Origin of the sequence: Actinomadura mexicana, assembly GCF_900188105.1 — a bacterium.
GTDB classification, from domain to species: domain Bacteria; phylum Actinomycetota; class Actinomycetes; order Streptosporangiales; family Streptosporangiaceae; genus Spirillospora; species Spirillospora mexicana.
Map to the genome: position 1 here is coordinate 515,053 of NZ_FZNP01000004.1, position 57,671 is coordinate 572,723.

The following is a 57,671-nucleotide window of genomic DNA, read 5'->3' on the forward strand; positions in this document are numbered from 1 at the left end:
CGTGCTTGATCTTGAGCATGGCCCGCCGGCCGAAGGTCGCGGAGGCGATGAGCGCCCCGGCGCCGCGGGGCGGCCGGCTCACCGAGAGCAGGATGTCGATCCGTTCGGTCTCTGCCGCGCCGGGGCGCGTGGCGGCGGCCGGGGTGCTCATGCGTTCACGTCCTCCTGGTCGGTGGCGGCCGGTTCGGGCGTATGGCCGGTCAGGGCGAGGAAGGTCTCGTCCAGGCTGGGCTGGCCGAGGGCGACCTCGGCGATGCCCACCCGGGCCTCGGCGAGCCGGGTCATGGCGTGCCCGACCAGCCGGCCCGCGTCCGCCCCGTCCGCGGGGGCGGTGAGCAGCACGGACAGGGCGAGCGGGTCGTCGGCGAGCTGGACCGTCCCCCGCAGGGCGCCGGCCAGCACCTGCTGCGCCTGCGGACGCTGGTCGCCGTCGAGGAGCCGGACGTGCAGGGTGCCCGATCCGACCCGGGACTTCAGCTGGGCGCTGGTGCCCTCGGCCACGATCCGGCCGCGGTCGATGACCGCGATCTGCTCGGCGAGCTGGTCGGCCTCCTCCAGGTACTGGGTGGTGAGCAGCACCGTGGTACCGGCCGCGGCGATCCGGCGGACCAGCTCCCACACCTGGTTGCGGCTGCGCGGGTCCAGGCCGGTGGTCGGCTCGTCGAGGAACAGCAGGTCGGGGGGCACGATCAGGCTGGCCGCGATGTCCAGCCGGCGGCGCATTCCGCCCGAGTACCCGCCCACGGTGCGGCCGCCGGCGTCGGTCAGCTCGAAGGCGGCGAGCAGGTCGTCGGCCCGCCGCCTGCCGGCGCCGCGGGACAGGCCGTGGAGGCGGCCGAGGATGTTCAGGTTCTCGTATCCGGTCAGATCCTCGTCGAGGGCGGCGAACTGGCCGGTCACCGACACCCGTGCCCGGATCTTGGACCGCTCGCCGGCCAGATCGTGGCCGAGGACGCGGGCGGTGCCGCCGTCGGGGCGGGTCAGGGTGGCCAGGATGCGGATCGTGGTGGTCTTGCCCGCCCCGTTGGGGCCGAGGAACCCGAAGACCTGGCCGCGCCGGACCATGAGGTCGATCCCGTCGAGAGCCCGGGTCTCGCCGTAGCGCTTGACCAGGCCGTGCGCCTCGATCGCCGGACGGTCCCCGCCCATGCTGTCCTTTGACATGCTGTAAGAGTTGACTATCTCTTACAGCTTGTCAAGGTTGTCGGCGAACGGATATCGTCACTGGAATGGAGGACACGCTCGACACCGCCGCGCCGACCCGCCCCCGGCGCTCCGACGCTCGGCGCAGCATCGACGCCATCCTCAACGCGGCCCGCATCGTGCTCGGCGAGCGGCCCGACGCCAGCGTGGAAGAGATCGCCACCAAGGCCCAGGTCACCCGCCAGACCGTCTACGCGCACTTCCCCTCGCGCGACGCCCTCGTCGACGCCCTCATCGAGGCCGCGGCCGCCGAGTACCTCGCCGCGCTCGACGCCGCCGGCCTCGACACCGCCCCGCCCCCCGAGGCGCTCGCCCAGTTCCTGGACGCCGGCTGGCGATTCCTGGGCCGCCACCCGCTCCTGCTCAACCCCACCGCGCCCCGGATCCCGCGGCCCGACGGCCGCAACCCCCTGGACGTCGTGCCCCCGCGGCTCGAACGGCTCGTCCGGCGAGGCCAGAGCACGGGGCACTTCGACCGGTCGACCTCCTCCGCCTGGCTCGCCGCCGCCATCATCGGCCTCCAGCACACCGCCGCGGCGGAGGTCACCGCCGGCCGCCTCACCACCGGTGATGCGGCGGAGCTGTGCCTGGAGAGCACCCTGCGCCTCTGCGGCGGCGGCCGCCCGGCCGCGGGACGCGACTGACGGCACGGGCGCTACGTGGCGTCCGAGGAGTCGCCGTCGATGAGAGCGAACAGCTCGTCGTCGGTGGCGGAATCGAGGGCGGCGGCTGTCGCCTCGTGGGCCGCCGCCTCGGGCGCCGGTCCCCCGCCGTTCCGGTGAGCGTCGTTCCATCGGTTCAGCAGCGTCTGGAGGCGGCCGGTGATCCTGCCCCGCAGGTCCTCCCCCGGCTCGCCCCGCAGGAGCGCCTTCTCCAGCCGCTCGATCTCCTCGATCAGCGGCTCGGGCCCCGGCGCCGCGTCAGGGGCGAGCCTCGTCCGCAGATGGGCGGCGAGTTCGGCCGGAGTGGGATGGTCGAAGACCAGCGTCGCCGGGAACCGGCAGCCGGTCGCGCCGGCCAGCCTGTTGCGGAGGTCGACGGCGGTGAGGGAGTCGAAGCCGAGGTCCCGGAACGGGCTGTCCGGATCCAGGGTCTCCGCGTCGCCGCCGCCCAGCGCGACGGCGGCGTGCGACCGGACGAGGTGGAGCAGGAAGCGCCGCTGCCCGGCCTCGTCCAGCGATGCGAGCTGCTCCGCCACCCCGGCGGCCGGGTCGACGCCCGCCGTCCGGGCCGGGACCGGCGCGCTGATCAGTCCGCGCCACAGCGCCGGAAGGGAGCCGTCGCGGGCGAGGGCCCGGAGCCGGCCCGTGCGGACGGCGGAGGCCAGCAGGACGGGTTCGGCGGAGCCGCGCGCGGCGTCGAAGAGGGCCAGCGCCTGAGGCGTGGGCAGGGGCGCGAAGTACCCGGTGATACGGGCCCGGTCGGAACCGGTGAGGCCGGCGGTCAGCCCGCTGGTCGCCTCCCACAGGCCCCACGCCACCGACGTCGCCGGCAGGCCCGCGGCCCGCCGGTGGCAGCAGAGCGCGTCGAGGAACACGTTCGCGGCGGCGTAGTTGCCCTGCCCCGGCGCTCCGGTCAGCCCGGCTCCCGAGGAGAACACCACGAACTGCGCCAGGCCGGCCTCCGCGGTGAGCTCGTGCAGGTGCAGCGCCGCGTCGACCTTGGGCCGCATGACCGCGTCGATCCTGTCCGCGGTGAGCGAGGGCAGGGTCTGGTCGTCGAGGATCCCGGCGGCGTGCACCACCATCGTCAGCGGATGCTCGGCCGGAACCGCGGCCAGAGCCCGGGCAAGGGCGGCCCGGTCCGCGACGTCGCAGGCGGACGTCTCCACCGTGGCGCCCAGCTCGGTCAGACCGGCCCGGACGGCGTCGGCGCCCGGCGCCTCCGGCCCGCGGCGACCGAGCAGCAGGAAGTGCCTCGCCCCGCGCTCGGCGAGATGGCGCGCGACGAGTCCGGCCAGGGTCCCGGTCCCCCCGGTGATGAGCACCGTCCCCTCGGGGTCCGGCGCCGGCGGGACGGTCAGCACGATCTTGCCCACATGCCGGGCCCGGCTCATGAACCGGAACGCCGGTATCGCGTCGCGGACGTCCCAGGCGGTCACGGGCAGCGGCTCCAGCGCGCCGGTGCGGAACAGCTCCATGATCTCGGAGAGCATCTCCCCGATGCGGTCCGGTCCCGCCTCGTTCAGCTCGAACGCGCGGTAACCGATCCCGGGATGGCCGCCGCGGACGTCGCCGGGGTCCCGGACGTCCGTCTTCCCCATCTCGACGAACCGGCCGCCGGGCCGCCGCGTCAGCCGCAGCGAGGCGTCGACGAACTCCCCGGCCAGCGAGTTGAGCACCACGTCGACGCCCTGCCCTGCGGTCGCCTCGGCGAAATGCCGCTCGAAGTCGAGTGTGCGGCTCGACGCGATGTGCGCGTCGTCCAGTCCGGCGGACCTCAGGACCGGCCACTTGCCCTGGCCGGCGGTCGCGAACACCTGGGCGCCGCGGTGCCTCGCCAGCTGAATCGCCGCCATGCCGACCCCGCCGGCGCCCGCGTGCACGAGCACGGACTCGCCCGGCCGGAGCCCGGCCAGGTCGAAGAGCGCGTAGTGCGCGGTCAGGAAGGCCACGGGCACGGACGCGGCCTCCTCGAACGACCAGTTCCGGGGAATCCTGGCCAGCAGGCGGTGATCGGTCACCGCCACCGGGCCGAACGCGCCGGCCAGCAGGCCCAGCACGCGGTCCCCGGGCTCCAGGTCGTGCACGTCGCCGCCGACGGCGGTGACGATCCCCGCGCCCTCGCCGCCCAGGTCCGCCTCGTCCGGGATCAGCCCCAGCGCGACGACCACGTCATGGAAGTTGAGCCCGGCCGCGCGCACCGCCACCCGTACCTCGCGAGGGCCGAGCGGGCCGGTGGGCGGGGGGCGTTCCGCCAGCACCAGCCCCTCCAGCGTCCGGGTGCCGGCGCACTCCAGGCGCCAGGCGGCCGCGCCCGCGGGCGGGATCAGGCTCTCGCCACCGTCTGCCCGGGCGAGCCGCGGCACCAGCAGTTCGCCGGAACGGACCGCGAGCTGGGGCTCCCCGCAGGCCGCCAGCTCCGCCCAGACCTCCCCCGATCCGCCGGTGTCCGGCGAGGTGCCGTCGTCGACAAGCACGAACCGGTCCGGGTTCTCCGTCTGGGCCGTGCGCACCAGGCCCCACACGGCGGCCGAGGCCAGGTCCGCGACATCGTCCCCGTCCCGTGCCGCGACCGCGCCCTGCGTCCTGACCACCAGGCTGCCGGCGCTGAGAACATCGTCCGCCAGCCAGGCCTGCACCTCCCTCAGCGCCGCCGCGGTGACCGTCCGGACGCGGGCGGCCAGGTCCGTATCGCCACCGGACGAGGCATCCTCGGCCCCGGGGCCGCACCACACCGCCAGATCCGGTGCGGGAGCTCCCTCGGCGATCGCCGCGCGGAGCCCGGCCACGTCGCGGTACTCGCCGACGACCGCGCCGGAATCACCGAGCCGCCGCGCGACCTCCGCCCCGTCCGCGCCCAGGACCGCCCATCGCGGCCGGCGCGCCGCCGGACCGGCCGCGGGCCGCGTGAGAGGTACCCAGTCGAGCCGGAACAGGGCGTCGCGCAGAGCACCCGCGCTCGGCGCGCGCAGCTGCCCCGCCGACACCGGCCGAACGACGACGGCGCCCACCGAGAGCACGGGCCGCCCGTCGAGGTCCGCGGCCGTCAGCGCCGCCCGGTCAGGGCCGGTCCGCCGCACCCTGACCCGCAGGTCGGCCGCGCCCGGCGCCGCGAGCGCCGCCCTTGCGAACACGAACGGCAGCCGGACGCCCGCACCGGGCGGGTCCTCCTCCGCGAACAGCAGGCCCGCCGCCTGAACCGCCGCGTCCAGAAGCGCGGGGTGGACCCCGAATCGCCCGGCTTCGCCGCGCTGCGGGGCGGGCAGGCCGACCTCGGCGAAGACGTCGTCTCCGCGGCGCCAGGCCCTGCGTATCCCGCGGAAGGCCTCGCCGTACCCGTATCCCCGCTCCGCGAACTCCTCGTAGAGCCGGTCCGCGGGCAGGGCCTCCGCGCCGGCCGGCGGCCAGGTCACGAGGTCGCCGGCGTCCTGCGCGAAGGGCGAGCCGGTCAGCTCGCCGACGGCGTTCGCCGTCCATTCGCCGTCCACGGACGTGTCCTCGGGCCTGGAGTGCACGGTCACCGGGCGCCTGCCCGAGCCGTCCGGCGCACCGGCCACCACCTGGACCTGGACCGCCCCCGCGGAGGGGATCTCCAAGGGGGCCTCCAGCGCCAGCTCCTCGATCCCGGAGCAGCCGGCCTCCGCCGCGGCCCGCAGCGCCAGCTCGACGAACGCCGTGCCGGGAAGCAGCACGCGGTCACCGACCGCGTGGTCGGCCAGCCACCGGTGGGTCTGCAGCGACAGGCGGCCGGACAGCACCACGGCTCCGCCGCTGTCGGCGATGTCCATCGCGGCGCCCAGGAGGGGGTGCTCGCCGGCGCGCAGGCCCGCCTTCGCGAGGGCGTCCCCGGAAGGCGCCGAGGGCTCCTGCCAGTAGCGCCGCCGCTGGAACGCGTACGAGGGCAGCTCGGCGCCGCTCCCGCGGTGACCGGGCCGCGCCTCCCCGCCGAGCAGTGCCTCCCAGCCGACCGGCACGCCGCCGACGTAGGCCCGCGCGACCGAGGCGAGGAAGTCGTCCGGGCCTCCGCGGTCGCGGTGCAGCGATCCGACGACGACCGCGGAGGCGTCCGCATCGGCGATCGTCTCCTCGATCCCCACGGTCAGTACCGGGTGCGGGCTCGACTCCACGAACAGCTCGTGGCCTCGCTCCAGCAGGGCCCGGGTGACCTCGTCGAACCGCACCGGCTGCCGGAGGTTGCGGTACCAGTAGCCCGCGTCGAGCGCGGTGGTGTCCAGCCGCTCGCCGGTGACCGCCGAGTAGAAGGGGACGCGCGAGAGGACAGGGGTGACGCCACCGAGCCGCGCGAGCAGGTCGTCCTTGATCCGCTCGACGTGCGGCGAGTGCGAGGCGTAGTCGACCGGCAGCCGCCGTACCCGCACCTCGGAGTCCCGATGCCCGGCCACCAGCTCGGCCACCGCGCCGGCGTCGCCCGAGACCACCACCGACCCGGGCCCGTTCACCGCGGCGACCGACAACCGGCCGTCCCAACGCGTGAGCAGCCCCTCGGCCTCCTCGCGCCCGAGGCCCACGGACGCCATCGCCCCCCGCCCGGACAGCGCGCCCAGGGCCTGGCTTCGCAGCGCCACCACGCGCGCCGCGTCCTCCAGGGTCAGCCCGCCCGCCACGCAGGCGGCCGCGATCTCGCCCTGGGAATGCCCGGCCACCGCGGCGGGCACGACGCCCGCGTGCTCCCACAGGGCCGCCAGCGACACCATGATCGCGAACAGCGCCGGCTGCACGACGTCCACCCGGTCCAGGTCCGGGGCACCGGCCGTGCCGCGGAGCACGTCGCGCACGGACCATCCCGTGAAGGGGGCGAGTGCCCGGTCGCATTCGTCGAACCTGTCACGGAACACCGGGCTCGCCGCCAGCAGCCCGAGCGCCATTCCCGGCCACTGCGATCCCTGCCCGGGGAAGACCAGCACCGCCTCGCCGGTACGGCCGCGTGCCGCGCCCTCGACCAGCCCCGGCGCGGGCTCGCCCCGGGCGAGGGCGCGCAGTCCGGTGAGCAGCTCGGTTCGGGTGGTGCCGAGGGCGACCGCCCGGTGGGACAGTCCCGCACGCCGGGCCAGCGAGCGCGCGGCGTCGCGCGGGTCCAGGTCCTCGCAGGCCGCGAGGAACTCCGCCAGCCGGGCGGCCTGCCCGCGCAGCCCCCGCTCGCCTCGCCCCGACACCACCCACGGCACCACCGGCGGCTCCTCCCCCGCCTGGACGGCATGGCCGTTCTCCGCGGGCCGCGGGGCGGCGGCCGCGCCGTCGCTGGGCGGCTGTTCGAGGACGAGGTGGGCGTTGGTGCCGCTGACCCCGAACGAGGACACCCCGGCACGCCGCGGATGCCCGCCGTCGGGCCACGGCACAGCCTCCACGGCGAGCCGGACCGCCCCCGCGGACCAGTCGACATGCCGGCTCGGCTCGTCCACGTGCAGCGTCGCGGGCACCACGCCGTGCCGCATCGCCAGCACCATCTTCATCACCCCGGCGGCCCCCGCCGCCGCCTGGGTGTGGCCGATGTTCGACTTGACCGACCCCAGCACCAGCGGCCGGCCGGCGCGGCGGTCCTGCCCGTAGGTCGCCAGCAGCGCCTGCGCCTCGATCGGGTCGCCCAGCGTGGTGCCCGTCCCGTGCGCCTCCACCACGTCCACATCACCGGCGGCGAGCCCCGCGGCCCGGAGCGCCGCGCGGATCACCCGCTGCTGCGAGGGCCCGTTCGGTGCCGTCAGCCCGCTGGACGCGCCGTCCTGGTTCACCGCGGAGCCCCGGATGACGGCCAAGATCTCGTGTCCACGGCGCCGGGCCTCCGACAGGGGCTCGACGAGAAGCAGGGCGACGCCCTCCGCGAACCCGAATCCGTCGGCGGTGTCGGCGAACGCCTTGCACCGCCCGTCCGGGGACAGGGCGCGCTGCCGGCTGAACTCGACGATCACCTTCGGACTCGACATGACCGCCACCCCGCCGGCCACCGCCATCGAGCACTCCCCCGCCCGCAGCGCCTGGCACGCCAGATGCAGCGCCACCAGCGACGACGAGCACGCCGTGTCCACCGTGACCGCCGGGCCCTCCAACCCGAACACGTACGACACCCGCCCGGACACCACGCTCGGCGTGGTCCCGGTCACCGCGTACCCCTCCACGTGGGGGTAGTCCGAAGGCCCGGCACCGACGAAGACCCCCGTGCGGCTCCCCTTCAGGCCCGCCGGGTCCACTCCGGCATGCTCGAACAGCTCCCAGCCGGCCTCCAGGAGCAGCCGCTGACGGGGATCCATTGCCTGCGCCTCGCGCGGGGAGATCCCGAAGAACTCCGCGTCGAAATCCGCCACCTGCTCCAGGAAGCCGCCCTCGCGCACGTACGAGGTCCCGAGGTGATCGGGATCCGGATCGAACAGCCCCGCCAGATCCCAGCCCCGGTCGCCGGGGAACCCCGACACCGCGTCACGACCGCCGGCCAGCAGCCGCCAGTACTCCTGCGGCGAGGCCACGCCTCCCGGGAGCCGGCAGGCCATCCCCACGATCGCCACCGGTTCGCCGAGCGTCGCCTCGAGCTCCTCGTTCCGCAGGCGCAGGCGCCGGGTCTCCTTCACCGACTCCCGCAGGGCGCTGGTGATCTGTTCGATTGATGCAGTCATCGGGACCTCACTCCAGGGAGCTCGGCTCGTGGCCGTTGGCACCGTGCACGGCGCGGATGAGTTCGTCCACGTCCATGGCGTCGACCGTGCTGATCTCGTCGTCGCCGGGGGTCTCGCCGTCGCCGCCGTCCGCCGGTCCGGGGCCGTCACCTTCCGGGCTGACCAGCTCTTCCAGCTGTTGCGCGAGATCCGCGGGCGTGGGGCAGTCGAAGATGACGGTCGCGGGCAGCCGCAGCCCGGTGGCCGCGGCCAGGCGGTTGCGCAGTTCGACGGCCGTGAGGGAGTCGAATCCCATCTCCAGGAACCCGCGGTCGGCGTCCAGCGCGGTCGCCGAGCCATGGCCGAGGACCGCGGCGGCCTGTTTCCTGACGAGGTTCAGCAGGGCCTGGCGCCGCTCGACCGCGGCCATCCCGGCGAGGCGGCCCGCCAGTCCCGCGGAGGCACCGTCCTCGCGCGCCCGCGGCACCGGCCGGGCGCCGCGCGGCACCAGCCGGCGCAGCACGGCGGGCAGCGTCCCCTCGGCGTCCTGCGCGCGCAGCGCCCCGCGGTCGATATGGGCGGCCACGATCAGCGGCTCCCCGGCGAGGGTCGCGTGGTCGAACAGGTCCAGGGCCTCCGCGACGGGCATGGCCTGCGCGCCGGCGCGGGCGAGCCGGCCGCGGTCCTGGGCGCTCATCTGGCCCGTCAGCGCGCTCTCCGGTGCCCACAGGCCCCAGGCGATCGACGTAGCGGCCCGACCGCCCGCGTTCCTGGCCCCGGCGAGCGTGTCGAGGAACACGTTGGCCGCGCCGTAGTTGGCCTGCCCGGGATTGCCGAGCAGCCCGGCGGCCGACGAGAACAGGACGAACATGCCGAGATCAAGGTCACGGGTGAGCCGGTCGAGGTGCACGGCGGCATCGACCTTGGGGCGCAGCACGGGCGCCAGGCGTTCAGCGGTGAGGGACGTGAACACCGTGTCGTCCAGCACCCCCGCCGTGTGGACCACCGCCGTGAGCGGGCGGTCCGCCGGAACCCCGGCCAGCAGGTCCGCCAGGGCCGCGCCGTCGGCGACGTCGCACGCGGCCAGCCGCACGTCCGCGCCCAGCTCGGCGAGTTCCGCACGCAGCCTCTCCGCGCCCGGCGCGGCTTCGCCCTGGCGGCTCACCAGCAGGAGACGGCGCATCCCCCAGGGGCCGGCCAGGTGCTTGGCCACCAGGGCACCCAGCGTCCCCGTGCCGCCGGTGACCAGCACCGTGCCCGCTGGATCGGGCGCGGGCGGGATCGTCAGCACCAGCTTGCCGACGTGCAGGGCCCGGGCCATGAAGCGGAAGGCCTCGGGCGCGGCGCGGACGTCCCAGGTGCGGACGGGGAGCGGCTTCACGGCGCCGTCCCGCAGCAGTCGGACGACGTCGTCGAGCATCGTCCGGATCAGCTCCGGGGTGGTGTCCGGTACCAGGTCGACCGGCCGGTACACGACGCCCGGGTACGCGGCGGCGACCTGTTCGGGGTCCCGGCGGTCGGTCTTCCCCAGCTCGACGAGATGACCCCCGCCGGGCAGCACGCGCAGCGAAGCGTCGACGAGCTCGCCGGCCAGCGAGTTGAGGACCACGTCGACGCCCTCGCCGCCGGTGGCGGCGAGTACCTGGTCGGCGAACGCGGTGTCCCGCGAGGACGCGATGTGAGCGTCGTCCAGACCCATCCGCCGTAGCGCGTCGTGCTTGGCCGGGGCGGCCGTGGCGAACACCTCGGCCCCCAGATGGCGGGCGAGCTGGACCGCCGCCATGCCGACCCCGCCGGCCGCCGCGTGCACGAGGACCCGCTGCCCGGCGCGCAGGCCCGCGGTCCGGTCGAGGGCGAAGTGGGCGGTGAGGAAGGCGGAGGGCACCGACGCCGCCTGCTCGAACGTCCAGTCCGGGGGCATTCGGACGAGCCGGCGGTGATCGGTGACGGCTTCGGTGCCGAACGCCGCCGGCATCAGCCCGAGGACCCTGTCCCCGGGTTCCAGCCCGGTCACGCCGGGGCCCGTCGCCTGGACGACGCCGGCCCCCTCGCCGCCGATGAACAGGTCGTCGTCCGGGGGCATCCCCAGAGCGACCAGGAGATCGTGGAAGCTGATCCCGGCCGCGCGGACCCGTACCCGCACCTGCCCCGGCGCCAGCGGTTCCCCGGTCTCCGGGCACGCCGCCACGGACATGGCGTCGAGGACGCCGGCCCGGTCCGCTTCGAGCCGCCACCGCCCGCCGGGAGGGGGCGTCAGCGCGTGCGGCGGGCCCGCCGGCGCCAGCCGCGGGACCAGCGCCGCGCCGCGCCGGATCGCGATCTGGGGCTCGTCGCCGGCCAGCGCGTGCGCGAGTGCGGCCGCTCCGTCCCGCCCGTCCAGGTCGGCGAGGACGATCCGGTCGGGATTCTCCGCCTGCGCGGAGCGGAGCAGGCCCCACACCGCAGCCGCGGCGGGGTCGCGCACCTCGCCGGGTCCCCCGGCCGCGACGGCGAGGCGGGTGGCCACGACCAGCCGCGCTTCGGCCGTCCGGTCGTCGGCCAGCCAATCCTGCACGTCGCGCAGGACGGCGCCGGTCAGGTCGAGAGCCGAACCGGGCAGGCCGGCACCGGCCGCCGCCGCGCAGGGGAGCACCACCACGCGGGGGCAGGGCGCACCGCCCGCCAGCGCGCCGAGGAACGCGGCCATGCCGGGATAGGAGTGCGCGGAGATCCCCGCTCCGCCCAGCCCGGCGGCCAGGCCGGGCGCGTCCTCGCCGAGTACGGCCCAGCCGCCGCCGGCGCGGGTCTCCGGAAGTGGCAGCGGAACCCAGTCCATCCGGAACAGGGACCGGTCGGCCCTGTTCGCGGCCGCCGCGAGCCGTCCGGCCTCGACCGGCCGCGTCACCAGGCTCTCGATCCGCAGCACCGGGTCACCGGTCCCGTCCGCCGCGGTCAGCGCCACCGTGTCCGGGCCGGCCGGCGATATGCGGACCCGCAGGGCCGGCGCACCGGACGCGAACAGCGAGACGCCGGCCAGGCTGAACGGCAGCCGCACCGTCCCCGTGCCGCCGTCTCCCTGCCCGGCGGACGGGGCGAGCACCATCGCGTGCAGCGCCGCGTCGAGGACGGCGGGGTGCACGCCGTACCGGCCCGCCTCATCGCGCACCTGGGCGGGCGGCGCCACCTCGGCGAAGATCTCCTCGCCGCGCCGCCACGCCCGGGCCAGCCCCCGGAAGGACGGGCCGTAGGTGTAGCCGGCCTCCGCGCCCGCGGCGTAGAAGGCCTCCGGGTCCAGCGGCACCGGCTCGGCGCCGGGCGGTGGCCAGTCGGCCAGCGGGACCGGGGCGGTGCCGCCATCTGCCGCCAGCACCGCGGACGCGTGCCGCGTCCAGTCCCCCGCCTTGCCGGCGTCCCCGTCCGGCCGCGAGTAGACGGCCGCCGTCCGGTGCCCCGCGTCGTCGAGCGGACCCACCGCGAGCTGGAGGCACAGAGCCTCGTCGCCGCTCAGCAGGAGCGGGGCTTCGAGGGTCAGCTCCTCGATCCGCGGGCAGCCGGCCTCGGCGCCGGCCCGCAGCACCAGCTCGGCGAACCCCGTCCCGGGGAGCAGGCTCACTCCGTTCACCGCGTGATCGGCCAGCCACGGCTGGGTACCGGCCGACAGCCGTCCCGTCAGCACCAGGCCGCCGCCGTCCGCCAGCTCCACCGCGGCACCGAGCAGGGGATGGTCCGCCGACGCCACGCCGAGGGCCGCGGGGTCGGCGGCGGCGCTCTCGTCGTCCATCCAGAACCGCCGCCGGTCGAAGGCGTAGGTCGGCAGCGGGACGCGGCCGCCGCCGGGGATCAGCGCGGCCCAGTCCAGGTCGGCCCCGTTCGCCCACGCCTCGGCCAGCGCGGCCGTGAAGCGGGCCATGCCGCCTTCGTCGCGGCGCAGCGACCCCACGGTCACCGGCTCGCGGGCGCCGTCCGCCGCCAGGGCGTTGCCCAGCACCGCGCCGGTCAGTACCGGGTGCGGGCTCGCCTCGACGAACATGTCGAAGCCGTGATCGAGCAGCGTCCGGGCCGCCTGGTCGAACCGCACCGGTTCCCGGAGGTTCCGGTACCAGTACCGCGGGTCCAGCCCGCCGGTGTCGACCGGCTCGCCCGTCACCGAGGAGTAGAACGGTATCCGCGCACCCTGGGGGGCGATTCCGTCCAGCCTCGCCAGGAGCGCGTCGCGCAGCGGCTCGACCTGCGCCGAATGCGCCGCGTAGTCCACGCCGATCCGGCGGATCCTGATCTCCTGCCGCTCGCACTCGGCGGCCAGCTCGTCCAGCGCGCCGGCGTCACCGGCCACGACGACCTGCGACGGGCCGTTGACGGCCGCGATCGTCAACCGCCCCTGCCAGGGGGCGAGCAGCCCGGCCGCCCGCTCCTCGCCCGCCTGCAGCGAGGCCATTCCCGCGGAGCCGGCCAGCCGGGCCAGCGCCGCCGACCGCACCGCCACCACCTTCGCCGCGTCCTCCAGCGACAGCGCGCCCGCCACGCACGCGGCGGCGATCTCGCCCTGGGAGTGCCCGACGACCGCCGCGGGATGCACGCCATGGTGCCGCCAGAGCCCGGCCAGCGAGACCATCACCGCGAACAGCGCCGGCTGCACCACGTCGACCCGGTCCAGGCCGGGCGCTCCCTCCGACCCGCGGATCACCTCGGTGAGCGACCAGTCGGTGTGCGGAGCCAGCGCCCGCTCGCAGTCGCGGACGAGGTCGGCGAACACGGGGCAGGTGTCCAGGAGTTCCGCCGCCATCCCGGGCCACTGGCCGCCCTGGCCGGGGAACACGAAGACGATCCGCGGCCTGCGGTGCGCGGTGCCGTACACCAGCCCCGGATCCGGCTCGCCCTCGGCCAGCCGCGAGAGCCGGCGGACGCGGTCGTCCCTGCCGCCGCCGAGCAACACCGCCCGGTGCGGCAGCGCCGCACGCGAGGTGGCCAGGCTCCAGCCGATGTCGCGCGCCCTCGGCCCGGGCCCGTCCGCGAGCATCCGGCGCAGCCGGTCGGCCTGCAGCCGCAGCGAGGCCGGGGACGCCGCCGACACGGGCCAGGGAACCGGCGGCGCCGCCTCCTCCCCCTCCGCGGCGGCCCCGGCCGCGCCGGGTGCGGGCGCGCTCTCCGCGTCGCCGTCCCGCTCCGGCGGCTCGGCCGGCGGCTGTTCGAGGATGAGGTGGGCGTTGGTGCCGCTGACCCCGAACGAGGACACCCCGGCGCGCCGGGGACGTCCGGTCTCAGGCCACGGCGTCGCCTCCACGGCGAGGCGGAGATCTCCCGCCGACCAGTCCACGTGGCGGTTCGGCTCGTCCACGTGCAGCGTCGCGGGCACCACGCCGTGCCGCATCGCCAGCACCATCTTCATCACCCCGGCGGCCCCCGCCGCCGCCTGGGTGTGGCCGATGTTCGACTTGACCGACCCCAGCAGGACCGGGCGGCCGGGGGGCCGGTCCTGCCCGTAGGTCGCCAGCAGCGCCTGCGCCTCGATCGGGTCGCCCAGCGTGGTGCCCGTCCCGTGCGCCTCCACCACGTCCACATCACCGGAGGTCATCCCAGAGATCCGCAGCGCTTCCCGGATCACCCGCTGCTGCGACGGCCCGTTCGGCGCGGTCAACCCGTTCGACGCGCCGTCCTGGTTCATCGCGGACCCCCGGATGAGCGCGAGGATCTCGTGTCCCCGGCGCCGGGCCTCCGACAGGGGCTCGACGAGAAGCAGGGCGACGCCCTCCGCGAACCCGGTCCCGTCCGCGGCCTCGGCGAACGCCTTGCACCGCCCGTCCGGGGACAGCGCGCGCTGCCGGCTGAACTCGACGAACACCTTCGGGCTCGATATCACCGCCACCCCGCCGGCCACCGCCATCGAGCACTCCCCCGCCCGCAGCGACTGGCACGCCATGTGCAGCGCCACCAGCGCGGAGGAGCACGCCGTGTCCACCGTCACCGCCGGGCCCTCCAGCCCGAACACGTACGACACCCGTCCCGAGATCACCGCCGGGGTGCTGCCGGTGACGGCATACCCCTCCGCGCTGCGCGGCGCCAGCGGCGCCCCGGTCGCGTAGTCCGTCGGACCGGCACCGACGAAGACCCCCGTCCGGCTCCCCTTCAGGCTCCCCGGGTCCACACCGGCATGCTCGAACAGCTCCCAGCTGGTCTCCAGGAGCAGCCGCTGCCGGGGATCCATGGTCGCTGCCTCGCGCGGGGAGATCCCGAAGAACTCCGCGTCGAAGTCCGCCACCCGGTCCACGAACCCGCTCTCGCGCACGTAGGACGTACCCGGATGATCGGGATCGGGGTCGAACAGCCCCGCCAGATCCCAGCCCCGGTCGCCGGGGAACCCCGACACCGCGTCACGGCCGCCGGCCAGCAGCCGCCAGTACTCCTCCGGCGAGTCCGCGCCCCCCGGGAGCCGGCAGGCCATCCCCACGATCGCCATCGGCTCGCCGGCGGCGGGCACGGGGCCGGGCATCCCGGCCGGCGCGGACTCCGCGGCGGGGTCCGCCGGTCCGCCGGGGGCGAGTTCGAGCAGGTGGCCGGTGACGGCCGCGGCGGTGGGGTGGTCGAAGGCGAGGGACGCCGGCAGGCGCAGCCCGGTGGCCTCGTTCAGCCGGGTCCGCAGCTCGACCGCGGTGACGGAGTCGGATCCCAGCTCGGTGAAGGGGCGGTCGGGGTCCACGTCGCCGGCGCGCTCGTAGCCCAGCACGGCCGCGGCCTCGGTACGGACCAGGTCCAGGACCGCCCATTCCCGTTCGGACTCGGGCAGCCCGGCCAGCAGCCGGGCGAGGGCGCCGTCGCCCGCCTCGTCCTCGCCGCGGCCCGGTGCCCCGCCGTCGGCGCCCCGGGCATCCGGCAGGTCGGCGAGCAGCGGCCGTGAGCGGGCCGCCGTGTAGAGGGGGGCGAAGCGCTGCCACTCGACGTCGGCGACGACCACGGACGTCTCGTCCCGGTCGAGCACCTGCCGCAAGGACCGCAGCGCCTGCCCGGGATCCAGCAGGGGCAGCCCCTGCCGTTCCGACTGGCTGGTGAACATGTCCCGCACCGCGAGATCGTCGGAGTCCTCGCCGAAGGCGTTCCAGAAGCTCCAGGCGATGGCGGTGCCCGCCCGGCCACCGGCGCGCCGCCGGGCGGCCAGTGCGTCCAGGTACGCGTCGGCCGCCGCGAAGACGCCGTTCTCGGCCGCACCCCAGACGCCCGCGACGGAGGAGAACAGGACGAAGGCGTCCACGGGATCGGCGGAGTCATCGCTCAGCACCTCGTCCAGGACCCGCGCACCGGTCACCTTGGCGCGCAGCGTGCCGGCGAGCTGCGCCGGCGTCGTCCCGGACAGCGGACCGGGCTCGGGGACGACCGCCGCGTGAAGGACGGTCCGCACCGGTCTGCCCGCCGCTCGGGCCTCGCGCAGCAGGCCCTCCAGGGCGGCGCGGTCGGCCACGTCGCACGCCGCCACCGTCACCGGTGTACCCGACCGCACGAGCTCCGCCTCCAGCTCGGCCGCACCCGGCGCGGCCGCACCACGCCGGCCGGCGAGCACCACGTGCTCGGCGCCGGAGGCGGCGAGCCACCGGGCCAGGCACCGGCCGAGCCTGCCGGTGCCGCCGGTGACCAGCACGCTCCCCCGCGGCCGCCAGTCGCGTGCCGCGGGCCGGCCGGAGACCGGGTCGCGCACCAGCCGCGGCACGTACACACCGCCGTCCCGCACGGCGAGCTGGTCCTCCGCGCCCAGGCCGCCGCCCAGCGCTCCGCACAGCCGGTCGAGCGCCTCCGGGGAGGACGATCGGGGCAGGTCGACCAGGCCGCCCCAGCGTTGCGGGTGCTCCAGGCCGGCGACCCGCCCCAGGCCCCATGCCTGGGCCTGGACGGGCGACTCCAGATCGCCGCCCGTCCCGTCCGCCCCGACCGCGCCGGTGGTCGCCAGCCACATCGGGATGTCGGCCCCCACCTCGCCCAGGGCCTGCACGAGCGCCAGCGTGGCGGCCAGCCCCGCCGGCACGTCCGGGAACTCCTGGTGCGGGCGCTCGTCCATGGCAAGCGTCGACAGCACCCCCGCCGCACCCCCGCCCGTCTCCTCGCGGAGCAGGCCGGCGATGCGGTCCCGGCCGTCCCTCGCCGGGTCCAGCACGAGCAGCCGTACGACCGCGCCCCGTGCGGCGAGGGCGCCCTGCGCCGCGGCCGCCCACTCACGTCCAAGGCCGGTGCCGGGCGCCAGGACCAGCCAGGTCCCGCCCGGTCCCGCTTCGCGGGGGTCGGCGGCAGGGCGCCAGTCGACGCGGTAGCGCCAGGCGTCGAGCTCGTGGCCGGCGACGTCCGGGATCGCGCCGGGCCGCGGACCGTGCCCGGCGAAGACCGGCCGCACGTCCACGCCGGCGCCATGGACGTACGCCTCGGCCAAGGAGGACATGAAGCGCCCGGTCCCGCCGTCGTTCCTGCGCAGCGTGCCGAGCGCCCGCGCGCCGGCGGCGCCCGCCTGCTCGGCCGTCTCCTCGACCGCCGCCGTGAGCACCGGGTGCGGGCTCGCCTCGATGAACAGGTCATGGCCGTCCGCGAGCAGGGCGCGGACGGCCTTCTCGAACCGCACGCACTGGCGCAGGTTGCGGTACCAGTACCCCGGACCGAGCTCCGCCGTGTCCAGCGGCTCCCCGGTCACCGACGAGTAGAACGGCACGTTTCCCGGGCGAGGGGTGATCCCGGCCAGAACGCGCTCGAGCCGCTCGGCGATCCGCTCCACGTGCGGCGAGTGCGAGGCATAGTCCACCTCGACGCGCCGGAACCGGACGCCCTCGCCCTCGCAGACGCCCGCCAGGTCCCCGAGGGCGCCGGCGTCGCCGGAGACCACGACGCTGGTCGGCCCGTTGACCGCGGCGATCGAGAGCCGGTCGTGGAACGGGCTCAGCAGCCGTTCCGCCGCGTCCTCGCCGAGGGCGACCGCGGCCATGCCGCCCCGGCCGGCCAGGTGCGACAGCTCCGCGCTGCGGAGCGCCACGACGCGGGCGGCATCGCGCAGCGACAGCCCTCCGGCGACATGGGCGGCGGCGATCTCGCCCTGGGAGTGCCCGGCCACCGCGGCGGGCTCGACGCCGTAGGAGCGCCACAGTTCGGCGAGCGAGACCATCACCGCGAACAGCACGGGCTGCACCACGTCGGCGCGGTCGAGCCCCGGCGCGCCGGGCTCGCCGCCGACGACCGCGCGGAGCGACCAGTCGGTGAACTCGGCCAGCGCCTCCCCGCATGCCCGCATGTGCTCGGCGAAGACCGGCTCGGACGTCATGAGGTCGGCGGACATCCCCTGCCACTGCGCGCCCTGCCCCGGGAACACCAGGGCGGTCTTCGACTCGCCCCCGGCGACGCCCTGGACCAGGTTCGGCGCCGTCCGCCCGTCCGCGAGCGCCGTCAACCCGTCCCGGAGGCCCCCGGCGTCGCCGGCCAGCACGACGCCGCGGTGCGCGCCCGAGCGCGGCAGGGCGGCCAGCGAGGATCCCACGTCGAGAAGGCCGGGCTCCTTGCTCCCCGCCGTGAACTCCCGCAGGGCCGCGGCCTGGGCCCGCAGCCCCGCGCTGCTGGACGCGCTCAGCAGGCACGGCACCGGCGGCCGGTCGCCGTCGGTGCCGGCGGCCTCGCGGTACCAGTGGCGACGATGCTGCCACGGGTAGGCGGGCAGGCCGACCGGTCGGCGCGGCGCCTTGGCCGGAGCGGGGGCGGCGCCCGTCACGAACAGCTCCGCGGCGGTGCCGGCGATCCGGTCCAGCGGATCGTCCGCGCCTGCCCGGTCACCGGCCCGGTCGGCCGGCGGGCCCGGCGGCTCGTGCGGCAGGACGTCGACGAGCGCGTCCACGCCGGCCGCCGCGAGTTCGGCGCCGGCGCGCTCCGGCGGGCCGGCGGGCCCGGCGGCGCGGACCCGCTGGGCCAGTTCCCGCACCGAGGTGACCGGGCCTTCTCCGTCGGCCCGTATCTCGGGTAGGCGGCCAGGCCGGAGGGCGATGCCGGATACCTGCCCTACCGCCACTCGCAACGCGTCGTCCAGGTCGAGCCGTCCCGCCGCCCAGGCCGCGCCCAGCAGGCCCGCCCCTTCGCCGAGTACGGCTTCCGGAGCCAGCCCGACCGTGGCCCACAGCCGTGCCGCCGCGACGTGATGGCACAGCAGGTAGGCCGCCGGGGCCACTTCCGGCGGCCCGGCGAACGGGTCGAGAAGGATGCCGGTCAGCGCTTCGAGGCGTTCGCCGCACGAGCGCAGCGCGCCGGCGTACTCCGGTGCCGACGCCAGCCGCGCCCGCAGGCCGTCGGCCGGAGGCTCGGCCCCGAAACGGAAGCCGACGGTGCGCCGTGCGTCATCGGGGACGTGCCCCGTCCTGACGGCGGGCGGGGTGTTCCCGGCCGCCGCCTCTTCCAGGGCGTCCGCGATGGCGGCGGCGTCCTGGCCGGTGACGGCGAGCCGGTGGCTCAGCCAGGAGCGGCGGTAGGCGGCGGTGAAGACGATGTCGTCCAGTTCGCCGGGCGCCTCCCGAAGCCGGGCGGCCAGACGTCCCGCCGCCTGGCGCAGCGCCGCCTCCGCGGCCGCGGTGACCATCAGGACGTAGGGGGGCGCCTGGCGGGGCGGGACGGCCGGCGCCGGGGGCTCCGGCGGCTGCTCGACGACCACGTGGGCGTTGCTGCCGCTGAATCCGAACGAGCTCACGCCCGCCCGCCGGGGGCGGCGCCGCCGCGGCCACGGCCGCCGCTCGGTCACCACCGAGACGGGGAGCCGGTCCCAGTCGATCTGCGTCGACGGCCGGTCCAGCGGATGCGGCGGCAGCTCCCCGTGGCGGAGCGCCAGTATCACCTTGAGCAGCCCGGCGACCCCGGCCGCGGCCTCGAGGTGCCCGATGTTGGCCTTGGCCGCGCCGATCAGCAGGGCCTCGTCCGCCGCGCGCCCCGGCCCCAGCGCCTCGGCGAGCGCCCGGACCTCGATCGGGTCGCCCAGCGGCGTCCCGGTGCCGTGGGCCTCGACGTAGTCGACCTCGTGCGGCGCCCAGCCCGCGGCATCGACCGCTCGCCTGATGACGGCGACCTGCGCGGACGCGCTGGGCACCGTCATGCCGCCGCTCGCGCCGTCCTGGTTGACCGCGCTGCCGCGGATCACCGCGTGGACGCGGTCCCCGTCCCGCACCGCCGCGCCGAGCGGCTTGAGGACGAGGGCCGCCGCCCCCTCGCCCCGGCCGTAGCCGTCGGCCGCGTCGTCGAAGGTCTTGCACCGCCCGTCGGGGGCCAGGGCGCCGGCGCCCGACATGGAGACCGACACCGTGGGGGCCACGATCACATTGGCCCCGCCGACGACGGCGACCTCGCAGTCGCCCTGCCGCAGGCCCTGGCATGCCAGGTGGACCGCGGTCAGGGACGACGAGCACGCGGTGTCCACGGCGATGCTGGGACCGCTGAGGCCGAGGAAGTAGGACAGGCGGCCCACGGCCGCGGCGAACGTCGTGCCGGTCCCGTAGAAGTGGTCGACGTCGGCCATATCGCGGGTCAGCAGCTGCTGGTAGTCGGCGGTGTTGAGCCCGAAGTACACCCCCGCGGCCCGGCCCTCCAGCGCGTGCGCGGGCAGCCCGGCGTCCTCCAGCGCCTCCCAGGCGACCTCGAGAAGGAGCCGGTGCTGCGGATCGAGCGACCTCGCCTCTCGCGGCGAGACGCGGAAGAACTCCGCGTCGAATCCCGCCACCTCGTCGAGGTAGCCGCCGCGCGTCGGGACGCCCGGCCCCGCCTCCGCCCAGATCGGGTCGGCCCGGCGGACGGCGGGCAGCGCGCGGACGGCGTGCCGTCCCTCGGCCAGCAGTCCCCAGAACCGCTCCGGCGAGTCCGCGCCGGGCAGCCGGCACCCGAGGCCGATCACCGCGATGGCGTCCTCCGCCGGCCCCCCGTCGCCCGCGCCCCCGGCGCCCGCCGCCGTGCCGCCGGCCGGGACGGCGGGCCGGGCCGGCGTCCCCCCGCCCGCGGCGTCCGGGGCCGCTTCGGCCAGGAACGCGCCGAGCGCCTCGATCGTCGGCTTCTCGAAGACGATCGTCGCGGGCAGCTCCAGGCCGAACTCCGCCGCCAGGCGGTCGCGCAGCTCCAGTGCGGTCAGCGAGTCCAGGCCCTGGTCGAACAGGCCGCGGCGCCGCGCCGGCCGCCGGTCGGCGCCGAGGCCGAGGATCTCCGCGACGTGCTCCTCGACGCGCCGCAGGAACCCGCCGTCGTCCCGGACGCTCCGGGCGGCGGGCGGCGCGGGCACCGGAGCCTCGGCGCCTCCGGAGGCGGTGCCGGCGGCCGCGACGGGAGCCGCCGTTGCGACCGGGTGCGCCACCATCTCGCCGATCACCCTGCCGTCGGCGTCGAGCATGCTCAGCCGCACCTGCGCCGGCGGCGCCGCGGCGCCCGGGCCGGCCGGACCGCCCCCCTGATCGCCGGGCCGCACTCCCGGCAGCCAGTGCCGGTCGCCGCCCCAGGTCGGAACCGGCAGCGTCCGGTACCGCCCCGGCAGGCCGGTGATCTTCGTCCAGTCCACGTCGACGCCGCCGACATGGAGCCGCGCGGCCGTCCTGCAGAGCGCGAGCGGCCCGGGCTCGTCCCGGCGCAGGGTCCCGGTCACCGGGCCCCGGCGCCGCCGGCGGCCGGCGGCGTCCGCCAGCGGCCGGACCAGCGTGGGGTGCGGACCGATCTCGACGAGGGCCTGCTCCCCCTCGGCGAGCAGCCCGTCGATCGCGGGCCACAGCAGCACCGGGTCGGTGAGGTTGCGCTCCCAGTAGCCCGCGTCGAGGCGCACGCCGGGACCGTCCGGCACCACGCTGGAGAGCAGGCGCAGCGAAGGCTCCGCCGCGGTGAGCTCGGCGGCCGCGGCGCGCAGCCGCGGGCCGCACCCGGCCACCACCGGGCTGTGGAACGCGTAGCCGCCGGCCAGCCGTTTGCAGCGCAGCCCGCGTTCCCCGAGTGCCGCCGCGGCCGCGTCGACACCGTCCGCGGGCCCGCTCAGCACGACCGACTCCGGCCCGTTGACGGCCGCGACGGCGACCCGGGGACCGAGCTCTCCGATCGCCGCCATGACCGCGTCCCGGCTCGCGCGGACCGCCAGCATGGCGCCCTGACCGGACGTCTCCTGCAGGATCTCCCCGCGCCGGACCGCCAGCAGCACGGCGTCCGGGAGGGAGAGCGCACCGGCCGCGTGAGCGGCGGCGATCTCGCCGACGCTGTGCCCCACGGCGGTCTCGGGCCGGATGCCGCACCCGGCCAGCCACCTCGTCAGCGCCACCTGAACGGCGAGGAGCGCGGGCTGGGCGACATCCGTCCGGCCGAGCCGGCTGTCACCGGTCCGCCGCAGCTCGTCGACCAGGCTCCACGCGGCATGGCGCCGGATGAGAGCGTCGCACTCGTCGAGCGTCTCCCTGAACACCGGCGAACTCTCGTACAGGTCCGCGGCCATGCCCGGCCACTGCGCGCCCTGGCCGGAGTACACGAACGCCACCGCGGGCGGGCCTTCGGGATCGGCGGTGCCGGCATAGGCGCCCTCCGGTGGCTCCAGCGGATCCCCCAGTGCCGCCATCAGCTCGTCCGGCCCCGCCGCCACCGCGGCGTACCGGTGCCGTTCATGGGTCCGCCGGGTGGCCGCCGATGCGAGGAGGTCGCCGAGCGCCGCCCCGCACCCGGCCACCCGCTCCCGCATCGCATCGACCTGCTCGGCCACTCCGTCCTGGTGGAACGCCGAGGCGAGCAGCACGTACGGCGCCGGCGGCGGACCGGGCGCCGCGCTCCCGGCGGGCTCGTCGTCCGCGCCCTCCACGATCACGTGGACGTTCGTCCCGCTGAGCCCGAAGGAGCTCACCCCGGCGCGCACCGGCCGGTCCGCCACCGGCAGGCCGGCCGCGGCGACCGGCACCGCGATCGTGCCCCCCTCCCAGTCGACCGCCGAGGTGAGCGGGCCTGGATCGGGCTGGGCGGGGACCTCCCGCGCGCGGGTGACCCACAGGCCCTTCAGCAGGCCCGCCGCTCCCGCCGCGCCGTCGGTGTGCCCGAACACCGCCTTGTTGGACCCCACGAACAGCGGGCGTCCCTCGGGCCGGCCGCTCCCGTAGACCTCGTCCAGGGCCATCAGCTCGACCTGGTCGCCCAGCGGCGTCCCGGTTCCGTGGGCCTCGGCGTAGTCGATGCCGGAGGCGCCGAGCCCCGCCTCGGTCAGCGCCGAGCGCAGCAGCGCGGCCTGCGCCATGCCGTTGGGCGCGGTGATGCCGAGGCCGCGGCCGTCGTGGTTGGCCACCGACGCGCGGATCACCCCGTGGATCCGGTCCGCGTCGGCGAGGGCGTCGGGCAGCCGCTTCAGCACCACGAGGGCGCATCCCTCGCTGCGCAGGATCCCGTCGGCGTCCGCCGCGAACGGGCGGCACCGTCCGGTGGGCGAGATCGCCCCGATGCTGCTCATGTAGACGCTCAGCTCGGGCGTGATCATCAAGCTGACGCCGCCGGCCAGCGCGGTGTCGCACTCCCCCGAGCGCAGGCTCGCGACCGCCTGGTGCACGGCGAGCAGGGACGAGGAACAGCCGGAGGTGACGGCGGTCGTGGGCCCGTGCAGATCGAACACGTAGGCCAGGCGCCCCGCCGCGAAGCTGAACTCGTTCCCGCTGGCGTAGTGGGGGCCGATCCCCTCGATCCCGCGCGTCTTCAGGTGCAGCGTCCCGTAGTCCTGGGCGAGCATCCCGAGGAAGGTGCCGGTGCGCGTCCCGCGCCAGGCGTCCATCGTCCGCCCGGAGTCGCTCATCGCCTCCCAGCCCACCTCGAGCACGAGCCGCTGCTGCGGGTCCATCACGCTCGCCTCGCGCGGCGATATCCCGAAGAAGGCCGCGTCGAACCGGTCTATCTCGTCGAGGAAGCCTCCGACGTGGCCGGCGGTGGTTCCCGGCCGGACGCGGTCCGGGTCGCTGTAACGCCGGCCCCAGCGGGTGGCCGGAACCGCTCGGAACACCGTGGTGCCGGAGGTGAGGACCGCGCCGAACGAGTCGAGGTCGCGAACCCCTCCGGGGAACCGGCAGCCGATGCCGACCACGGCGATCGGTGTGGAGCGGGCGGTGGCCGGCGCTGGTTCTGGCATTGCGGATTTCCTTGCTCTCCGAGGAGGTCCGGCGTTCGCGAAGGCGGATGGGGCCCCTACACGGCGCGGGCTAGAAGGAGGGCGCCATGGTCGGCGCGCGGAGCGTTCCGAGGTACGGGTGCCAGAGGTGGGTGGGGTCGTCCTCCACCGCGGTCACGGTCTCTCGCATGACGCGGAGCACTTCGGGCTCCTCCTCGTCGTAGAGATCGCCCTGCAGGAGCCGGATGACGTCGAGCCGGTACCGCGGGTCCTGCACGAAGGTGGTGAAGAGGATGTTCAGCCGGTAGTAGACCGAGATGAACTCGTACCAGTTGCGCACACCGTTGCGGATCGTCTTCTCGTACGAGGCGAACCTGGCGCGGCCGAAGTCCCCGGCGGCGGCCGCCGCGACGATGTCCTTGCTGGCCAGCCGGGCGCTGTTCAGGGCGACGCTCACCCCGCTCGAGAAGATCGGGTCGACGAAGCGCGCGGCGTCCCCGAGCAGCACGTACCGGTCGCCGCACACCTGCCGCATGGCGTAGCTGTAGTCGCCCTCGGCCTTGAAGGGCCGGACGCGGTCCGCCCGCCGGAGCCCCTCGTGCAGGTCCGGGCGGCTCGACACCATGTCCCAGAAGAACTTCTCGCGGTCGGTGCCCGCGGCCTTGAACCGGTGCTTCTGCGTCACGACGCCCACGCTCGTGACGGTGTCCGTGATCGGTATCTGCCAGACCCAGGTGTCGTTGACCGGCAGGAAGTGGACGTAGATGTAGTCGCCCTTCTCCCTGTCGCCGGTGAGGGCCCGCCGGTCGAGCCCGTCGAACCAGGCATGGACCGCGTACTGGTCGAAGACCGGATCCGTGTCCTTGATCCTCAACTGCCGGCCGAGCATGGTCTGGCGGCCCGAGGCGTCGACCATCATCCGGGCCGTGACCGGGACCTCGCGCGGCCCCATCCGGCAGGTCAGGGTGACCTGCTCGGGGTCGTCGAGGTCCGCGCGCAGCACCCTGATCCCCTGGAACACCCTGGCGCCCAGGCTTTCGGCGTGCTTGAGCAGGATCAGGTCGAACCGGCCGCGGTCGACGTGGAAGGTGTAGTCGCGGTCGACGCCCGGCTGGTCGCGCTCGCTGAACTCGATCTCCGCCGTGCCGAGGTCGTGGGCGAACTGCTCGGCCATGCTCGGCGAGCTCGCGGACGTCCACGCGGCGCCGTACTTCCTCGGGAAGCCGGCGCCGTCGATCTTCTCCATCGCGCCCGTCTCCAGCAGCACCCTGGTGGTGGCCGGGACGAGCGACTCGCCGACGTGCGGCCGGGGGAAGTTCTCACCCTCGAACACCGCCACCGACAGCCCGGCCTTGGCCAGGTACGCGGCCGCACTGGACCCGGCCGGGCCGCCGCCGACGATCACGACGTCGTAGTCGGTGCTCACGGCTTCTGCGCTCCTTCCGCCCCGGCCGGCGCCGGGACCATGCCGGCGACCAGCTTGCTGATCGCCTGGACGTCCCGGAAGTTCGCCTCGTTCATCTCCGTCAGCGGTACGCGTACGTGGATCTCCTCCCGCAGGAAGTTCAGCAGGATGGCGCTGTTCATCGAGTTCAGGACGCCCGACTCCAGCAGGGGGGTCGTGTCCTCCAGCTCTCCGTCCGGATCACCGTCCAGGAAGTTCTCGGCGATGAAGTTCTGTATCAGCGCCTTGATCTCGTCGATTGACATTTCGCTGTCCTTCCGCGCTTTCATGTCGCTTGGGAAACCGCTTGGTCCGAGCGGGCGGCGCGCCGGGCCAGCACCGGCCGGTCCACCTTGCCGTTGCCGTTCCTCGGCAGCTGCGCCAGGAGCCGCACCTCGTCGGCCACCATGTAGCGGGGCAGATGGCGTACGACGTGCCGCCGCAGCGCCAGGGTCCCGATCTCGCGGCCCGGATGCGGGGCCACGAAGGCCACGAGCCGGATGTCGACCCCCTCGCCCACCGCGACCACGGCGGCCTCCGCCACGTCGGCGTGCTTCTCCAGGACGTGCTCCACCTCACCGAGCTCGATCCGGTGCCCGCGGATCTTCACCATCTGATCGCCGCGGCCCAGGTAGTCGAACGAGCCGTCGGGGAGGACCCGGACGCGGTCCCCGGTGCCGTACGGCCCCCGTTGCGGCGGGAGCCCCCAGTACCCGCGCATCACCGTGGGGCCCTCCACCAGGAGTTCGCCCTCCTCCCCCGGCTCGGCGACTCCGCCGTCCGGGCGCCGCGCCCAGACCCGGTCACCTCCGGCCGCGACACCTATCGGGACCGGCCGGTCCCGGTCCAGGTCCGCCGGCGTGACCTCGTGGAAGGTGCAGACGTTGGTCTCCGTCGGGCCGTACAGGTTCATCAGCCGCGCGCTGGTCCACCCGGCGAGATCGCGGAGCTGCGCGATGGGGAACGGTTCACCCGCGAACAGGACCGCGCGCAGCGCCGCCGGCGCGGGCCGGTCCAGCAGGCCGTGCCGCATCATCAGCGCGAGAGCGGACGGCACCGAGTACCAGTGGGTGATCCGCTGCCGGTACAGGAACTCGACCAGCTGCATCGGGGCGAACGACAGCTCCGGGGGGATCAGGTGGACCGAGGCACCGGCGCGGAAGGCCACATACAGGTCGAGGACCGACAGGTCGAACGTGAAGGGGGCATGGTTGGCGAACCGGTCCTGCGGTGCCGGAGCGAGTTCGTCGTACGCCCAGTCGATGAACGCCCGAGCGTTCCGGTGCGTGATGCAGACACCCTTGGGCCTCCCCGTCGACCCGGAGGTGTACAGGATGTAGGCGAGGTCGTCGGGGGCCACGGGCTCGTTGACCGGCCGCGGCGCCGGGTCGGCCGGCGCACCGAGATCGGTGTACCCGGCCGCCGTCCCCAGCTCGGCCGAGATGCGCGGGATCCGGCCGCGGTCGGTCACCACGACGCGTGCCCCGCAGTCCCGCGCGATCGCCGCGACCCGGCCCACCGGGACGCTTCCGTCGGCGGGGACGTACGCGGCGCCGATCCGCAGGACGGCCTGCATCGCCGCCACGGTCGCCGCCGACTTCCCCGCCCACACCACGGCCCGGTCTCCGCGGCGGAGGCCATCGGCATTGAGCCGGGTGGCGAGGGCGTTGGAGAGGGCGTCGAGTTCGCCGTAGGAAAGGCCGCCGGACGGCCCGCCCACCGCCGGCGCGTCGGGCCGTGCGGCCGCGTCGATGACGAGTTGGTGGAGGCTCAAAGGCCCGCCTCTCTCGCGATCAGATCCAGCTGGATCTCGGTCGTCCCGGAGAAGATCGTGGTGGGCACGCAGTCCCGGAGCTGCTGCTCGATCCCGCCGTCGGCCAGGTAGCCGGCGGCGCCGAAGAGCTGGACGGCGTCGAGGCCGTTGGCGACCGCGGCCTCGGACACCGCGGTCTTCGACATGGCGATCGCGCCGACGTCGTCGCGCCCCTGGTCCAGCAGCCAGCAGGCGCGGTAGAGCAGCAGCCGCGCCGCCTCCAGCCGCTGCCGCATCCGGGCGATCCGGTGCGAGACGGCCTGGAAGCCGGAGAGCCTGCGGCCGAACTGCCGCCGCCGGGTCACGTGGCGGACGCACTCCTCCAGCTGGCGCTCCATCAGCCCCAGGTAGGCGGCGAACAGGCAGCTGCGCTCCCACGCCATCGAATACTGGAAGACCGCGCCTCCGCCGCCCTCGGTACCGAGGCGGAACCGTTCCGGGACCGCGCAGCCGTCGAACCGCACCCGTGCGGCCGGGCAGCCGTGCAGTCCCATCTTGGCGTGCGGCGGGCCGACACTGATCCCGTCGAGGTCGCGCGGTACGGCGAAGGCCGAGACGCCCAGGAACCCGGCGGACGGGTTCGTCACCGCGTAGGTCACGAACACGTCCGCGATGGGGGCGTTGCTGACGAAGGACTTCTCTCCGGTGAGGAGATACCCCTCGCCCGATCGCACGGCGGCGGTCCTGATCCGTCCGACATCGGAGCCCGCGTCGTCCTCGGTCATGGCGTTGCCGGCGATGAGCTCGCCCGCGGCCATGCCCGCCGGCAGCGTGGCGCGGACCTCCCGCGATCCGAACTCCCACACGGGGACGGCACAGGACAGCAGGTGCGCCGCGACGGCGAACACGAAGCCGGTGTCCGGGCAGGATCGGCCGAACGCCTCCAGGCTCAGGGCCGTGTCCAGCGCCCCCAGTCCCTCCCCGCCCTGGTCGGCGGGCAGGCAGAGGCCCGTCAGGCCGATGCCGGCCGCGGCCTTCCAGGCCAGCCGCACCGACTCCGGGTCGGTGGTCGCCTCGCGCGCGCCGAACTGCTCGGCGACGGCCGTGCGCACACGGTCTCGGCGGTCCCGCTGAGCGGCAGAGAAATCAAATTCCATAAGCCAATTTCCGGCGAGTGTTCGACATGGCGGGCAGCGGGCGCCCCCGCCCGGGCTCTCATGAATTGGCAAGGCGGCCCTCGGCCTCGACTGCCGCACCGGACATATAGGCGGTACGGCGCTTTCGACTCCCGATGCCCCAGCGGCACCGGTGTAAAGGTTAGGCTCTCGGATAACCGGCCCCCAACCCCTATCACCCCCCTTACAGGAGCCCACTGCCGCGACCAGAGACCCCTCACCGGCACGACAGGCCATCGTCCCAGTGCAGCCTCTGAAAAAATGGGCGAGGATGCCGGCTCGGCCGCGGCTAGGGGTAGGGGGCAGGACAGGGGTGTCAGGAGACGAGTGCCGGACAGTAGGGTCGATCGAGAATTGGCCTGTGTAAGAGTTACCATTCCCCGCGCAACCCCGGGACCGGACACGCAAAACCGCTCCGCGAAGCTAGGGAGCCATTCGACCGATGGCTGATGAAGAAAAGCTGCGCCACTACCTGAAGAAGGCGACCGGCGAACTGCAGCGCACCGCCCGGAGGCTGCGCGACGTCGAACTCAGGGATTCCGAGCCGATCGCGATCGTCGGGATGGGCTGCCGCTTTCCGCCCGACCTGCGGTCCGCGGCGCAGCTGTGGCGATTCGTCGCGGGCGGGGGGGACGGCATCTCGCCGTTTCCCGCGGACCGGGGCTGGGGCGCGGTGAACCTGGCCGGCACCGGCGACGACGGCGCGCCCCGTCCCGCGGCCTGCCAGGGGGGCTTCGTGGCCGGAGCCGACCAGTTCGACGCCGGGTTCTTCGGCATCGGCGAGCAGGAGGCGCTGGCGATGGATCCCCAGCAGCGGCTGCTCCTGGAGACCGCGTGGGAAGCGGTCGAGCACGCCGGCATGGCCCCGGCCGCCTTGCGCGGGACGGGCACCGGGGTCTACGCCGGGGTGTCCTACTGCCACTACGCGGCGGGGCCGCGGGCGACGCTCCAGGCGGCCGTCGACGACCATCTGGTCGTCGGCGGCTCGCCGAGCACGACGTCGGGCCGGGTCGCCTACGTGTTGGGGCTGCGCGGGCCGGCCATCAGCATCGACACCGCCTGCTCGTCCTCGCTCGTCGCCGTCCACCTGGCCTGCCAGGGACTGCGCCGCGGCGACTGCCGGCTCGCGCTGGCCGGCGGCGTCACGATCATGGCGACGCCGGACGTCGTCGTCGAGTTCGGCCGCCGCGGCGCGCTGGCCCCGGACGGCAGGTGCAAACCCTTCGCGGCCGCCGCGGACGGCATGGGATTCGGTGAGGGGGCCGGGCTGCTGGTGCTGGAGCGCCTGTCGGCGGCGCTGCGGAACGGCCACCCCGTGCTCGCGCTGATCCGCGGGTCGGCGGTCAACCAGGACGGCGCGACCAACGGGCTGACCTCGCCGAGCCGCACGGCGCAGGAGGAGGTGATCCGGCAGGCCCTGGCGGACGCCGGGCTCACCGCAGACCAGGTGGACGCCGTGGAGGGCCATGGAACCGGCACGGCGCTGGGCGACTCGATCGAAGCCGAAGCCGTGCTCGCGGCCTACGGCGAGTCCAGGACGGCCGAGCGTCCCCTGCTCCTCGGCTCGGTCAAGTCGAACATCGGCCACACCCAGGCGGCGTCCGGCGTGGCGAGCGTGATCAAGATGGTGATGTCCATGCGCGCGGGGACCCATGCGCGGACGCTGCACATCGACCGTCCGTCCGACTATGTCGACTGGTCCGGCGGGAAGGTCGTGCCGGCGGCCGAGCCGGCTCCGTGGCCGGCGGCCGGGCATCCCCGGCGCGCCGGCGTGTCGTCCTTCGGCATCAGCGGCACCAACGCGCACCTGGTCCTCGAGGAGCCCGCCGCGGTGGAGGTCGACGGCTCCGCCGCCGCACCGGGCGGCGCCGACGGTACCCCCGTGCCCTGGGTGCTGTCGGCGAAGACCGACCCGGCACTGCGCGCCATGGCCGGGGAGCTTCGCGACTTCGTCCGCGAGCACCCGGACACCGCCGACGACGACGTCGGGATCTCCCTGGCCCGGACGAGAACGGGGTTCCCCCGCCGGGCCGTGAGCCTGGGCACCACTCGCGACGAGCACCTGGCGGCGCTCGCGGCACTGGCCGGCGGCGAGCACGCGCCCCACATGGTCACCGGCGCGAACACCACCGCCGGGAAGGCGGCGGTGGTGTTCGCCGGCTCCGAACCCGACGCCCGCGCCTGGCGGAGCCTGGTCGCGCGCTTCCCCTCCGTGGTCGCGGAACTCGACGAAGTGCGCGCGCAGTTGGACGGCCACCTCGACGGGGCCGTTCGAGCATTCCTCGCCGCCCCGCCCCGGACCGCGGCGGCGAGCGCGGCGGAGGCACCGGCGGGGGCTCTGCCGGCCGCGGTGCACGGGCATGCCGTGGTGTTCGCCCTCCAGGCCGCCCTCTACCGCTTGATCTGCTCGTTCGGGTTCACCCCTGACCTCGTCGCCGGTTCGGGGATCGGCGCGATCACCGCCGCCCACGCCGCCGGTGTCCTGTCCCTGGCCGACGCCGGCGCTCTGGTGGCCGCCGCCTGCGCTCCCGGCGCCGACGGCACGGCGGCGGGCCTGCGGAGGGCGGCCGAGCGGGCCAGCTACGCCCGGCCGCGGATCGCGGTCGCCCCTGGCGGCGATCCCGGGCAGGCCGAGCGCCTCCGCTCGCCGGAGTACTGGGCGGACGGGGCGTACCTGCGGGCCGCCGCCGAGGACGTCCTGCGCGGCGTGCGGTCCCAGGGCACGGTGACGTGCCTGGAGCTGGGTCCCGGCACCGTCGCCGCCGCCGGGCGGGACGGGCGCTCCGCCGAAGGAGTGCTGGAATGCCTCGCCGAGGCGTACACGGCGGGAGCGGCGGTCTCCTGGGAGGCCGCCTTCGCCCGGCGGCCGGGCACCCGGCACGTCCATCTGCCCGGCTACCCCTTCCAGCGCAGGCGCTACTGGCTCGCCCCGTCGACCACGCCGGGACGCGGCGCGAGCGCCCTCGCGCAGGACGCGGGGCACCCGATGCTCGGGGACGCGATCGACCTCGCCGGCTCGACGGAGCGGAGGTTCACCCGCACCCTGACGGTGCGGGAGCCGTGGTACGTCGGGCAGTACCGGCTCCACGGCACGCCGGCGCTGCCGTCCGCCGCCGTCGCCGAATGGGCACTGGCCGCCTCGCGTGCGGCGGCGCGGGAGGGCCACGAGGCCCGGACGGTCGAGGATCTCGTCCTCGACGAAGTGATCACATTCCCCGAGGCGTCCCCGGTCACCGTCCAGACGTCGGCGGAGACGCAGGGGGCCGCCCCCCGGATCACCGGATTCAGCAGGCGTCCCGGCGGCACCGAGCCCCAGTGGACGCGCCGCTTCACCGCATCTCTCACGAAGAGCGACGCGCTTGTCCCCGGCCCCGCCGGCCTGGACCGGCTGCGGACCGCGCCGGCCGAACACGACCCCGGCTCGCTCTTCGCGCGGCTGAGCCGCTCCGGCGTCGACTACGGGCCGGCATTCCGGCGCATCACCCGCTGGTGGCGGACCGGCGACGAATCACTCGTGCTGGTCGAGAACGACGTGGCCGCCGCCGACGCCGACCGGTACCTCCAGCATCCCGTGGTGCTCGAGACCTGCTTCCTGTCCGCCATGCCGCTCACCTCCGACACCGGCCTGTGGCTTCCGGCGGCCATCGCCCGTCTCAGCTTCCACCGCGCCCTCCCCCCGAGGCTGTGGTGCCACGCCCGCCGGACCCGGGGCGATGCCGGCCGGCCCGGCCCGCTGGACCTGACGCTCATCTCCGACGCCGGCGAGACGCTCGCCGCGATCGAGGGGCTCGCCTATCGCGCCGTCGACCCGGCGGCGCTCGGCCTGCCGGCGGCGAGCGCCGCCGAACCGGGGCTCGCCGGGTCGTGGGATGCCGAGGAGCTGTCCCGGCTCGCCGTGACCGAGCCGGACAGGGCGCGGCGGATGCTGATGGACACCCTGTTCGGCCGGGTGACCGCGCTGCTCGACGGCCGGCCGGAGGATAGCGAGGGCCTGCGCGAACGCTTCGGCGACGCCCGGTTCGGTGAACTGGGCCTGGACTCCCTCCGCGCGATGCGGCTGCGGGACCAGTTCCGCTCGCAGCTCTCGGTGGACGTCCCACCGCAGCGCCTCTTCGGCGACGCCACCGTCGCGGACATCGTGGAAACGGTGTGCCGGTTCCTCGCGGTCCGGCATCTCGCGATGACCGGAGACGAGCGGCCGGGTGACGCCGGACAGTCCGAAGAACTCATCCTGTGAACACCGGCGAGCTGCCAGGAAGGCACGCACGATGACCCTCGACTTCTTCGCCGAGCTGCACCGGCGCGGCGTCAGGCTGCGCCTGGCCGACGGCAGACTGCACGTGACGGCCCGGCCCGGCGCGCTCACGCCCGAACTGCGCGAGGAGCTGAAGCTGCGCAGGGACGAGCTCGCCGAGGCACTCGCCCGGTCCGGCGACGTCGGTGAACGAGCCGTCATCGAGCCGCGGCCCGGCGAGTGGCACGAGCCGTTCCCCCTGACCGACATCCAGCACGCGTACTGGGTGGGCCGGACCGGGGCGGTGGAACTCGGCGGGAACTCCACCCACGGCTACATCGAGTTCGATGTCGCGGATCTGGACGTCCCGCGGCTGAGCGCCGGCCTCGACAAGGTCGTCCAGCGCCACGGCATGCTCCGCGCCATCGTGCAGCCCGACGGGCGGCAGCGCATCCTGCCCGAGGTTCCGCCGTACGAGATCGCGGTCACCGATCTGTCTGGGATGGGGACCGCCGAGCAGGAGGCCGGGATCGCGCGGATCCGCGGGGAACTGACCCACCAGGTGCTGCCCGCCGATCGGTGGCCTCTGTTCGAGGTCCGCGCGACCCGGCTCGGCGACCGGCGGTGGCGCCTGCACCTCAGCGTGGACATGCTGATCATCGACGGTTTCAGCATGGGCGTCCTCCAGCGCGACTGGTACCGCTTCTACACCCGGCCGGACTCGGCGCCCGACCCCGTCGAGGTGTCCTTCCGCGACTTCGTCCTCGCCGACCAGGACCAGCGCGGCGGACGGCGGCACGCCGCCGACAAACAGTACTGGCTGGACCGTCTCGACCTGCTGCCGGCCGCGCCCGAACTGCCGACGGCCGCCCAGCCCGGGCAGCTGTTCCGCCCCCGGTTCACCGGGCACCGCGAGCGCTATCCACGCGACCGGTGGTCCGCCCTCAAGGAGGCCGCCCGGCGCCGGGGCGTCACGCCGTCCGCGGTGCTCATCTCCGCCTTCGCCGATGTCCTGCGGCTCTGGTCGAAACGGCCGGACTTCACCCTCAACCTCACGCTGTTCAACCGCCCGCCGCTGCACCCGCAGATCACCGAGGTGATCGGCGACTTCACCTCGACGGTCCTGCTGGAGGCGCGGGCCGAGCGGGACGACTCCTTCACCACCCGCACCGGGCGCCTGCACCGGCAGCTCATGGACGATCTCGGGCATTCCTCCTACAGCGGCGTCCAGCTGCTCCGGGAACGCGCCCGGCGGCTGGGCGGCCGGCCCGGGGCCGCGATGCCCGTGGTGTTCACCAGCATGATCGGCTTCGAGCCGGACGGCGGTCCGGCGGAGACGGCGAGCCTGTTCGGTGACGTCGCGTACTCCATGAGCCAGACACCGCAGGTCTGGCTCGACCACCAGGTGCGGGAGGACAGGGGCGATCTCCTCATCAGCTGGGACTTCGTCGAGCAGATCTTTCCCGCCGGCATGGTCGGGGAGATGTTCGCCGCGCACCGCTCGTGCCTCGACCGCCTCAGCGGGGACGAGGGCGCATGGGACCGGCGGGAGCTCGTCACGCTTCCGCGTTCGCAGGCCGAGGAGCGCCGCCGGGCCAACGACACCGCGACCGCCGTCCCCGAGCGGACGCTGTGCGACCTGGTCGGGGAACGGGCGCGGCGGAGCCCCGACTCCATCGCCGTGATCGCGGCCGACGGCCGGCGCACCTACCGTGAGCTGATCGACGAGGCCCACCGCCTGGCGCACGTGCTCCAGTCGCTCGGCGCGGCTCCCGACACCCTGGTCGGCATCGTCATGCCGAAGGGCTGCGAGCAGGTGGCCGCGGTCCTCGGCGTCACCCGCTCCGGGGCCGCGTACCTGCCGGTCGAGCCGCGCTGGCCGGCCGCGCGGCGGGAGCAGGTCCTGCGCCAGGGCGAGGTTCGCGTGGTGGTCACCACGCCGCGGCTGCGCGAGGAGATGGACTGGCCCGACGGCATCACCCTGGTCACGCTCGCGGACGCCGAGGTGCGCGGCGCGGAGTCCACCGAGCCCGCGGCCGGACCGCGCCCGCAGGACCTCGCGTACGTGATCTTCACCTCGGGATCGACCGGCCGGCCGAAGGGCGTGATGATCGACCATCGGGCCGCCGCCAACACCGTCCAGGACCTCAACACCCGGTACCGCGTCTGCGAGGGCGACCGGGTGCTCGGCCTGTCCGCCCTCAGCTTCGACCTCTCCGTGTTCGACGTCTTCGGCCTGCTCGCGGCGGGAGGCGCCGTCGTCCTGCCGGACCCGGACAGGGCGCAGGAGCCGGGGCACTGGAGCGACCTGGTGGACCGGCACCAGGTGACGCTGTGGAACACGGTTCCGGCTCTCATGCGGGCGTGGATCGACGCGCACGAGCCCGGCGGCCGGGCGCCGGGGCGGAAACTGCGGCTGGTGATGATGAGCGGCGACTGGATTCCCGTGTCGCTGCCGGACAGGATCCGCGCGATCTACCCCGCGGCGGAGGTGATGAGTCTCGGCGGCGCCACCGAGGCGTCCATCTGGTCCGTGCACTATCCGATCCACGAGGTCGATCCCGAGTGGTCGCGGATCCCGTACGGCAAGCCGCTGGCCAACCAGACCCTTCACGTCTACAACGCGTGGCTCGAACCGAGCCCGCTGTGGGTCACGGGTGAGATCTACATCGGCGGAACCGGCGTGGCTCGCGGCTACTGGGCCGATCCCCAGCGGACGGCGGAACGGTTCATCGTGCACCCCGCGACCGGGGCGCGCCTCTACCGGACCGGCGACCTGGGACGCTACCTCCCCGGCGGCGACATCGAGTTCCTGGGCCGCGAGGATTCACAGATCAAGCTCAACGGGTACCGCATCGAGCTCGGGGAGATAGCCGCCGCCCTGCGGTACCGGCCGGGCGTGCGCGACGCGATCGCGGCCGTGGACACCAATCCCAGGACCGGCCGTCGCCAACTCGTCGCCTATGTCGTGCCCGCGGAGGGCGGGCCGGCCTCGGGGCGGCCGCACCCTGACGCGGAGGCGCTGCGGACGGCACTGGAAGGGATCCTGCCGGAGTACATGGTGCCCCGCCATTACCTGGTCATCCAGAAGGTGCCGTTGAGCGCCAACGGCAAGGTCGACACCTCCGCACTCCCCGCACCGGCCGACCGGCCGGCCACCGAGAAGCGGACCGCCCCGCGCGACGACCTGGAACGGAAGCTGCTCGAATTCTGGCAGGAGGTCCTGCAGCGCGACGACTTCGGGATAGAGGACAACTTCTTCGAACTCGGCGGGGACTCACTGCACGCGATCGGAGTCCTGGAGCGGATCGGCAAGGAGTTCGGCACGGAGGAAAGTCAGGACGACGGGCTCCGCAGGCTGTTCGACAACCCCACCGTCGGCAGGCTGGCCGCCGCCATGCGCGGCGACGGTTAGGCACGCCCGGCCGCACGCCGGCGGGCCGCCGGCTACCGCGCGGAGAGCGAGGACGAGATCACGTCGAGCAGGCCGGCCCGGCAGTCGTTGAGGTAGAAGTGGCCGCCCGGGTAGACGCGCAGATCGAACTTCCCGGTCGTGTGCCGGCCCCAGGCGGCCGCCTCGTCGATGCCCGTCTTCGGGTCGCGGTCGCCGACCAGGGCCGTGATGTCGCAGGTCAGCGGGGGCGCGGAGTCGAACCGGTACGTCTCGACGGCCGCGTAGTCGGCCCGTACCGTCGGCAGCGTGAGGTTCAGCAGTTCCTCGTCGGCCAGTATCCGCGGGTCGGTGCCGCCCAGCGAGCGGAGTTCGGCGAGGAACGCGGGGGTGTCCGCACGGTGGAGGTCCTCGTGGCGGTGCCGGGACGGTGCCCGCCGGCCGGAGGCGAACAGATGCGCCGGCCCGCGGCCTCCCTCCCGGGCGATCCGGGACGCCACCTCGAAGGCGACCACCGCTCCCATGCTGTGGCCGAAGAACGCGTAGGTCTCAGGCAGCCATGGGCCGAGCGCCCCGTGGATCCGGTCGGCCAACTCCGCGATGGTCCCGGCGCATCGCTCGCCGCCGCGGTCCTGGCGGCCCGGATACTGGACGGCCAGCAGCTCGATGCCCGGTCCGAGCGACCCCGACCATGGATAGAAGTAACTGGCGGCGCCGCCCGCGTGAGGGAAGCAGAACAGTCGTACTTCGCCCGGCACCCGTCCGAAGGAACGGATCCAACCGCCGCGATCGGGAGTGCTCACCACCGCCGCCTTCAGCTCAGGCCCAGTCCGCGCGCGATCAGTCCGCGCTGCACGTCGTTCGTCCCGCCGCCGAGGAAGGCGAGGATGGACAGCCGCAGGCCGTACTCGAAGATGCCCGCGCCCGGAGCCTCGCTCGTGCCGAGCGCCGCCTCGGGCCCGAGGATGTCGAGGGCGCCACGGCCGAACGAGTCCGCGACCTCCGCCACGAGCACCCCCGCCATCGACGAGACGAGGCGCGCCTCGTGCGCAGGGCCCGACTGGGCACTCCTGGCCGCCTCGGCCAGCAGGAGCCCCGCCGCGTGCGTCTTGACCGCCAGGTCGCCCAGGCCGGCGCGCTTCTGCGAGCCGGGCGGCCCGACGGTGCCGTCCGGATCCGCGCGGACGGCCGCCACCAGCTCGTCGAACTGCCGCCGGGTCATCGCGGCGAGGCGGCCGGCCAGCATGAGCCGTTCGCCGGTGAGGGTGTCAGTGATCACCTGCCAGCCGCGGTTCACACCGCCGACGCGCGCGCGGTCGGCCACCCGGACCCGGTCGAGGTCGACGGTGCAGGTGACCTGCCCGGACAGGGCCCGATGCCGGCGCGTCGTGATGCCCGGTGCCGCCATCGGAACGATGAACATGCTGATGCCGGCGAGGGCCGGCCTCGCGTCCTGATCGGTGCGTGCGGCCAGCCAGATGTACTCCGCCGTGTGGGCGTTGGTGATCCATGTCTTGGTCCCGCTGATCACCCAGTCCTCGCCGTCCCGGACCGCGACCGTCTTCAGCGACGACAGGTCAGAGCCCGCGTCAGGCTCGCTGTATCCCAGGCAGAAGGTCAGCTTCCCCTCGCGTATCAGCGGCAGGTACTTCCCCTTCTGCTCCGCCGTCCCGTGTTCGACGACGGGCTCGCCGATCACCGATACGGCGGCCATCGCGTTGGTGACCGGCAACTGGTGATAGGCGGCCTCGTCCTGGAGCGCGAGCTGCTCGGTGAGCGTCGCGCCGCTCCCGCCGTCCGCCGCGGGCCAGGTCATGCCGAACCAGCCGCGTGCGGCCATCGCCGCCACCACCGCGGGATCGTCCTCCTCATCGATCAGCCTCGGACGAGAGGACACCTCGGCGCAGAAGGAACGGACCTGGTCCCGAAGCGCCACCGCACCCGGATCGGTGTCCGCGGACGGAAGGCCGGCGCCGGTCCCCACCAGCACGTCGGCGACGGTTCCCTGCGGCGGCGCATATGCCTGCAGGCGCACGATGTCGGCGTGGACCCGGCGGAAGAGCCACGGAGCGTCGTGCTCCTCGTAATACCCGGTCGCGCCGAGGGTGTGGTGAGCACCGACCTGGACGAGCGGTGCGGCGGCGGCCGCGTGCGAGACCGCGAGTTCCGCCGAGAAGGCCCAGTCCGGCGAACGCGCGTCGTACCGGCGCATGGTGTCCTCGACGAGGAGTTCCCCTGCGACGAGGTCGATCTCGCGAGAGGCCGTGCGCTGCTGGACCGCGCCGAAGCCTCCGATCGGCCGGCCGAACTGCCGGCGGCGTTTCGCGTGGGCCACGGACTGGTCGTGAGCGTGCCGGGCGGCGGCCAGGGCACGCACCGCCAGGCCCAGCCTGAGCAGGGACAGCGCCTGCCCGGCCCGCACGGGGTCGATCTCGATTCCGGCCTCGGGTCCGCCCAGGTGAAGCCGGGCCCACGATGGCATCGCCAGCCCGGGCTGCGGGATCGCGTCGTCCACCGGGCACACCGACGCCCGCCCGCCCGCGGCCGGCAGGGCCAGCACATGTGAGGCGGCCATGCCGCTCTCCACGCACGACACCGCCGGTGTCGCCGGGCCGGGTACCACCAGGATCCGCATGGTCCCGGCCGCGATGTCGGCCGCGGTGCCCGGGACGGCGGCCAGCAGGAGCGCGGCGACGAAGCCGTCCATCACCGGCAGCGGGCAGGCGGCCGCTCCGGTCGCCCGGGTGAGGGCGAGTACCGCGGCGAGCGGGTCGCCGTCACCGAAGGCGAACCAGCCCTGGGCCGCCGCGGACCTCCAGAGCCCGACCAGGTCCGCGTCCGACGCCGAATCCGGAAATCGCCATTGCCGGGTCAGCAGTTCCGCGGCCTCGGCGGGGACTCGCTCCATATCAGTCGCAACGGGCATCCGCATTTTCCACATTGTTCGCGACGTTCGGCCGCAGCCGTACCCGTATCCGACCCCTATTCGGGGCGGCCGGGCTCGGCACGGGCGAGACACCGGCCTCGGAGCGGGTGGCCGCGCGGGTCAGCGCTGGAGCTGCGGGGTGAACGCCGCCGCGCGGGCGTAGAGCTTGTACAGCTTGAACTGGCCGGCGAAGGAGAGGCCGCAGGCGTTGTCGAGGACGCTGGTCGCCTTCCGGTTGCTGAGGGTGGTGCCGCGTGCCCCGGGGTGGTCGATCTGGCCGCCCATGAACACCTGCATCCGGGTGAGCATGTGGTCGCGCTGGGCGGTGTCCATCTCGTGCCAGGAGTGGCAGGTCACCGCCGCGAGAAGGGCGTCGTTGAGCTCTCCCGCCGCGCCGTGCTCGTGGTCGTCGGCGGGCGCCGCCCTCCCTGCGGCCGGGGACGTGAACCAGGGGCACGGGCCGCCGGGCTTCAGGTCGGTCATGCAGACGAGCAGTTCGGCCTCGTTCCCGAGATTGCCGAGACCGATGCTCAGCCAGGGGATCCTGCCGTTCAGGCAGTCCGGCAGGTTCTTCGGGGAACCGGTCGCGTCGCCGTTGGAGTACCAGCAGTTGCCCACGTTGCCGGGGAAGGCGTCCCACCAGAAGTCCACGCCATTGCCGGACATCGTGTTGCCGTGGAAGGAGTTGCGGTGGGACGTGGAGAGCTTCAGCGGGTCGCAGCCGGTGATGGGCCCGTTCCCGGGCCCGCAGACGAAGGCGTCGGGGACGGCGAACAGCATGGCGCCGCGCCTCTTGTTGTCACGGAACCGGTTGTCGCGGACGACGTTGTCGTCGCCGCCCGCGATCCACATGCCGGTGCCGACGGGGACCGGCACCGACGGCACCACGTCGCTGCCGGGCAGGTAGGGGTTGAAGTTGTTGGAGTAGAAGTCGTTCTTCTCGATCAGGTCGCCCTGCTGCGGGAAGCCGGGGTGCCCCGCCGCGGTGAACACGTCGGTCGTGAAGCCGAGCCCGTTGCCGTAGAAGTTGTTGTGGTGCAGCCAGGTGCCGCTGCCGTCCGTGCCCGAGTAGCCGCTGGTGTTGTGGTGGGAGTCGCAGTAGCGGATCTCCTGGCTGTAGCGGGCCGTCGGGTAGAACTTCGGGTCGCGGCCGGCCGAGGTCTTGGCGCCCGACCCCGGATAGAGCCCGGAGTCGCCGTTGCCCGCCGCCTCGCAGTTCTGCATCACGCCGTGGTCCTCGACGAAGGTGAGCACGCCGTACTCGCCCGCGTAGAAGGTCTTGAAGCGGTCGAGCAGGTACCCGTTGCTCTCCAGGACGTAGATGTCGTGCTCCTCGGCGTGCCGGACGGTCACGTTCCGCAGGACGAACCCGTCGGCCCGGTCGGCGCGGATGCCCACGTCCTTGGCCGAGCGGCGCGGGCCGCCGTTGCCGGACGAGGGGTCGCCGGCCTCCACCACCACGTCGTCCGCGCTGACGCCGGACCCTTCGAGCTGGAGGTTGCAGCGCACGCACGCGCCCCGGTTGGGGATGCCGTGCCGGTCGACCAGCGGCGGGTCCGGGTCCTTTCCGGAGCCGGGCGAACGGCCCAGCACGGCGATGAGGTTGGCGTCGTTCTGGCACATGTGCTCGCCGAGGTAGGAGTAGGCCCCCGTGCTCAGCTTGTACGGGTCGCACGCCTTGTCGTGCGTGGGCTTCGCGCGCGAGGTGGGCTCGGTGTAGACGCCCGGCAGGACGACGACCCGGTCGTTGTTGCCCGAGTCGGTCACCGCGGGCTGGATCTCGCCGTACCGGCACCGCGAGGCCAGCGCCCGGTTGATCCGCGTGAGCTCCCGCGCCTCCGCGGCGCTGAACCGCCGGTGGTCGTGCGGCCGGATGTCGTAGCCCGACTTCCGCGCCCGCCTGATCGAGGCGTCCAGCCGCTTGAGCGAGTCGGGGCGGCACACCACCCGGGTCGTGCTGCCCTTGGCCGTCCCGATCGACGAGGCCAGGCTCCTGGCCTCGGGCACCGAGCCGCCCGCGCACGGGCTGACCGAGCAGTCAGGGCCGGGCAGCGGCCAGTACGAGGGACGCTCGATGTGCGCGTCCGCGCTCGCCGTCAGCCCGAGGACCAGCCCGGACGCGGTGGCGACGATCAACCAGAGCCTGCCGAGAACCCGTCTGCCCATCAGTCGACCCTCGTCCCGGAGGTCTCGGCCAAGCGCTTGCTCGACCTACGGCCCCACGAATCACGAAATTTGAGTGAGATTCACGTTCAATCTAGCCGCGTGCCGGTCGGAAGATCCCGCCCATCGTCCACAAGCGGTCACCACCGCCCCGCCGGGCCGGCGCGAGTACGATGGCGCCGCAGTCGGGGGGAGGTCTCCTTGTGAACGGCTGGGCCCTCTCGCTCGTGCTCGTCGCCGCCGTCGTGCACGCGTTCTGGAACTTCTCCGCGAAACGGGTCGGCGACGGAGGAGCGCCCTTCGTCTTCCTCTACTACACCGTTTCGGCCATTGTGTTCGCCCCCGCGGCGGCGGTCTTCCTGATGCTGGACCCCCAGCGTCCGCAGTGGACATGGCTGCTCGCCGCGCTGGTGACCGCCGCCCTGCACGTGGCGTACGGAATCGTGCTGCAGCGCGGGTACGCCGTCGGCGACCTGTCGGTCGTCTATCCCCTGGCCAGGGGTACCGGGCCGCTGCTGTCGGTGCTGGTGGCGGTCCTCTTCCTCGGCGAGGACCCCGGCCTGCCGGGGCTGGTCGGCGCTCTCCTGGTGATCGCCGGCGTCCTGGTCGTCAGCGGCGGCGCACCGGCGGAGGGCGGCGCGCCGCCCGCGCGGCGCCGCGCGGGCGTCTTCTACGGCGTGCTGACCGGGGTCATGATCGCGGGCTACACGCTGTGGGACGCGCATTCGGTGACGGAACTGGCGATCCCGCCGATGGTCTACTTCGGCTCCGGCGCGCTCGCCCAGAGCCTGCTCCTCGCTCCGCAGGCGTTGCGGGAGCGGGCGCGGGTCGCCCGGCTGTGGCGCGAGCACCGGCGCGAAGTGCTCACCATCGGCCTGCTGTCGCCGGTGGCATACCTGCTCGTGCTCTTCGCGCTCCGGATCGCGCCGGTCAGCCTGGTCGCCCCCGCCCGCGAGCTGAGCATCGTGCTCGGCGGACTGGCCGCGTGGCGGGTGCTCGGCGAGACGAACGCCGTCCGCCGCCTGGCGGGCTCGGTCGTGGTGCTGGCCGGGATCGCCGCCATCGCGATGGCCTGACTCCGGGCGGACCCGCCCGCGGTCAGAGGGCGATGGCGACTTTGCCCCGGGCGTGGCCGCGCTCGATGTAGCGGAGGGCCGCGGGGAGTTCGGCGAACGGGTAGGTCCGGTCGATGACGGGCGTGACCTGATCCCGCTCCATCAGCCCGGCCAGGAACCGCAGGTCCGCGGAGTTGGGTTTCCAGCCGACGGAGTCGATGCGCTGGCTGACGAAGGGCGAGGCCAGAGCCCCGCGGACGATCTGCCCCGCGGGGCCGAGCAGCCCGCCGCGCGGCGAGGCGATGCCGCCCACGATCACCAGCGTGCCGCGGGACGTCAGGCAGCGCCGCAGTTCGGCGAGCGGCCGGTCGCCCACGATGTCCATGAGCAGGTCGTACCCTCCCTTCCGCGCCGTGAAGTCCTCGCGGGTGTAGTCCACGACGTGGTCCGCGCCCAGGGAGCGGACCAGTTCCAGGTTGCGGGTGCTGCACACGCCGGTGACCTCGGCACCGAACGCCTTGGCGAGCTGGACGGCGAACGTCCCGATCCCGCCGGAGGCCCCGTTGACGAGGACCCGCTGCCCGGCGGAGATCCTCCCCGTGTCCCGCAGACCCTGCAGCGCGGTGTGCGCGGCCATCGACACCGACGCCGCCTGCTCGAAGGCGAGGCGGGCGGGCTTGACGGCCAGCCGGTCCTGCGGGACGGCGACGGCCTCGGCGAACGAGCCCAGGCGGACCTCTCCGAAGACCTCGTCGCCGGGGCGGAGCCCGGTCACCGCGCCGCCCGTCCGCTCCACGACGCCCGCGAGGTCGGCGCCGAGGACGAGGCCCGGTCTCGGCCGCCGCAGGCCGCAGCTGAGCCGCACCAGCTTGGGGTCGGCCCGCATGTGACGCCAGTCGTAGGGGTTGACGGACGCCGCCCGTACCCGGACGAGCACCTCGTCAGGAGCGATGTCGGGTTCGTCGACGTCCTTGAGGGCCAGCACGTCGGCCGGGCCGTAGCGGTCCCAGGTCCAGGCCTTCATGGCGGCCTTCCCTCCCGAGGGCGCGGGGGCCGCATCCGTCGTCGTACGCCGTAAGGTTCTCATACGCTGTAAGGTAATCGTACGCCGTAAGGCAGTCAAGGCCCGGCGGGGCGGACTTCCGGTGAGGGGACTTCGGCGAGGGGACGTCCGGGGCGCTCGCGGGCGACCGGAAAGGGTCACGCACCGGCGGCGCGGCGCCGCTCCAGCCCTTCGAGGATCAGGTCGAGGGCGAACTCGAACTCGAACTGGTCGTCGCAGAAGCCCAGGGTGCCGTCCGGATCGTCGTGGACGGCGTCCGCCAGCATCCCGGCGAGATGGGGGAACCGGCCGGCCATCTGCTCCATCACGGCGGGATCGTCGGCGGCCTGAGCCTCGCCGGGCTGGAACAGCTCCTGGGCGAACCCGAGGGCGCGGCTGCCGAGGACGTGCAGCGCGCGGTGGGCCAGGTCGAAGGAGAGGCCGCCCGCCCGGAGGAGGCCGACGACCTGGTCGTAGTACGCGATGACGACCGGGTTCATGGTGCTGCGGGTGCCGAGGAGCTGCGGCGCCCAGCGGTGACGGAGCAGGACGTCCCGGGCTGCGAGGATCCGCGCGCGCAGCGCCGCCCGCCAGTCCCGCTCGGGGGGCGGGGCCTCGGCCTGCTCCACCGCGGTCATGATCTCGTCGAGGACCACCTCCACCACCCCGTCGAGGACGGCCTCCTTGTTGGCGACGTGATGGTACAGCGACATCGCCTCGACCCCGACCTCCTGCGCGAGCCGGCGCATGGTGAGCGATTCGAGGCCGTCGCGGTCGGCGAGGCGCACGGCCGCCCGCAGCACCCGCCTGCGGCTCAGCGGGACGCGGGGCTGCTCGGTCAGCTCGTCGGCGCCGGACCGTGGACGCATGGATCTCCCTCCCGACGCACTCTGTCCGTACACGGTAAGGCCGGCCCGGTACCGCTAGGGCCTCGGGTGAGGGGCTGGGCGGTCCGGCCGGTAGGGGGCGAGCGCGGGGGGCGGGCCGCCGGTGAGCTCCTGGGCGATCAGGGCGGCGAGGTGCGGGGCGAGGGTGATGCCGCTGTGGGCGACGGCGGTGTACAGGCCGGGGCGCTGGAAGCCGACGAGCGGGTATCCGTCCACCGGCAGGGGGCGGACGCACCGCCGTACTTCGGCGATGTCCGCGGTCAGGGTGGGGATGAGCGCACGCGCGCGGGCGAGGAGCTCGCCGCCGACCGCCTGGACGAGCGCCGGGGAGGCCGACTCGTCGACTCCGGCGTCCAGGTCGTCGGCTTCCAGGACCAGTCCCCCGTCCTCCGCGGGCCGGGCGGACAGGCCGGGGGCATGGACGAGCCCGTTGAGGGTGCCCTGCGCCGTGGAGGTGGTGGCGACGAGGCACGGGGCGGCCGAGCCGGGCTCGGACGGGTCGACCAGCGGGAGGGCGACCCCGGCGGTGGCCAGGAGCGCGGGGCTGTGCCGCCCCGCCGCGCAGACCGTGAGATCGGCCTCCAGGTCGCGGCCGTCGTCGAGCCGTACCCCGGTCACGCGGTCGCCGTCGGTGGTGAGGCGGACCGCGCGGTGGCCCGTCACAAGGTCAGCGCCGGATTCGCGGGCGCGCCTGGCCAGGGCCCGCGCGGCGGGGCCTCCGAGCAGGTGGGCCTCGTCGGGGTAGTGCGCGATGAGCGCGTCCGGCGGAGCCTCGACGTGGGGTTCCAGCTCGTGGAGGCGGTCGGAAGTGATCAGGTCGGCGGCGTAGCCGAGGCCGGAGAGGCGGGCGACCCGGTCGGCCAGCCGCTCTTTCGCGTCACCGGCGGTCGCCCACATGATGTTGCCCGACGGCCGGTACCAGGCCGGGTCGCCGAAGCCGGCCGCCAGGTCACGCCAGGTGGACATCGCCGCCGTCCGGAACCGGTGGTAGGCCGGGTCCGCGGGGTCGTTGGCGTTGATCCAGGCGTAGCTCGTGCCGGACGTCCCGGCGCCGGGCCCCTCCCCCTCGACCACGGTGAGGCGCGCGGGGGCGCCGGACGACGGGCGGGTGAGCCGGTCCGCCAGCGCGGCCCCGATGATCCCTGCTCCCACGACCAGTAAGCGCATGCCCCCAGGATGGCAGCCGCCCCACGGCTCCGCCGTTCTGCGGTGGGCGGAATTCCTGGGACCCGCGGCGCGGCCGATCTACGATGTGCGTATGGCCGAGACCGCGCGAACGCTCACGCCTGCCGACGACATGCCCGCCGACGAGACGCCTCGCGGGCCGACCGCGGCGGGCCCGGCGGAGCCGCTGTGGCGCGACGCCCTCGGCCGGTGCCTGAGGCGCCTGCGCCTCGAACGCGGCGAGATACTGGTGGAGACCGCCCGCCGCGCCGGGGTCTCGCCGCAGTACCTCTCGGAGATCGAGCGCGGCGTCAAGGAGCCGTCGAGCGAGATGATCGCCGCCGTCGCCGGCGCCCTGGACGTGACGCTCGGCGACCTGACGCTCGCGATCGCGACGACCCTGCTGGCCGTGCCGTCCGGAGCGGCTCCGGCCGGCCCGACCTGCCAGGTGGCCTACGCCCTGGCCGCGTAGGCGGTCCGCTACGCGGACAGCGGCTGCCGCTCCTCGATCACGTGGTCGATGAGGCCGTAGTCCAGCGCCGTGTTCGCGGTGAACACGCGGTCGCGGTCGGTGTCGGCGCGCAGGGTCGCGACGTCCTGCCCGGTGTGCCGGGACAGGATGCTCTCGATGTCGGCGCGCACCCGGACGACCTCGTCCGCCTGCAGGATGAGGTCCGGGATCGCTCCGCGGCTCTGCCCCATCGGCTGGTGCAGGACGACGCGGGTGTGGGGAAGCGCAGCGCGCTTGCCGGGAGTGCCCGCGGCGAGGAGTACGGCGCCGACGGCGACCGCCTGCCCCACGCACGTCGTCGCCACCTGCGGGCGGATGTAGCGCAGCGTGTCGTACACGGCGAGCATCGCGCTCGGGTCTCCCCCTTCGCAGTTGATGTACAGCTGGATGTCGCGCTCGGGGCTGTCGGACTCCAGGAACAGCAGCTGCGCGACGAGCGCGTTCGCGACCCCCGCGTCGATGGCGGTGCCGAGATAGATGATCCGCTCGGTCAGCAGGTGGGAGTAGACGTCCATGATGCGTTCGCCGCGGGGGTGCTGCGCGATGACGTTCGGGATCGTGTAGGTGCTCATCGTGCGGCTCCTCCGGACGGGGCGCCGAGCCCCACGGGTCGGTGACGGTCGGGCATGACCTCGTCGAACGTGCTGACGATCGCGTCGACGAACCCGTAGTCGAGCGCTTCGCGCGCCGTGTACCAGCGGTCGTGCAGCGAGTCCTCGAAGATCTGCTCGATGGGCTGGCCGGTGTCCTCGGCGATGAGCCCGAGCACCGTGTCGCGTGTGTGGCGCAGGTCGTTGGCCTGCAGTTCGATGTCGACGGCGGCGCCCGCGATCCCGGCGGAGCCCTGGTGCATCAGCACGCGGGCGTGCGGCATGGCGCGGCGCTTGCCCCGGGTGCCGGACGACAGCAGGAACTGGCCGGCGCTGTAGGCGATGCCGAGCACCAGCGTGGACACGTCGCACGGGATGAGCCGCATGACGTCGCGGATCGCCAGCATCGACGGCACCGACCCGCCGGGGGAATGGATCCACAGCGCGATGTCGGTCGAGGAGTCCTCCCTCGCCAGGATCATCATCTGGGTCGCCAGCAGCGTGCCGTTGTCGTCGTCCAGCGGGCCGTCGAGGACGAGGACGCGCTGCTGGTAGAGCTCGCGCCGCACTCGTTCGTTGAACAACGGGATTGCCTGTTCCTCACTCATGCCCTTCACTCTGCGCCCGCCCGCGCACCGCTCGCGGCCTGTGCTGCTCAGGGCGGATCCGCCCAGAGCAGCGCGGCCCGCCGGGGTCCGCGGGCTCGCGCCGCGTATTTGCGCGCGTGTGGGCTTGTCGCCTGGTCAGCGCGGGTATCAGCGAGGTTCGACGCGAGGCCGGGACGGACGCCAGGGGGAAGCTGTGGGCGAGGAGACCAGCGGCATGGACGCCGAGACGGACGTCGAGCGGCGCGTCCAGCGCGTCGGCACCGGCGCGAGCGACCGGCCGGGGATGCTCGGGACCGAGGCCGGTCCGGGCGGGGACCGGGCCGACGCCGACGTCCGTGGGCGCGTCCGGCACCTCGGGACGGGCGGGCACGGCGCCGCCGGGGACCGCGCGCCGGAGTCGGTGAGCGAGCGCGCACACGCCGATGTGCAGCGGCGCATCCGGGGTGTGGGGACGGGCGCGAGCCAGGCCGCCGGGACGCTCGGGTCGGACCCGGCGCCCGACACCGGCGCCGCGCGCAGGGATGTCGAGCGGCGCGTCCGGCACCTCGGGACGGGCGCGAGCGGCACCGCCGGGGACGCGACGCACGGCGAGCGGTGAGCGTCAGGGCGCGGAGGCGTCCACGGGCGGGGTGCCGTGCGTGTGGAACGACTCGATGCTCTTCAGCCCCCACGCCTGGCCCTTGGCGCGTTCGGCCTCGGTCCAGGTGATGGTCTTCCCGCCCGCGCGTGAATCCGCCGGCGGCTCAGGAGGGATCGGAGGCGGTGAGCGGGGAACGGGCGGCCGACGTGGGCGAGGTCGCCGCGGTGAAGGAGGCGTAACGGGCGGCGGTGTGGCACGGAAGCCCGCCGCCCTGGTCGCCGGTCGGGTCCTCGGGCGCGCGTGCCTGGTCGCGGTGCGGCTGGTCTGAAAGTGGCATGTCTCGTCTCCCGAGGCGACCGAAGCAATCGGTCCGCTCGCTACCGCCCCGACCTCGATCTAAACATTTCCCTGGTGCCAGGGGTGCCCGATCGCCTGAATCAGCGGAGGTGAAGCGGCTGCCGCGCACCCGGCTCACCGAGTGGTGCTCTGCGTGGCGCGGTAGTGGGACGGGGAGACGCCGTACAGGCCGCGGAACGCCTGGCGCAGCGCCTCCTCGCTGCCGAACCCGCAGCGGGCCGCGATCGTCTCGACGGTCAGCGCCGTGCCGGTCAGCAGGTGCCCCGCCGCCTCGCCGCGCGCCCGGCGCACGAACCGTCCCGGGGTCATGCCGAGTTCGGCCAGGAACAGGCGGGCCAGGTGGCGCTGGCTGACGCCCGCGCGGGCCGCCAGCGCCGCCGTCGAAAGGTCCGCGGCCGGGTTCCCGGCGATGTGCGTCACGGCGTCCTGGACCAGCGAGCCGCGCGCCGAGGGCGCCGTGAACATGCTCATCTGCGCCTGGTTGCCGGGCCGCTGCAGGTACGTCACCAGTTGCCGCGACACGCTCCGGGCCAGGTCCGGGCTCACGTCCGCCTCGATGAACGACAGGGTGAGGTCCAGGGCGGCGGTCACGCCGGCGGACGTGCAGACCCGCCCGTCGGACACGAAGATGGGCCCGCTGTCGAAGTCGACGGCCGGGAACCGGCGCGCCAGGAAGTCGGCGTGCTCCCAGTGGGTCGACGCCCGCCGTCCGTCCAGGAGCCCGGCCGCGGCGAGGACCCCGGCGCCGGTGCACACCGACGCCACGCGGCGGGACTCCAGGCCGAGCCTGCGCACGTGCGCGACCAGCCGCTTGTCCTCCATCGCGTCGACGTAGCCGATGCCTCCCGACACCACCAGCGTGTCGAGCGGCCCGGTGGCGCGCTCCAGCGACCGCTGCGCCTGCAGCGTCAGGCCCGTCCCGGTGTGGATCGGCCGGCCTCCCGGCGAGGCCAGCGAGACCTCGTAGACGCCGCGCCGGTTCAGGAAGTTGGCCACCTGGAGCGCCGAGACGACGCAGGCGATGTCCAGCAGTTCGGCCGCCGGGTAGCCCACCACGAGGACGCGACGCAGTTCGTGCATACCGCCACGGTATTGCCCGATACAGCATCTATCACCTATGTCCGATAGACGGCTACCCCAAGTTTTCGGACCTGCCCCCGGTCCGGGACTGGCGGACGCGCCCCGGCGCGCCGAAGGTGATCCCATGACCACCACCTCCCGCACCCTGGATCCCGATCCACAGGCCGCCGCCCGCCCGCGCACCGTCTGGCGGCGGCTCACCCTGCACTACGTCGAGATGGTGCTCGCGATGTTCGCCGGGATGCTCGTCTTCGGCGGCCTTCGCGCGCTTCTCGGGCTCACGGTCGCGTTCGACCCGCATCCGGGCGCCCACTACCTGCTCATGGCCACCGACATGGCGATCGGCATGGCCGCCTGGATGCGCCTGCGCCGCCACGGCTGGGCCTGCACGCTGGAGATGTGCGCGGCGATGTACGCGCCGGCGGTGCTGGTCCCGCTCGTCTGGGCCGGCGCCATGAGCGGGATGGCGTTCATGACGGCCGCGCACGTGCTGATGATGGTCGCGATGCTCGCCGTGCTGCTCCGGCGCCGGCGCGAGTACCACCACTGAGCCGCCGCCATGACTCCTCCCGACATCACCGTCGTCATCCCGCTGTACGACCGCTTCACCGCCCTGGACGTCATCGGCCCGTACCAGATGCTGGCCCTCACCCCCGGCGTGCGGGTGGTGTTCGCCGCCGAGCGGGCCGGCCCGGTGCTCGACGACTGCCGCGCCCTCCGGCTGACCGCCGTGGGGCTCGACGAGGCGCCGCGCCCGGACGTGGTGGTCGTCCCCGGCGGGCCCGGCACCGTGCGCGTGCTGGAGGGGGCGCTCCCGGCCTGGCTGCGCGAGGTCCACCCCGCCACCCGGTGGACGACCTCGGTGTGCTCCGGGTCGCTCATCCTCGGCGCCGCGGGCCTGCTCGACGGACTGCGGGCGACCACCCACTACCGGCACCTGGACAAGCTTCCCCTGTTCGGGGCCGTCCCGGCCCAGGAGCGCGTGGTGGTCGAGCGCGACGCCCGCGTCGTGACCGCCGCCGGCGTCTCCAGCGGGATCGACATGGCGCTGCGGCTGGTGGAGCTCCTCACCGACACGCGGACCGCCCAGGCCGTCCAGCTCTGGACGGAGTACGACCCGCAGCCTCCGTTCGACGCCGGCTCCCCTTCCCGCGCGCCCGAGGACGTCGTCGAACTGGCCGCCGCGTTCGAAACGGCCGCACTGGAGGCCGCCACGCGCTCCTGAGGACCACCGCCGGCGCGCGTCCCGACCGCTCACCCGGCCGCCGCGCCCCTACAATTCCGTGGGTGACCGCCTACAGTGATCTCAACCCGTTCGGGGACCTGGACCCCTCCGCGCTGCCCCCGCGCCAGCAGCGGATCCTGGCCATGATCCGCGACTGGGCGGTCAGGTACGGGTACGCGCCGAGCACGCGCCAGATCGGCGACGCCGTGGGCCTGCGGTCGCCCTCGTCGGTGTCGCGCCACCTGGCGAGCCTGGAGGACAAGGGCTTCCTGCGGCGCGGCGAGGCGGTGGCCCGGCCGATCGACGTCCGCGTGTTCCTGCGTGAGGGCCCGTCACGGGAGTCCGCCGACGGCCCGGTGACCGTCCCCGTGGTCGGGGACATCGCCGCCGGTACCCCCATCCTGGCCGAGGAGCACGCCGACGACACGCTGCTGCTGCCCCGCGAGCTCACCGGGCGCGGCGCCGTCTTCGGCCTGCGCGTGCGCGGCGACTCGATGGTCGACGCCGCGATCTGCGACGGCGACATCGTCGTGGTCCGCCGGCAGCCCGAAGCCCACTCCGGGCAGATCGTCGCCGCCATGATCGACGGCGAGGCCACCGTGAAGGTGTACCGGCGCCGCGACGGCCACGTCCTGCTCGAACCCCGCAACCCCGCCTACGACGTCATCGACGGCGACGAGGCCGCCGTCCTCGGCATCGTCGTCTCGGTGCTGCGCAACCTCTGACGCGGGGGATGAAGGCCGGGCGGGGTCAGCGGCGGCCGCCGAACTGCCAGTGGTGGACCTCGACGGCGGCGTAGCGGTCCTGGGTCAGGACGGCGCGTGCCGCGCCCGCGTCCCGGGCGCGGAGCAGGGCGGCCGTGCCGAGCCAGGCCTCGCCGTCGTCGGAGAGCAGGGGGCCGTAGGCGATCAGGTCGTCGTCCGCCGGGACCTGGAGGTCGGCGGCCTCGCCCTCGCCCAGGCCGAGGACGAGGAAGCGGTCGCCGCCGGTCCGGCCGCCGGGGAAGTCCCACATCGAGCGGCCCAGCGCGTTGCGCCACCGGCGCACCATGACGTCCCGGTACGCGCCCGCCTGGTAGTTGGGCTCGTCGAAGGCGAACGCCCGGGCGGCGGCGGGATCGGGCAGGTCGACGATGTGGACGCTGCCGGTGGGGACGTCGCCGGCGAAGGTCGGGCCCCGGGCGATCAGCTCCTTCTCGTACCGGTCCATGTAGGACCAGTGCCGCTCCCCCAGTTCCTCGCGGAGCCCGGTCGAGCCGGCACGGTCACGGTGGTAGCAGAAGAACTCCATCCCGTTCTTCTACCATCCGCCGGGGTCAGCCGGCCTCCCGCGGGGTGACGGTCATGTGGATGTCCTCGGCGGCCCAGAGGACGAAGCGTTCGATGGGGGTGACCGTCCGGCCGGGCACCGGCCGGAAGGCGAGGCGCTTGAGCAGGACGGCCAGCACGAGCTGGGCCTCGACCGTGGCGAGCGCGGCGCCCTCGCAGCTGCGCGGGCCGATCCCGAACGGGATGTAGGCCAGGCGCGGGCGGCCGGCCGACGCCTCCGGCGCGAACCGGCCGGGGTCGAACGTCTGCGGGTCGGGCCAGTAGTCGGGGTTCGTGTGCACGGCCCAGAACGGGTAGAAGATGGTCGTGCCGGCCGGGACGGTGTACTCGCCGAGCACGATGTCCTCGGTGGCCTCCCGCGCGCCGTACGGTCCCGGCGGGTACAGCCGCATGGTCTCCCGGAGCACCATGTCCAGGTAGGTCAGCCGCCTGAGGTCGCCGTACTCGGGGACGGGGCGGTCGCCGAGCACGCGGTCCAGCTCCTCGGCGACGCGCTCGGCGGCGTCCGGGTGCCGGGCCAGCAGGTGCAGCGTCCAGGAGATGGCGACGCCGGTGGTGTGGTGGGCGGCGAGCATCGTCATCAGGACCGTGTCGCGGATCCGCGCCGGGGACTCGCCCGCCTCGACCAGGGCGGCGATCAGGTCGCTGCGTCCGGCCGGCGCCGAGTCGCCGCGCTCGCGGTGCGCGGCCAGCACCCGGTCGACGGTGGAGCGCAGGTAGGCCAGGGCCTCCTGGGCGCGGCCCGCCGCCCCGTCCCCGGCCTGGCCCATGTACTCGGTGAGGACGGTCTCGAACGCGGACACGACCCGCGCGGCCGAGTCCGGCGACTCCAGGCCGCTGCCGAGCGCGTACTGGCAGATCATGCGCAGCGACAGCTCGCTCAGGTCCTGCTGGAGGGCGACCGGGCCGTCGTGCGCCTCCCACCGGTCGGCCAGCTCGGCGGCGAGCGCGGTGAAGCGGGTGAAGTGCGCCTCGTGGGAGGGGCGCCCGGCCAGCACCGACAGCATCACCCGGCGCCAGGGGCCGTGCTCGTCGGCCGGGATCGTCTGCAGGTTGCCCGACTCCTGGAGGGGCGCCAGGAACTCGAACAGCTTCTCCGGGCGCTTGTTGATCTTCGCGGTGGCCTCCAGCAGCACCGGGTCGGCCACCGACACCGCCAGGCCGGCGCCGGGCAGCGGGAACCGCACCACCGGCCCGTACTCGGCGTGCAGCTTCAGCTGGTAGTCGTGCAGCCCGCCGGCCGCCGCGATGGCCGCCGTCCCATCGTCCTCCGTGGACGGACCGGGGATCTGCGATGGGGTGTCGGCGTCGCTTCGCATTCGCGCCCTCCGCGTCGGCATCGTCGTTTCGGTTGTTTCCGAGTTGATCGCAATGCTTACATGTCCCGGGTAACTCCGCGACATTTCCAGGCCGGAAGTCGCGACGCCGCGAGCCGGGGAGAGGACGCTGGACACCGTCGATCCGCACACGCCGAACGTCCCGCGGATGTACGACTACCTTCTGGGTGGAAAGGACAACTACACCGCCGACCGGGAGGCCGTGGAGGAGGTCGTCAGGCACGCTCCCGACACCCCCTTCATGGCACGCCAGAACCGCGCCTTCCTGCGGCGCGCGGTGCGCTTCCTCGCCGAGGCCGGGATCCGGCAGTTCATCGACATCGGCTCGGGCCTGCCCACCCAGGGCAACGTGCACGAGATCGCCCACCAGGTCGCGCCGGACTCCCACGTCGTGTACGTCGACGTCGAGCCGGTCGTGCTGGTCCACGGGCGGGCCCTGCTGGCCGGAACGCCGGAGGTGACCGTCATCCAGGGCGATGCCCGCCGTCCGGGCGAGGTCCTGGCGAACGCCGAGCTGAACCGGCTCATCGACTTCGACCGGCCGGTCGCCGTGCTGATGCTGGCCGTGCTGCACTTCATCGGCGACGGCGACGACCCGCCCGGGATCGTGGCGCGGCTCCGCGAGGCGATGGCCCCCGGCAGCTACCTGGCGGTGTCGCACGTGACCGGCGACTTCGACGCCGACCGGAGGGTCCGGCACGCGGGCGCGGTCTACGAGCGGGCCACGTACCAGATCACCCTGCGCAGCCGCGCGGAGGTCACGCGGCTGTTCGACGGTTTCGAACTCGTGGAGCCCGGCCTCACCACCCTGTCGATGTGGCGTCCCGATCCGGGGACGGCCGTGCCACCCCGCGCGGACCGCCAATGGTGCTATGCGGGGGTCGGCCGAAAGCGCTGACCGGCGCGTCCGCGCCATTGTCCGCGACATTTCGGACGAGCCCGGCAAAACAGGTTAAAGGCCCTTTCGATCCACCCGGCGGGTGTCACAGGCCGAGGCGGGCGGCATGGCGGGCGAGGAAGGCGACGACCTCGTCGGCGGGCCGGTCCGGCAGCCCCCACATGATCTCGGTGACGCCGGCCTCCTCCCAGGCGGCGACGTCCTCGGGCGAGGGACGCGCCGCGGCCAGGACGCAGACCTCCGGCCGGCCCGCGCGTCCCGCGTCCGCCCAGGCCGCGCGCAGGGCGGCGACCTTGGGCAGGATGTCGCGCTCGGTCGGGGTGGTCATCCAACCGTCGGCGTGGGCGGCGATCCACGCGAGGGTCTTCGGGCCGCCGCCCGCGCCGATCAGCAGCGGGACGTGCGGCTGGACGGGCTTGGGCCACGCCCAGGACGGCCCGAACGAGACGAACTCCCCCGCGTAGGAGGCCTGCTCCTGCGTCCAGAGCGCCCGCATCGCCTCCACGTACTCGCGCAGCACCGTCCGGCGCCGGTCGGCGGGCACGTTGTGGTCGGCGAGTTCGTCGGTGTTCCAGCCGAACCCCGCGCCGATCGTGACCCGGCCGCCCGACAGGTGGTCGAGCGAGGCGACGGTCTTGGCGAGCGTGATCGGGTCCGACTCCACCGGCAGCGCGACGGCCGTCGCGAGCCGGATCGTCGAGGTCACGGTGACCGCGGACGCCAGCGCGACCCAGGGGTCGAGCGTGCGCGAGTAGCGGTCGTCGGGGAGCGTCTCGTCGCCCGTCCCGGGGTGCGCGGCATCGCGCCGGACCGGGATGTGCGTGTGCTCGGGGACGTAGAAGGTATGGAACCCGTTCTCCTCGGCAGCCTGGGCGGCGGCGGCGGGCGTGATGCCCCGGTCACTTGTGAAGAGCACGATGCCGTGGCGCATGCAGCCGATACTAGAACGTGTTCTATCGACGTCCGGGGGCGGGGCTACGGCTTGCGGCCGCCGCGCAGGGCGCGCGGGAGGGCGGTGGCCGCCCGGCCGACCCTGAAACTGACCGAGCCGCGGACGGCCTCCAGCTCGTGGCGCGCGCGGGCCAGCCTGTCCTCCGCGCGGGCGAGCCGCCTCTCCGCCCGCGCGAGCCGCTCCTTCAGCCCGCCCACCTCGTTCGGGGGGCGTGTCGCCCCCTTCCCCTTGACGCGGACGAGCCGGCGCCCGGCGACGTGCTGGACCTCGTGCCAGGCGTCGTCCCGCGTCGCCAGCCATTCCAGGAGGTCGTCCTGGACCGCGTCGGAGTCTCCCCAGGTGCCGTAGAGCTTCTGCGTGGTGACGCAGATCGGGCGCAGGCCGTCGGTGGCCACCGACTCCCACACCGCGGCGGAGACCCCGGGGGTGTGCTCGGACCGGTAGTCGTCGCACACGATGAGGCCCCCGGCGGGGAGCAGCACGTGCGCCGCCCGGATGTCGGCGTGCACGTGCTCGTACAGGTGGGACGCGTCCACGTGCACGAACCGGCAGGTCTCCGGCGGGACGTGGTCCAGGATCAGCGAGGTCGGGCCCTGGACGATCTCCGGGAGCCGGTCGTGGAAGGCGCGGTAGTTCGACTCGAACGCCCGGCGGGTCAGGGTGGAGTAGGACCCCCGCATCTCCGCCTGGTTGGAGTCGTCCGGGGCGTCGCCGTCGAACAGGTCGCACACGGTGAAGGTCTCGCCCTCCCGCAGGTGGCGGCCCATGAGGATGGCGCTCTTGCCGAGGTAGGAGCCGAGCTCCACCAGGTCGCCGCGCTCGCCGAGCCGCTCCTGGCGTTCAAGGAACCAGGTGAAGAGCAGTTGGTCGACCTTCGGGAACCACCCCCTGACCTCGTCGAGGGAGGCGGGCGGCCCGGTCTCTTGGCTGATCATCTGGAGAGCTCCAACGTCGTCGATCTCGACAGCGGGGGGACGCGAGACGAAAATCGCCATGATAGGCGAGTCCCTCTTGATGGCAACAAAGCCGGATTTCGGGCTCTTGCTGGCGGATTATCCGGTTCGGCGGGCGGGGCGGCGGCGGGGCGCGCTGTTGACAGCGCGATCGCCCGGCCCGTACCGTTCGGCTGATTCACGGTTGCCCGAGGGAAATCCGGTGAGATGCCGGTGCGGACGCGCCACTGTATCCGGGACGACGATCCCGGGAGCCAGGTCGCTCGGGTGACCGCGACCTCATTGTCCGGGACGCGCTAGATCCCCTACGGAGGCTCCGTGAGCACGCTGTCGGCTCGCCACATCCCCCTCTCCCACCTCGCTCCCTGGCTGCTCGCGGTGCCCGCGCTGCTGCTCCTCGGCTACCTCGTCCTGATGGACAACGGCGCCGTGTCGCAGACCGGCGGCTACCTCCACGAGCTGATGCACGACGGGCGCCACCTGCTCGGCGTGCCCTGCCACTAGGCCGCCGCATGGTGCGCACCCTGCTGGTCAGGGGCCTTCTTCTGGGCCTGCTGGCCGGTCTCGTCGCGGGCGTCTTCGCCTTCACGGTCGGCGAGCCCCGCATCGACGACGCGATCGCCCTGGAGAACGCCGCCGCCGCGCACGAGCACGGCGCGGCAGCCGAGCCCGGAGCCGCAACGCACGGGCACGAGTCCGGAACACACGAACAGGAGTCCGGAACACACGGGAAGGAGTCCGGAACACACGAGCACGGCGAGGAGGTGAGCCGCGGCACGCAGAAGGCGGGGCTCTTCCTCGCCACGGGCCTCTACGGCCTCGCGGCGGGCGGCGTGTTCGCGCTCGTCTTCGCGGGACTGCGGGGACGCGTCGGGCCGCGCTCGGACGCCGCGCTCGCGCTCGCCGCCGCCGGAACGGCCTTCGCCGCCGTCATCGTCGTGCCGTTCCTGAAGTATCCGGCGAACCCGCCCGCGGTGGGCGACCCGGAGACGATCAACACCCGCACCCTGCTGTACCTGGCGATGATCGGGGTCGGGCTCCTGTCCACCGCCATCGCGGTGACCACGGCGCGCGGCGTGCGCGGCGGGCCGTGGGCGCGCCGGCCTGCGGCCGTGCTGGCGTTCGTCGTCCCGGTGGTGGTGGCGTCGCTGCTGCTGCCGGCCGTGGACGAGGTGCCGGACGGGTTCCCCGCCACACTGCTGTGGCAGTTCCGCATCACCTCGCTCGGAACGCAGCTGGTGTTCTGGGCGTCCTTCGGAACCCTGTTCGGGTGGTTCTGCGACCGGGCCGCCCGTGCCCCGGCACCGGCGTGAGCGGGCCGCCCTGACCGGCGTGCTGTTCGTCCGGCACGCGACGTCGGCGGGGATGCGGCAGGCCCGCTTCCCCGCCGACCTCGCCGCCGACCCGTCGAGTCTGGCGAGGGCGCGGGCCCTGGCCGGCGCGCTGCCGGACGGCGAGGCGTGGACGTCGCCCGCCCGCGCCGCCCGGGAGACCTGCGCCGCGCTCGGCCTCGACGCCCGCCCGGTCGCGGCGCTCGCCGAGGCCGACCACGGTTCCTGGGCGGGCGCCCGCTTCGCGGAGGCCGATCCGGACGCGCTGGCCGCCTGGCTGGCGGACCCGGACGCCGCGCCCCACGGCGGCGAGAGCCGCTCCGCGCTCGCGGCGCGGGTCGCGGCGTGGCTCGGCGGCCGTCCCCGCGGCGTCGCCGTCTGCGACGCGGGCGTGATCCGGGCGGCGCTCGCCCACGCCCTCGGCGCCGGCGTCCTCGCGGCCGACCGCATCGACCTCGCGCCGCTGTCCACCACGAGGCTCGCCGCCGCCGGGAGCGGCTGGCGGGTCGCCCATGTCAACCGGAAGGTCCAGGTGTGAACGTCGCCTATCCGTTCAGCGCCGTCGTCGGGCTGGACGACCTGAAGCTGGCGCTCCTGCTCAACGCCGTCTCCCCGCGGGTCGGGGGCGTGCTGGTGCGCGGCGAGAAGGGCACCGCCAAGTCGACGATCGTGCGGGCCCTGGCCGCGCAGCTCCCCGCCGTGGACGCGGTGCCGGGCTGCCGGTTCGCCTGCGACCCGGCGTCGCCCGACCCGTCCTGCCCGGACGGCCCGCACGAACCGGGCGGACCGTCCGAGCGGCGGCCGTCCGCGCTGGTGGAGCTGCCGGTGGGCGCCTCGGAGGACCGGCTCGCCGGGTCGCTCGACGTCGAGCGCGCCCTGACCGAGGGCGTCAAGGCCTTCGAGCCGGGGCTGCTCGCCGCGGCGCACCGCGGCGTCCTGTACGTGGACGAGGTGAACCTCCTGCACGACCATCTGGTCGACCTCCTGCTCGACGCCGCCGCGCTCGGCACCTGCTACGTGGAGCGCGAGTCGGTGTCGGTGCGGCACGCGGCCCGGTTCCTGCTGGTCGGGACGATGAACCCCGAGGAGGGCGAGCTGCGCCCCCAGCTCCTCGACCGCTTCGGGCTGACGGTCGAGGTACGGGCGTCGCGGGACCCGAAGG

General features: G+C 74.5%; 36 protein-coding genes (2 of these 36 only partly in view). 14 read left to right on the forward strand and 22 right to left on the reverse strand.

The window, feature by feature from the left end:
• Window positions 1–151 carry the start of an ABC transporter permease gene (locus CHC11_RS13655; RefSeq protein WP_089312058.1) on the reverse strand. Its footprint begins 698 nt before the window's first position, so 151 of the gene's 849 nt are visible here — the first part of the coding sequence; it begins with the start codon at window positions 149–151; the stop codon falls past the left edge of the window.
• Window positions 148–1,164 (reverse strand): ATP-binding cassette domain-containing protein, encoded by a 1,017-nt coding sequence (locus CHC11_RS13660; protein ID WP_089312059.1) that lies wholly within the window; start codon window positions 1,162–1,164, stop codon window positions 148–150. The genes CHC11_RS13655 and CHC11_RS13660 overlap by 4 nt, the downstream gene beginning before the upstream one ends.
• A 65-nt stretch (window positions 1,165–1,229) precedes the next feature.
• Here CHC11_RS13660 and CHC11_RS13665 point away from each other — a divergent pair, with 65 nt between their 5' ends.
• Window positions 1,230–1,847, forward strand: coding sequence for a TetR/AcrR family transcriptional regulator (locus tag CHC11_RS13665; protein ID WP_089312060.1), 618 nt, complete (start codon window positions 1,230–1,232; stop codon window positions 1,845–1,847).
• 11 nt (window positions 1,848–1,858) lie between these two features.
• Here the strand turns inward: CHC11_RS13665 and CHC11_RS13670 are convergent, their stop codons facing one another.
• The 6 genes from CHC11_RS13670 to CHC11_RS13695 form a co-directional block, all read right to left on the reverse strand.
• A complete protein-coding gene (locus CHC11_RS13670) occupies window positions 1,859–8,488 on the reverse strand; it encodes a type I polyketide synthase (RefSeq protein ID WP_089312061.1) in 6,630 nt (2,209 codons plus the stop codon).
• A gap of 7 nt (window positions 8,489–8,495) precedes the next feature.
• A complete protein-coding gene (locus CHC11_RS43420) occupies window positions 8,496–23,546 on the reverse strand; it encodes a type I polyketide synthase (RefSeq protein ID WP_089312062.1) in 15,051 nt (5,016 codons plus the stop codon).
• Window positions 23,547–23,616: 70 nt separating this feature from the next.
• Window positions 23,617–24,951 carry an NAD(P)/FAD-dependent oxidoreductase gene (locus CHC11_RS13680; RefSeq protein WP_089312063.1) on the reverse strand — a complete coding sequence of 445 codons (1,335 nt, stop codon included), beginning with the start codon at window positions 24,949–24,951 and terminating at the stop codon, window positions 23,617–23,619.
• Window positions 24,948–25,235 (reverse strand): acyl carrier protein, encoded by a 288-nt coding sequence (locus CHC11_RS13685; protein ID WP_089312064.1) that lies wholly within the window; start codon window positions 25,233–25,235, stop codon window positions 24,948–24,950. The genes CHC11_RS13680 and CHC11_RS13685 overlap by 4 nt, the downstream gene beginning before the upstream one ends.
• Window positions 25,236–25,255: 20 nt before the next feature.
• Window positions 25,256–26,743, reverse strand: a complete 1,488-nt coding sequence (locus CHC11_RS13690) for an amino acid adenylation domain-containing protein (protein ID WP_089312065.1) — start codon at window positions 26,741–26,743, stop codon at window positions 25,256–25,258.
• Entirely contained in the window at window positions 26,740–27,879 is a 1,140-nt protein-coding gene (locus CHC11_RS13695) for an acyl-CoA dehydrogenase family protein (RefSeq protein ID WP_089312066.1), read from the reverse strand. Before CHC11_RS13695 ends, CHC11_RS13690 begins: the two co-directional genes overlap by 4 nt.
• 460 nt (window positions 27,880–28,339) lie before the next feature.
• On the opposite strand from CHC11_RS13695, the gene CHC11_RS13700 reads away from it, so the two are divergent.
• Window positions 28,340–32,134: a type I polyketide synthase gene (locus CHC11_RS13700; protein ID WP_089312067.1), complete on the forward strand. Its 3,795-nt coding sequence runs from the start codon at window positions 28,340–28,342 to the stop codon at window positions 32,132–32,134.
• Between the two features lie 31 nt (window positions 32,135–32,165).
• On the forward strand, window positions 32,166–35,546 hold the full coding sequence (locus CHC11_RS13705) for a non-ribosomal peptide synthetase (RefSeq protein WP_089312068.1): 3,381 nt from the start codon (window positions 32,166–32,168) through the stop codon (window positions 35,544–35,546).
• Between the two features lie 32 nt (window positions 35,547–35,578).
• On the opposite strand, the gene CHC11_RS13710 is transcribed toward CHC11_RS13705, so the two are convergent.
• The 3 genes from CHC11_RS13710 to CHC11_RS13720 form a co-directional block, all read right to left on the reverse strand.
• Window positions 35,579–36,325 (reverse strand): thioesterase II family protein, encoded by a 747-nt coding sequence (locus CHC11_RS13710; protein WP_089312146.1) that lies wholly within the window; start codon window positions 36,323–36,325, stop codon window positions 35,579–35,581.
• 11 nt (window positions 36,326–36,336) lie between these two features.
• Window positions 36,337–38,448, reverse strand: coding sequence for an acyl-CoA dehydrogenase family protein (locus tag CHC11_RS13715; RefSeq protein WP_179278839.1), 2,112 nt, complete (start codon window positions 38,446–38,448; stop codon window positions 36,337–36,339).
• Window positions 38,449–38,568: 120 nt separating this feature from the next.
• The gene (locus CHC11_RS13720) at window positions 38,569–40,614 is read right to left on the reverse strand and encodes a right-handed parallel beta-helix repeat-containing protein (RefSeq protein WP_089312070.1); all 2,046 of its coding nucleotides are present in this window, start codon (window positions 40,612–40,614) and stop codon (window positions 38,569–38,571) included.
• Window positions 40,615–40,814: 200 nt separating this feature from the next.
• Here CHC11_RS13720 and CHC11_RS13725 point away from each other — a divergent pair, with 200 nt between their 5' ends.
• Complete coding sequence (locus CHC11_RS13725) at window positions 40,815–41,687, forward strand: DMT family transporter (protein WP_089312071.1); 873 nt, start codon at window positions 40,815–40,817, stop codon at window positions 41,685–41,687.
• Window positions 41,688–41,709: 22 nt separating this feature from the next.
• Here the strand turns inward: CHC11_RS13725 and CHC11_RS13730 are convergent, their stop codons facing one another.
• From CHC11_RS13730 to CHC11_RS13740, 3 genes are all read right to left on the reverse strand, one after another.
• On the reverse strand, window positions 41,710–42,690 hold the full coding sequence (locus CHC11_RS13730; RefSeq protein ID WP_089312072.1) for an NAD(P)-dependent alcohol dehydrogenase: 981 nt from the start codon (window positions 42,688–42,690) through the stop codon (window positions 41,710–41,712).
• A 176-nt stretch (window positions 42,691–42,866) separates the two neighbouring features.
• Complete coding sequence (locus CHC11_RS13735; RefSeq protein ID WP_179278840.1) at window positions 42,867–43,577, reverse strand: TetR/AcrR family transcriptional regulator C-terminal domain-containing protein; 711 nt, start codon at window positions 43,575–43,577, stop codon at window positions 42,867–42,869.
• A gap of 54 nt (window positions 43,578–43,631) precedes the next feature.
• Window positions 43,632–44,762, reverse strand: a complete 1,131-nt coding sequence (locus tag CHC11_RS13740; RefSeq protein ID WP_089312073.1) for an NAD(P)/FAD-dependent oxidoreductase — start codon at window positions 44,760–44,762, stop codon at window positions 43,632–43,634.
• A 91-nt stretch (window positions 44,763–44,853) separates the two neighbouring features.
• Between CHC11_RS13740 and CHC11_RS13745 the strand changes: the two genes are divergently transcribed.
• Complete coding sequence (locus CHC11_RS13745) at window positions 44,854–45,231, forward strand: helix-turn-helix domain-containing protein (RefSeq protein ID WP_179278841.1); 378 nt, start codon at window positions 44,854–44,856, stop codon at window positions 45,229–45,231.
• Between the two features lie 8 nt (window positions 45,232–45,239).
• On the opposite strand, the gene CHC11_RS13750 is transcribed toward CHC11_RS13745, so the two are convergent.
• A complete protein-coding gene (locus CHC11_RS13750; protein WP_089312074.1) occupies window positions 45,240–45,842 on the reverse strand; it encodes a ClpP family protease in 603 nt (200 codons plus the stop codon).
• The gene (locus CHC11_RS13755) at window positions 45,839–46,468 is read right to left on the reverse strand and encodes a ClpP family protease (RefSeq protein WP_089312075.1); all 630 of its coding nucleotides are present in this window, start codon (window positions 46,466–46,468) and stop codon (window positions 45,839–45,841) included. Before CHC11_RS13755 ends, CHC11_RS13750 begins: the two co-directional genes overlap by 4 nt.
• Window positions 46,469–46,661: 193 nt before the next feature.
• Between CHC11_RS13755 and CHC11_RS13760 the strand changes: the two genes are divergently transcribed.
• Window positions 46,662–47,066 (forward strand): hypothetical protein, encoded by a 405-nt coding sequence (locus tag CHC11_RS13760; RefSeq protein WP_089312076.1) that lies wholly within the window; start codon window positions 46,662–46,664, stop codon window positions 47,064–47,066.
• Between the two features lie 145 nt (window positions 47,067–47,211).
• Here CHC11_RS13760 and CHC11_RS41305 read toward each other — a convergent pair whose 3' ends face one another.
• Both CHC11_RS41305 and CHC11_RS13765 read right to left on the reverse strand, forming a co-directional pair.
• A complete protein-coding gene (locus CHC11_RS41305) occupies window positions 47,212–47,385 on the reverse strand; it encodes a hypothetical protein (RefSeq protein ID WP_179278842.1) in 174 nt (57 codons plus the stop codon).
• Window positions 47,386–47,519: 134 nt separating this feature from the next.
• A complete protein-coding gene (locus tag CHC11_RS13765; protein WP_089312077.1) occupies window positions 47,520–48,485 on the reverse strand; it encodes a GlxA family transcriptional regulator in 966 nt (321 codons plus the stop codon).
• Window positions 48,486–48,609: 124 nt separating this feature from the next.
• Here CHC11_RS13765 and CHC11_RS13770 point away from each other — a divergent pair, with 124 nt between their 5' ends.
• Genes CHC11_RS13770 through lexA form a run of 3 tightly spaced genes read left to right on the forward strand, consistent with a single transcriptional unit; the run spans window position 48,610 to window position 50,435 of the window.
• Window positions 48,610–49,035, forward strand: a complete 426-nt coding sequence (locus CHC11_RS13770) for an LPXTG cell wall anchor domain-containing protein (RefSeq protein ID WP_245919157.1) — start codon at window positions 48,610–48,612, stop codon at window positions 49,033–49,035.
• Window positions 49,036–49,044: 9 nt separating this feature from the next.
• Window positions 49,045–49,710 carry a DJ-1/PfpI family protein gene (locus tag CHC11_RS13775; protein WP_342749980.1) on the forward strand — a complete coding sequence of 222 codons (666 nt, stop codon included), beginning with the start codon at window positions 49,045–49,047 and terminating at the stop codon, window positions 49,708–49,710.
• 53 nt (window positions 49,711–49,763) lie between these two features.
• Window positions 49,764–50,435, forward strand: coding sequence for a transcriptional repressor LexA (lexA, locus tag CHC11_RS13780; RefSeq protein ID WP_218826087.1), 672 nt, complete (start codon window positions 49,764–49,766; stop codon window positions 50,433–50,435).
• 25 nt (window positions 50,436–50,460) lie between these two features.
• Here the strand turns inward: lexA and CHC11_RS13785 are convergent, their stop codons facing one another.
• Together CHC11_RS13785 and CHC11_RS13790 are read right to left on the reverse strand one after the other, a co-directional pair.
• The gene (locus CHC11_RS13785) at window positions 50,461–51,000 is read right to left on the reverse strand and encodes a YciI family protein (protein WP_089312079.1); all 540 of its coding nucleotides are present in this window, start codon (window positions 50,998–51,000) and stop codon (window positions 50,461–50,463) included.
• Window positions 51,001–51,025: 25 nt separating this feature from the next.
• The gene (locus tag CHC11_RS13790) at window positions 51,026–52,357 is read right to left on the reverse strand and encodes a cytochrome P450 (protein ID WP_089312080.1); all 1,332 of its coding nucleotides are present in this window, start codon (window positions 52,355–52,357) and stop codon (window positions 51,026–51,028) included.
• Window positions 52,358–52,484: 127 nt separating this feature from the next.
• Here CHC11_RS13790 and CHC11_RS13795 point away from each other — a divergent pair, with 127 nt between their 5' ends.
• Window positions 52,485–53,273, forward strand: a complete 789-nt coding sequence (locus CHC11_RS13795; protein ID WP_281258317.1) for an SAM-dependent methyltransferase — start codon at window positions 52,485–52,487, stop codon at window positions 53,271–53,273.
• An 85-nt stretch (window positions 53,274–53,358) separates the two neighbouring features.
• On the opposite strand, the gene CHC11_RS13800 is transcribed toward CHC11_RS13795, so the two are convergent.
• Window positions 53,359–54,204, reverse strand: coding sequence for an LLM class F420-dependent oxidoreductase (locus CHC11_RS13800; RefSeq protein WP_089312082.1), 846 nt, complete (start codon window positions 54,202–54,204; stop codon window positions 53,359–53,361).
• 44 nt (window positions 54,205–54,248) lie between these two features.
• Complete coding sequence (locus CHC11_RS13805) at window positions 54,249–55,160, reverse strand: class I SAM-dependent methyltransferase (RefSeq protein ID WP_089312083.1); 912 nt, start codon at window positions 55,158–55,160, stop codon at window positions 54,249–54,251.
• Window positions 55,161–55,496: 336 nt separating this feature from the next.
• Here CHC11_RS13805 and CHC11_RS13810 point away from each other — a divergent pair, with 336 nt between their 5' ends.
• The 4 genes in view from CHC11_RS13810 to CHC11_RS13825 are tightly spaced (at most 8 nt apart) and all read left to right on the forward strand, a layout consistent with a single transcriptional unit that may run on beyond the window.
• A complete protein-coding gene (locus CHC11_RS13810) occupies window positions 55,497–55,682 on the forward strand; it encodes a CbtB domain-containing protein (RefSeq protein ID WP_089312084.1) in 186 nt (61 codons plus the stop codon).
• An 8-nt stretch (window positions 55,683–55,690) separates the two neighbouring features.
• A complete protein-coding gene (locus CHC11_RS13815; RefSeq protein WP_089312085.1) occupies window positions 55,691–56,491 on the forward strand; it encodes a CbtA family protein in 801 nt (266 codons plus the stop codon).
• Window positions 56,472–57,047: a histidine phosphatase family protein gene (locus CHC11_RS13820; protein ID WP_218826071.1), complete on the forward strand. Its 576-nt coding sequence runs from the start codon at window positions 56,472–56,474 to the stop codon at window positions 57,045–57,047. Before CHC11_RS13815 ends, CHC11_RS13820 begins: the two co-directional genes overlap by 20 nt.
• A protein-coding gene (locus tag CHC11_RS13825) for a VWA domain-containing protein (protein ID WP_089312086.1) crosses the window boundary here: on the forward strand, window positions 57,044–57,671 show its 5' end (the start). It continues 1,322 nt past the right edge of the window; 628 of the gene's 1,950 nt are visible here — the first part of the coding sequence; its start codon is at window positions 57,044–57,046; the stop codon falls past the right edge of the window. The genes CHC11_RS13820 and CHC11_RS13825 overlap by 4 nt, the downstream gene beginning before the upstream one ends.

Bases quoted from the DNA above. Each gene is read 5' to 3' on its own strand.
- CHC11_RS13660 (WP_089312059.1), bottom strand. From the start codon at position 1,164: ATGTCAAAGGACAGCATGGGCGGGGACCGTCCGGCGATCGAGGCGCAC.
- CHC11_RS13665 (WP_089312060.1), top strand. From the start codon at position 1,230: ATGGAGGACACGCTCGACACCGCCGCGCCGACCCGCCCCCGGCGCTCC.
- CHC11_RS13670 (WP_089312061.1), bottom strand. From the start codon at position 8,488: ATGACTGCATCAATCGAACAGATCACCAGCGCCCTGCGGGAGTCGGTG.
- CHC11_RS43420 (WP_089312062.1), bottom strand. From the start codon at position 23,546: ATGCCAGAACCAGCGCCGGCCACCGCCCGCTCCACACCGATCGCCGTG.
- CHC11_RS13685 (WP_089312064.1), bottom strand. From the start codon at position 25,235: ATGTCAATCGACGAGATCAAGGCGCTGATACAGAACTTCATCGCCGAG.
- CHC11_RS13695 (WP_089312066.1), bottom strand. From the start codon at position 27,879: ATGGAATTTGATTTCTCTGCCGCTCAGCGGGACCGCCGAGACCGTGTG.
- CHC11_RS13700 (WP_089312067.1), top strand. From the start codon at position 28,340: ATGGCTGATGAAGAAAAGCTGCGCCACTACCTGAAGAAGGCGACCGGC.
- CHC11_RS13705 (WP_089312068.1), top strand. From the start codon at position 32,166: ATGACCCTCGACTTCTTCGCCGAGCTGCACCGGCGCGGCGTCAGGCTG.
- CHC11_RS13715 (WP_179278839.1), bottom strand. From the start codon at position 38,448: ATGCCCGTTGCGACTGATATGGAGCGAGTCCCCGCCGAGGCCGCGGAA.
- CHC11_RS13720 (WP_089312070.1), bottom strand. From the start codon at position 40,614: ATGGGCAGACGGGTTCTCGGCAGGCTCTGGTTGATCGTCGCCACCGCG.
- CHC11_RS13730 (WP_089312072.1), bottom strand. From the start codon at position 42,690: ATGAAGGCCTGGACCTGGGACCGCTACGGCCCGGCCGACGTGCTGGCC.
- CHC11_RS13735 (WP_179278840.1), bottom strand. From the start codon at position 43,577: ATGCGTCCACGGTCCGGCGCCGACGAGCTGACCGAGCAGCCCCGCGTC.
- CHC11_RS13740 (WP_089312073.1), bottom strand. From the start codon at position 44,762: ATGCGCTTACTGGTCGTGGGAGCAGGGATCATCGGGGCCGCGCTGGCG.
- CHC11_RS13745 (WP_179278841.1), top strand. From the start codon at position 44,854: ATGGCCGAGACCGCGCGAACGCTCACGCCTGCCGACGACATGCCCGCC.
- CHC11_RS13750 (WP_089312074.1), bottom strand. From the start codon at position 45,842: ATGAGCACCTACACGATCCCGAACGTCATCGCGCAGCACCCCCGCGGC.
- CHC11_RS13755 (WP_089312075.1), bottom strand. From the start codon at position 46,468: ATGAGTGAGGAACAGGCAATCCCGTTGTTCAACGAACGAGTGCGGCGC.
- CHC11_RS41305 (WP_179278842.1), bottom strand. From the start codon at position 47,385: ATGCCACTTTCAGACCAGCCGCACCGCGACCAGGCACGCGCGCCCGAG.
- CHC11_RS13765 (WP_089312077.1), bottom strand. From the start codon at position 48,485: ATGCACGAACTGCGTCGCGTCCTCGTGGTGGGCTACCCGGCGGCCGAA.
- CHC11_RS13770 (WP_245919157.1), top strand. From the start codon at position 48,610: ATGACCACCACCTCCCGCACCCTGGATCCCGATCCACAGGCCGCCGCC.
- CHC11_RS13775 (WP_342749980.1), top strand. From the start codon at position 49,045: ATGACTCCTCCCGACATCACCGTCGTCATCCCGCTGTACGACCGCTTC.
- CHC11_RS13785 (WP_089312079.1), bottom strand. From the start codon at position 51,000: ATGGAGTTCTTCTGCTACCACCGTGACCGTGCCGGCTCGACCGGGCTC.
- CHC11_RS13790 (WP_089312080.1), bottom strand. From the start codon at position 52,357: ATGCGAAGCGACGCCGACACCCCATCGCAGATCCCCGGTCCGTCCACG.
- CHC11_RS13800 (WP_089312082.1), bottom strand. From the start codon at position 54,204: ATGCGCCACGGCATCGTGCTCTTCACAAGTGACCGGGGCATCACGCCC.
- CHC11_RS13805 (WP_089312083.1), bottom strand. From the start codon at position 55,160: ATGATCAGCCAAGAGACCGGGCCGCCCGCCTCCCTCGACGAGGTCAGG.
- CHC11_RS13815 (WP_089312085.1), top strand. From the start codon at position 55,691: ATGGTGCGCACCCTGCTGGTCAGGGGCCTTCTTCTGGGCCTGCTGGCC.